At 60.3% G+C, this 57,671-nt stretch carries 48 protein-coding genes (2 of these 48 cut by a window edge); 28 read left to right on the forward strand and 20 right to left on the reverse strand.

From position 1 onward, the window contains the following. The 3 genes from ydcS to E4T63_RS05420 all read right to left on the reverse strand — a co-directional run. A protein-coding gene (gene ydcS / locus E4T63_RS05410) for a putative ABC transporter substrate-binding protein YdcS (protein ID WP_096795797.1) crosses the window boundary here: on the reverse strand, positions 1-1,108 show its 5' portion. 44 nt of this gene lie to the left of the window's left edge; the window shows 1,108 of its 1,152 coding nt (coding positions 1-1,108); the start codon lies at positions 1,106-1,108; its stop codon lies beyond the left edge, outside the window. Positions 1,109-1,191: 83 nt separating this feature from the next. After that, positions 1,192-2,649, reverse strand: coding sequence for a gamma-aminobutyraldehyde dehydrogenase (locus tag E4T63_RS05415; RefSeq protein WP_135296905.1), 1,458 nt, complete (start codon positions 2,647-2,649; stop codon positions 1,192-1,194). Between the two features lie 130 nt (positions 2,650-2,779). Then, positions 2,780-3,694: a LysR family transcriptional regulator gene (locus E4T63_RS05420; protein ID WP_007967749.1), complete on the reverse strand. Its 915-nt coding sequence runs from the start codon at positions 3,692-3,694 to the stop codon at positions 2,780-2,782. Positions 3,695-3,871: 177 nt separating this feature from the next. Between E4T63_RS05420 and E4T63_RS05425 the strand changes: the two genes are divergently transcribed. After that, positions 3,872-4,588, forward strand: a complete 717-nt coding sequence (locus tag E4T63_RS05425) for a tellurite resistance TerB family protein (protein WP_134785515.1) — start codon at positions 3,872-3,874, stop codon at positions 4,586-4,588. Between the two features lie 9 nt (positions 4,589-4,597). Here E4T63_RS05425 and E4T63_RS28835 read toward each other — a convergent pair whose 3' ends face one another. The 4 genes from E4T63_RS28835 to E4T63_RS05445 form a co-directional block, all read right to left on the reverse strand. After that, positions 4,598-5,269: a hypothetical protein gene (locus E4T63_RS28835; protein ID WP_135296906.1), complete on the reverse strand. Its 672-nt coding sequence runs from the start codon at positions 5,267-5,269 to the stop codon at positions 4,598-4,600. A 551-nt stretch (positions 5,270-5,820) separates the two neighbouring features. Then, a complete protein-coding gene (locus E4T63_RS05435; protein ID WP_135295035.1) occupies positions 5,821-9,093 on the reverse strand; it encodes a hypothetical protein in 3,273 nt (1,090 codons plus the stop codon). After that, positions 9,090-11,180 (reverse strand): type VI secretion system tip protein VgrG, encoded by a 2,091-nt coding sequence (gene tssI, locus E4T63_RS05440; RefSeq protein WP_135295036.1) that lies wholly within the window; start codon positions 11,178-11,180, stop codon positions 9,090-9,092. Before tssI ends, E4T63_RS05435 begins: the two co-directional genes overlap by 4 nt. Before the next feature lie 131 nt (positions 11,181-11,311). Beyond that, entirely contained in the window at positions 11,312-11,827 is a 516-nt protein-coding gene (locus E4T63_RS05445) for an Hcp family type VI secretion system effector (RefSeq protein ID WP_003226246.1), read from the reverse strand. Positions 11,828-12,353: 526 nt separating this feature from the next. On the opposite strand from E4T63_RS05445, the gene E4T63_RS05450 reads away from it, so the two are divergent. The 14 genes from E4T63_RS05450 (at position 12,354) to E4T63_RS05520 (ending at position 28,203) form a co-directional block, all read left to right on the forward strand. Beyond that, complete coding sequence (locus E4T63_RS05450; protein WP_135295037.1) at positions 12,354-13,976, forward strand: methyl-accepting chemotaxis protein; 1,623 nt, start codon at positions 12,354-12,356, stop codon at positions 13,974-13,976. Then, positions 13,976-14,494: a chemotaxis protein CheW gene (locus tag E4T63_RS05455; RefSeq protein WP_098967411.1), complete on the forward strand. Its 519-nt coding sequence runs from the start codon at positions 13,976-13,978 to the stop codon at positions 14,492-14,494. Before E4T63_RS05450 ends, E4T63_RS05455 begins: the two co-directional genes overlap by 1 nt. Further along, positions 14,491-15,768, forward strand: coding sequence for a CheR family methyltransferase (locus E4T63_RS05460; protein ID WP_098967412.1), 1,278 nt, complete (start codon positions 14,491-14,493; stop codon positions 15,766-15,768). The genes E4T63_RS05455 and E4T63_RS05460 overlap by 4 nt, the downstream gene beginning before the upstream one ends. After that, on the forward strand, positions 15,765-16,460 hold the full coding sequence (locus E4T63_RS05465) for a chemotaxis protein CheW (protein ID WP_098967414.1): 696 nt from the start codon (positions 15,765-15,767) through the stop codon (positions 16,458-16,460). The genes E4T63_RS05460 and E4T63_RS05465 overlap by 4 nt, the downstream gene beginning before the upstream one ends. Next, positions 16,457-18,751, forward strand: coding sequence for a hybrid sensor histidine kinase/response regulator (locus E4T63_RS05470; protein WP_135295038.1), 2,295 nt, complete (start codon positions 16,457-16,459; stop codon positions 18,749-18,751). Before E4T63_RS05465 ends, E4T63_RS05470 begins: the two co-directional genes overlap by 4 nt. Further along, the gene (locus E4T63_RS05475) at positions 18,748-19,758 is read left to right on the forward strand and encodes a chemotaxis response regulator protein-glutamate methylesterase (RefSeq protein ID WP_098967417.1); all 1,011 of its coding nucleotides are present in this window, start codon (positions 18,748-18,750) and stop codon (positions 19,756-19,758) included. The genes E4T63_RS05470 and E4T63_RS05475 overlap by 4 nt, the downstream gene beginning before the upstream one ends. A 48-nt stretch (positions 19,759-19,806) precedes the next feature. Continuing rightward, entirely contained in the window at positions 19,807-20,808 is a 1,002-nt protein-coding gene (locus tag E4T63_RS05480) for a diguanylate cyclase domain-containing protein (RefSeq protein ID WP_025112221.1), read from the forward strand. A gap of 464 nt (positions 20,809-21,272) precedes the next feature. Next, positions 21,273-22,368 (forward strand): peptide chain release factor 2 gene (prfB, locus tag E4T63_RS05485; protein WP_096795805.1). Its coding sequence is split into 2 segments (ribosomal slippage): positions 21,273-21,344 and positions 21,346-22,368, totalling 1,095 coding nucleotides; the frame shifts between segments, so codons are not numbered across the junction. Between the two features lie 112 nt (positions 22,369-22,480). Next, positions 22,481-23,983 (forward strand): lysine--tRNA ligase, encoded by a 1,503-nt coding sequence (gene lysS / locus E4T63_RS05490; RefSeq protein WP_003222049.1) that lies wholly within the window; start codon positions 22,481-22,483, stop codon positions 23,981-23,983. A gap of 105 nt (positions 23,984-24,088) precedes the next feature. Beyond that, a complete protein-coding gene (locus E4T63_RS05495; RefSeq protein WP_007964212.1) occupies positions 24,089-24,802 on the forward strand; it encodes a TetR/AcrR family transcriptional regulator in 714 nt (237 codons plus the stop codon). Positions 24,803-24,960: 158 nt separating this feature from the next. Further along, positions 24,961-25,518: a hypothetical protein gene (locus E4T63_RS05505; protein WP_103368437.1), complete on the forward strand. Its 558-nt coding sequence runs from the start codon at positions 24,961-24,963 to the stop codon at positions 25,516-25,518. Between the two features lie 24 nt (positions 25,519-25,542). Then, a complete protein-coding gene (locus E4T63_RS05510; RefSeq protein ID WP_003222055.1) occupies positions 25,543-26,820 on the forward strand; it encodes a flavohemoglobin expression-modulating QEGLA motif protein in 1,278 nt (425 codons plus the stop codon). A 151-nt stretch (positions 26,821-26,971) separates the two neighbouring features. Beyond that, a complete protein-coding gene (locus E4T63_RS05515; protein ID WP_135295040.1) occupies positions 26,972-27,877 on the forward strand; it encodes an alpha/beta hydrolase in 906 nt (301 codons plus the stop codon). Beyond that, positions 27,874-28,203 carry a hypothetical protein gene (locus E4T63_RS05520; protein WP_007964217.1) on the forward strand — a complete coding sequence of 110 codons (330 nt, stop codon included), beginning with the start codon at positions 27,874-27,876 and terminating at the stop codon, positions 28,201-28,203. Before E4T63_RS05515 ends, E4T63_RS05520 begins: the two co-directional genes overlap by 4 nt. Positions 28,204-28,379: 176 nt before the next feature. Here the strand turns inward: E4T63_RS05520 and E4T63_RS05525 are convergent, their stop codons facing one another. The 3 genes from E4T63_RS05525 to E4T63_RS05535 form a co-directional block, all read right to left on the reverse strand. Beyond that, positions 28,380-29,168, reverse strand: a complete 789-nt coding sequence (locus tag E4T63_RS05525; RefSeq protein WP_007964218.1) for an OmpA family protein — start codon at positions 29,166-29,168, stop codon at positions 28,380-28,382. A gap of 56 nt (positions 29,169-29,224) precedes the next feature. Continuing rightward, a complete protein-coding gene (locus tag E4T63_RS05530; protein WP_007964219.1) occupies positions 29,225-29,629 on the reverse strand; it encodes a DUF4398 domain-containing protein in 405 nt (134 codons plus the stop codon). Positions 29,630-29,995: 366 nt separating this feature from the next. Beyond that, on the reverse strand, positions 29,996-30,340 hold the full coding sequence (locus E4T63_RS05535; protein ID WP_003222064.1) for a hypothetical protein: 345 nt from the start codon (positions 30,338-30,340) through the stop codon (positions 29,996-29,998). Positions 30,341-30,553: 213 nt separating this feature from the next. On the opposite strand from E4T63_RS05535, the gene ppc reads away from it, so the two are divergent. From ppc to E4T63_RS05570, 7 genes are all read left to right on the forward strand, one after another. Next, positions 30,554-33,184: a phosphoenolpyruvate carboxylase gene (ppc, locus tag E4T63_RS05540; protein WP_135295041.1), complete on the forward strand. Its 2,631-nt coding sequence runs from the start codon at positions 30,554-30,556 to the stop codon at positions 33,182-33,184. 290 nt (positions 33,185-33,474) lie between these two features. Then, positions 33,475-34,122, forward strand: coding sequence for an adenylate kinase (gene adk, locus E4T63_RS05545; RefSeq protein ID WP_003222067.1), 648 nt, complete (start codon positions 33,475-33,477; stop codon positions 34,120-34,122). A 93-nt stretch (positions 34,123-34,215) separates the two neighbouring features. Continuing rightward, positions 34,216-34,890, forward strand: a complete 675-nt coding sequence (gene tsaB / locus E4T63_RS05550; RefSeq protein WP_135295042.1) for a tRNA (adenosine(37)-N6)-threonylcarbamoyltransferase complex dimerization subunit type 1 TsaB — start codon at positions 34,216-34,218, stop codon at positions 34,888-34,890. A gap of 285 nt (positions 34,891-35,175) precedes the next feature. Beyond that, on the forward strand, positions 35,176-35,484 hold the full coding sequence (locus tag E4T63_RS05555; RefSeq protein WP_003222071.1) for a hypothetical protein: 309 nt from the start codon (positions 35,176-35,178) through the stop codon (positions 35,482-35,484). Next, positions 35,484-36,344, forward strand: coding sequence for a DUF72 domain-containing protein (locus E4T63_RS05560; protein WP_135295043.1), 861 nt, complete (start codon positions 35,484-35,486; stop codon positions 36,342-36,344). Before E4T63_RS05555 ends, E4T63_RS05560 begins: the two co-directional genes overlap by 1 nt. Before the next feature lie 32 nt (positions 36,345-36,376). Further along, positions 36,377-37,213: an isocitrate lyase/PEP mutase family protein gene (locus E4T63_RS05565; protein WP_135295044.1), complete on the forward strand. Its 837-nt coding sequence runs from the start codon at positions 36,377-36,379 to the stop codon at positions 37,211-37,213. Positions 37,214-37,215: 2 nt separating this feature from the next. Next, entirely contained in the window at positions 37,216-37,908 is a 693-nt protein-coding gene (locus E4T63_RS05570) for an extensin-like domain-containing protein (protein ID WP_098967431.1), read from the forward strand. Between the two features lie 4 nt (positions 37,909-37,912). Here the strand turns inward: E4T63_RS05570 and E4T63_RS05575 are convergent, their stop codons facing one another. Beyond that, complete coding sequence (locus E4T63_RS05575; protein WP_098968483.1) at positions 37,913-38,533, reverse strand: energy transducer TonB; 621 nt, start codon at positions 38,531-38,533, stop codon at positions 37,913-37,915. Between the two features lie 93 nt (positions 38,534-38,626). Here E4T63_RS05575 and E4T63_RS05580 point away from each other — a divergent pair, with 93 nt between their 5' ends. After that, positions 38,627-39,409: a class I SAM-dependent methyltransferase gene (locus E4T63_RS05580; protein ID WP_135295045.1), complete on the forward strand. Its 783-nt coding sequence runs from the start codon at positions 38,627-38,629 to the stop codon at positions 39,407-39,409. Between the two features lie 106 nt (positions 39,410-39,515). Here the strand turns inward: E4T63_RS05580 and E4T63_RS05585 are convergent, their stop codons facing one another. Then, positions 39,516-40,151, reverse strand: coding sequence for a TetR/AcrR family transcriptional regulator (locus E4T63_RS05585; protein ID WP_135295046.1), 636 nt, complete (start codon positions 40,149-40,151; stop codon positions 39,516-39,518). A 94-nt stretch (positions 40,152-40,245) separates the two neighbouring features. On the opposite strand from E4T63_RS05585, the gene E4T63_RS05590 reads away from it, so the two are divergent. The 3 genes from E4T63_RS05590 (at position 40,246) to E4T63_RS05600 (ending at position 46,672) form a co-directional block, all read left to right on the forward strand. After that, on the forward strand, positions 40,246-41,346 hold the full coding sequence (locus E4T63_RS05590; protein ID WP_097086420.1) for an efflux RND transporter periplasmic adaptor subunit: 1,101 nt from the start codon (positions 40,246-40,248) through the stop codon (positions 41,344-41,346). Between the two features lie 6 nt (positions 41,347-41,352). Further along, positions 41,353-44,421 carry an efflux RND transporter permease subunit gene (locus E4T63_RS05595; RefSeq protein ID WP_135295047.1) on the forward strand — a complete coding sequence of 1,023 codons (3,069 nt, stop codon included), beginning with the start codon at positions 41,353-41,355 and terminating at the stop codon, positions 44,419-44,421. Positions 44,422-46,276: 1,855 nt separating this feature from the next. After that, the gene (locus tag E4T63_RS05600; RefSeq protein WP_135295048.1) at positions 46,277-46,672 is read left to right on the forward strand and encodes a DUF6124 family protein; all 396 of its coding nucleotides are present in this window, start codon (positions 46,277-46,279) and stop codon (positions 46,670-46,672) included. Between the two features lie 63 nt (positions 46,673-46,735). On the opposite strand, the gene E4T63_RS05605 is transcribed toward E4T63_RS05600, so the two are convergent. From E4T63_RS05605 to plsB, 4 genes are all read right to left on the reverse strand, one after another. After that, positions 46,736-47,425 (reverse strand): DUF4197 domain-containing protein, encoded by a 690-nt coding sequence (locus E4T63_RS05605; RefSeq protein WP_086792179.1) that lies wholly within the window; start codon positions 47,423-47,425, stop codon positions 46,736-46,738. Between the two features lie 21 nt (positions 47,426-47,446). Then, the gene (locus E4T63_RS05610) at positions 47,447-47,845 is read right to left on the reverse strand and encodes a YbaY family lipoprotein (RefSeq protein ID WP_135295049.1); all 399 of its coding nucleotides are present in this window, start codon (positions 47,843-47,845) and stop codon (positions 47,447-47,449) included. A 50-nt stretch (positions 47,846-47,895) separates the two neighbouring features. Beyond that, positions 47,896-48,582, reverse strand: a complete 687-nt coding sequence (locus tag E4T63_RS05615) for a hypothetical protein (RefSeq protein ID WP_134785534.1) — start codon at positions 48,580-48,582, stop codon at positions 47,896-47,898. A 97-nt stretch (positions 48,583-48,679) separates the two neighbouring features. Beyond that, on the reverse strand, positions 48,680-51,178 hold the full coding sequence (gene plsB / locus E4T63_RS05620; RefSeq protein ID WP_135295050.1) for a glycerol-3-phosphate 1-O-acyltransferase PlsB: 2,499 nt from the start codon (positions 51,176-51,178) through the stop codon (positions 48,680-48,682). Between the two features lie 237 nt (positions 51,179-51,415). On the opposite strand from plsB, the gene E4T63_RS05625 reads away from it, so the two are divergent. Further along, a complete protein-coding gene (locus E4T63_RS05625) occupies positions 51,416-51,625 on the forward strand; it encodes a cold-shock protein (protein ID WP_016771489.1) in 210 nt (69 codons plus the stop codon). A 141-nt stretch (positions 51,626-51,766) separates the two neighbouring features. Here E4T63_RS05625 and E4T63_RS05630 read toward each other — a convergent pair whose 3' ends face one another. The 4 genes from E4T63_RS05630 to E4T63_RS05645 all read right to left on the reverse strand — a co-directional run bounded on the left by E4T63_RS05630 (position 51,767) and on the right by E4T63_RS05645 (position 57,012). After that, entirely contained in the window at positions 51,767-52,144 is a 378-nt protein-coding gene (locus E4T63_RS05630) for a hypothetical protein (protein ID WP_007964251.1), read from the reverse strand. A 75-nt stretch (positions 52,145-52,219) separates the two neighbouring features. After that, positions 52,220-53,029 (reverse strand): putative RNA methyltransferase, encoded by an 810-nt coding sequence (locus E4T63_RS05635; protein ID WP_135295051.1) that lies wholly within the window; start codon positions 53,027-53,029, stop codon positions 52,220-52,222. Next, a complete protein-coding gene (gene dapE / locus E4T63_RS05640; protein ID WP_098967446.1) occupies positions 53,029-54,180 on the reverse strand; it encodes a succinyl-diaminopimelate desuccinylase in 1,152 nt (383 codons plus the stop codon). Before dapE ends, E4T63_RS05635 begins: the two co-directional genes overlap by 1 nt. 240 nt (positions 54,181-54,420) lie before the next feature. Continuing rightward, positions 54,421-57,012, reverse strand: coding sequence for a glycosyltransferase (locus E4T63_RS05645; RefSeq protein ID WP_096795823.1), 2,592 nt, complete (start codon positions 57,010-57,012; stop codon positions 54,421-54,423). A gap of 382 nt (positions 57,013-57,394) precedes the next feature. On the opposite strand from E4T63_RS05645, the gene tcdA reads away from it, so the two are divergent. Further along, positions 57,395-57,671: the start of a tRNA cyclic N6-threonylcarbamoyladenosine(37) synthase TcdA gene (gene tcdA / locus E4T63_RS05650; RefSeq protein WP_135295052.1), read on the forward strand. Its footprint extends 542 nt past the window's final position; the window shows 277 of its 819 coding nt (coding positions 1-277); the start codon lies at positions 57,395-57,397; its stop codon lies off the right edge, out of view.

Genomic DNA, 57,671 nt, shown 5'->3' on the forward strand with positions numbered 1-57,671 from the left:
TATAAGGCACAAACTTGCCGCCCTCGGCCTGCGGGGTTTTCCAGAAGGCGATCTTGTCGAACTGGTCGAAGCCATTGGTCTTGCAACCCTCGGCGCCGAGCAGTTCGCTCTCCTTGCACGCCGCGGGCACGGCTGGCAGCGAACCGAACCACGCCGCCACGTCACCCTGGACTTTCGGCTGCAGTGACCAGTCCATCCACTTGTAGGCGCAGTTCGGGTGCTTGGCCTCGGCGTGCAGCATGGTGGTGTCGGCCCAACCGGTGGCGCCTTCTTTCGGAATGGTCGAAGCGATCGGCTGTTTCTCGTTGATCAGGCCGTTGACCTGATACGGCCACGCGCTCGACGCCACCACGCCTTCGTTCTTGAAGTCGCTCATCTGTACCGTGGTGTCGTGCCAGTAACGGTGAATCAATGGCTGCTGCGCGCGCAGCAGATCGAGCACGGCCTTGTACTGCGCTTCGGTGAGTTGATACGGATCCTTGATCCCCAGCTCAGGTTTGGCGGTCTTCAGGTACAGCGCCGCATCGGCGATGTAGATCGGGCCGTCATAAGCCTGCACGCGGCCCTTGTTCGGTTTGCCGTCGGGGAAATTCTGCGCGTCGAACAGTACGTTCCAGCTGGTCGGCGGCGTCTTGAACACGTTGGTGTTGTACATCAGCACGTTCGGACCCCACTGATACGGGGTGCCGTAGGTCTGGTTGTTGACCACGTACCACGGCGCATCTTTCAGACGTGGGTCGAGGGTTTTCCAGTTCGGGATCAACGCGGTGTTGATCGGTTGCACGCGCTTGCCGACGATCAGGCGCAACGAGGCATCGCCCGAAGCGGTGACCAGATCGTAACCACCCTTGGCCATCAGGCTGACCATCTCGTCGGAGGTCGCGGCGGTCTTGACGTTGACCTTGCAGCCGGTTTCCTTCTCGAAACCGCTCACCCAGTCGTAAGCCTTGTCGCTCTCGCCACGTTCGATGTAGCCCGGCCAGGCCACGATATCCAGCTGACCCTCGCCGGCGCCGACCGCCTTCAGCGGCTCGGCAGCTTGCAGGCTGGCGCTGGCCAGCAAGGCTGTGGTGATTGCACTGAGCAGTGCGGTCTTGTGCACGAACATGGTTGAACCCTCTTCTTTAAATTATGGTCGGGGCAGTTGTGAACGCGGTGCAGCATGCCGTTGGCGGCTTGTTATTAGCGTAGTCAGAGATGCTGGCCGTGGCGGGCCATGATGTGCCGCACCACGCTGTAGTCCTGCAGCGAATCACTGGATAAGTCTTTGCCGTATCCGGAGCGTTTCAGCCCGCCGTGGGGCATTTCGCTGACCAGCATGAAGTGGCTGTTGATCCAGGTGCAGCCGTACTGCAAACGGGCGGCGACCTGCATTGCCTTGTCCAGATTCTGCGTCCACACCGACGAGGCGAGGCCGTATTCGGAGTCGTTGGCCCAGTCCACGGCTTGCGCGAGTTCGTCGAAGCGGGTCACGGTGACCACCGGGCCGAACACTTCGCGCTGGACGATTTCATCAGTCTGTTTGCAACCGGCCAGCAACGTCGGCTGGTAGAAGAACCCGGCGCCGGAATGCACCGCCGCGCCGGTCACCCGCTCGATGTGCGGCTGGCCGAGGGCGCGCTCGACGAAACTGGCCACGCGGTCGCGCTGGCGGGTGCTGATCAGCGGGCCGATCTCGTTGTCGGCATCGCGCTTGCCGGCGAAGCGCAGGCTGCTGACCGCTGCGCCGAGTTCGGCGACCAGTTTGTCGTGAATGCCTGTTTGCGCGTAGATCCGGCACGCGGCGGTGCAGTCCTGCCCGGCGTTGTAGTAACCGTAGGTGCGCACGCCGTCGACCACCGCTTGAATATCCGCGTCGTTGCAGACGATCACCGGGGCCTTGCCGCCGAGTTCCAGGTGTGTGCGTTTGAGGGTTTTCGCTGCAGCCTGGAGAATCTTCTGCCCGGTGACGATATCGCCGGTCAGCGAGACCATGCGCACCTTGGCGTGCCCGACCAGATGGCTACCGACGCCTTCACCGCCGCCGCAGATGATGTTGATCACCCCGCGCGGCAGGATCTCGGCGAGTGCTGGCGCCAGTGCGAGGATCGACAGCGGTGTGTGTTCGGATGGCTTGAACACCAGCGTATTGCCGGCGGCGAGGGCCGGGGCGATTTTCCACGCGGCCATCATGATCGGGTAGTTCCACGGCGCAATCGACGCCACCACGCCAATCGGATCGCGACGCACCATGCTGGTGTAACCCGGCAGGTACTCGCCACTGAGCTGACCGGTCTGGCAGCGCACGGCACCAGCGAAGAAGCGGAACACGTCGACGGTGGCGGTCAGATCGTCCTGCCGCGCCAGGTGCAGCGGCTTGCCGCAGTTCAGCGCTTCGAGGCGAGCGAGGTAATCGGCGTGTTTTTCAACGGCGTTGGCGATGTCCAGCAGCAGGTTGGAACGTTGTTGCGGCGTGGTGCGCGACCATTCGCCAAAAGCGCGATGGGCGGCGAGGATCGCGGTTTCGACCTGCTCGGTGCTGGCCTCGGCGATGTGGGTGAGGATTTCACCGCTGGCCGGGTTGAGGATCGGTTCGATAAAACCCTGCCCGGCGACCAGTTCGCCGTCGATCAACAACGCGGTACACATCGGGGTCTGCACGCCAGCCATTTTCCGCGATCTCTTTTCTTGTGTGGTCATTGTGGCTCCCGTGCCCGGGAGCCGACCGTCTTATAGATGCAGCAAGACTAGTGCGCGGCTCCGAGGTCGACAAATTCTAAATACTGAAGGTGGCATTCGATTAAATAGATGGCTTGCGTCCGCCGTGCGGTTGTTCGCGGGCCACGGTCAAAAACGGGTCGACCAGAGCGGGACGTGCAGTACCGCGGCGCCAGGCCAGTCCGACGTCGAGGGTCTGGTTGAGGTCGGCGATCGGCCGCGCTTCAATGATGTCGCCTTCAAGTGACCATGGGCGGTAAGTCATGTCCGGCTGGATCGACACACCCAAACCCGCCGCCACCAGACTTCGCACGGCTTCGGTAGAGGCGGTGCGCAGAGTAATCTTCGGTTGCAGCCCGGCGCCGCGCCAAAGTCTTTGGGCGTTGCGATCCATTTCATCAACATTCAGTTGAATCAGCGGTTCGCGAGCGACGTCGGCGAGGTTGATGCTGTCGTGTTCCAGCAGCGGATGTTGGGCCGGCAGCCACAGACGGTGCGGCGAGTGGGTCAGCACTTCGGTCTGCAGGGCGTGGCGGTCTTCGAGGTTGGAGAGGATCAGCACGCCAACATCGATTTCGCCGCTGACCAGCAAATGCTCGATGTACGGCCGCTCGTCCTCCATCACCCGGATCTCGACGTTGGGATAGGCACGCTGGAACCGGGTGAGCAGATCGGCGAGGTAATAACCGGCGACCAGGCTGGTCACGCCGACAATCAACTGACCGGCGACCTGATCGGTGCTCTGTTGCAGGCTGCGCTTGGCGTTGTCCACCGTGGCCAGAATCAGGTGCGCCTGCCGCAGGAACTGGTGGCCCTGGTGAGTCAGGGTCATGCCCTTGGCGTGGCGGCTGAACAGGCTGACGCCGATTTCCTCTTCCAGCTGCTGAATGGCCAGGGTCAGGGTCGATTGGGAAATAAACGCGGTTTGCGCAGCGGCGGAAATCGAGCCGGTCTCGGCCACCGCGATGAAGTGACGGATCTGACGCAGGGTCATCATGAGGAGGGTACCCGGTGGGCGGTTTTTATCGATTGGCTGGAGTGTATATCTATTTTCGCGAAGGGCTGCTGCAGGCGGAGCAACATCTGGAAGCACACTCGCAAGCAGGGGCGGGGCACTTTCGAACTAGGCTGAGGGCCTGATAGATCCGGATAACCCCTGTTTTGGAGGCGGAACATGAACACCCGTGGATTGCTCGATCAACTACTCAAGTCTGGCCAGGATCTTTTGCAGAACAAGGCCGGTGGCGCGCAGAACAAACCCGCGGCTGGCGGGCTGGGCGGTTTGCTGGGTGGATCTTCAGGCTCCGGTGCGCTGGGCGGCCTGCTCTCGGGGGCAGGCGGTGGTGCTCTGGCGGCCGGGGCCATGGGCCTGCTGCTCGGCAGCAAAAAGGCGCGCAAGGTCGGCGGCAAAGTTGCGGTCTACGGTGGCCTCGCTGCCCTTGGTGTGCTGGCCTATAAGGCTTACGGCAACTGGAACGCCCAGAAAGGCACCGCCCCACAAACCGAACCGCAAACCCTGGATCGTCTGCCACCGGCGCAAGCCGAGCAGCACAGCCAGGCGATTCTCAAAGCACTGGTCGCCGCCGCCAAGGCTGACGGTCACATCGATGACCGCGAACGCCAGTTGATCGAGGGCGAATTCACCCGACTCGACAACGATCAGGAACTGCAACACTGGCTGCACGCCGAACTTAACAAACCCCTCGACCCCACCGACGTCGCCCGTGCTGCGAGTACGCCAGAAATGGCGGCGGAGATGTACATCGCCAGTGTGATGCTGGTGGACGAGGAGAGCTTTATGGAGAAGAGCTACCTGGATGAACTGGCGAAGCAGTTGAAGCTGGAGCCGGGGTTGAAGGTGGAGCTGGAGAAGCAGGTGCGACAGTTGTGAATTGATACCTCATCCAGGCCGATGAACATCATCAAAATCATCGGCCTTCGGAGTAGCAACGATACCTTTCGCTTCTTGAGCGCGGTAATACGCCTCAATCGTCAACAATGGATCGATACGCGCTTTGACAATGCAAGCTTCCTTTTGCCATGGATACTCATGTAACTGCTGGGACAGAGTCTTCAGACCACCTGTGATCCATCCCTTTTCCGACTGATCCCTCCATCGTCTTGGGTTGCGGCCTGTTTTCACATCGTAGGCTGCAGTTACGGGATCAAGATGGCGGCTTTGCTCAAGCACAGGCAAGTCGGGCAATGGCTGCGTTACATCCATGTAGCGCTGCAGGCAGTCCCAGAAAGCGAGTGCGTTGGCCTGATCCAGCCCGAGCGAGTGAACCTTGGTGGCCAAGCAAATTTTATTATCCGTATAGCGGTGATTTAACCACAGCGCATAGTCATGGGAGCCGAAGCCATTAGGAAGCAGCTGAAGCACTGGGTCGAACTCTTCAAACGGGGCAACGAATAACTTTCGGAAACGCCTTTTGAACCTGAGCATGCCGTCAGTTCGATTGAATTCGCTGCCATCGTGTGTGCTGATTTTGCTATGAATCCACAGCAGTGCGTCGGTACCAAGGGACGCTACGAAATACAGAAAGGCGCCCGCCCATAGGGCGATACACATAGAGTTTGCACTGAATAATGAGTCTTTTATCCAATAGGTAGCAATTGCACTGGCTACAAATCCCAATATTTGCATGTGGTGAAGAAATTTATTTCCCGTCATGAATAACACGAGAGAGGAGAGCATCAAAATGGCAGTTGAAATACCAATGATCGCTCCTCCTGCGGTGCCAGGGTTGCCATATCCTAACTCTGTGCCTATAGAACCAAAGACCCCCAAAACCCAAGGCGCCCAGATGAACGAATAGCTGATGAGCTTAAGTACGAAGAAAAAATGGGTGGCTTTGCTGGAGTTCTGAAACTTCCAGCGTTCATGACTGCAATAGGATTCTATGACGTTATCGATTTTTTTATCCGAGTCAGAGAGTCTGATCGCTTCAAGTTGAGAGCTGACTTCCACCTCCGGTTCTAAATTGGCGTAATTGCCAAATGCGAGATGAGTGTTAAACATTCCGGTCCGGTTTGCATCTTCCGGCCAGCGGGGTGGTGGCAAAGGTTTTTTGCTATCGCTTCGATATGCTCCAATCGTATAAGTCGTATCTCTTTCTGTAATCATACTTTAGACTCGATTATCTCAATCTGCCAATAAGCTGGTGCGTCCTCGGCTGGAATTTTATCCGAAGGTGTTTGGCGATCTTTAGAAGTAAATGCTTTCCATTTTTTTGGGCTAGGTTGAGGCAGCACTAAAATATCTTCTGTTTCGTTAACGCTGAGTTCAAATTGCGCGCTGATTTTAAGCCCCTCCGTCATGTCGAAGCTATAGCGTTGCAGTGGATTAAGGTGCACGACGGGAAGGCTAGGTGACAGAATGTACAGTACACTGGTCGCATCGAGTGGTAAGGCAGAGATCTTTGGATTCGTCGCCGGTACACGGTGATACCGTTTGACCGCTAATAATCCAGACTTCTCTAATTTGCTTTGGAATTCTTGTACGATCAATCGGAACTTTTTATCATTTTCAAACATTGCGAGTAGAGGCGAGCTCAAAACTACAGCCCAGTCATTGTCATTCAGCAGTTGCTTTTCAGGAAGCACGCATTCCAGTGCCGAGTCAGGCTTTTTTGACCGATTGTTATCTGCGTTTTGTAATGCGATTCGATGAGCCGCTGGCGCCTTTTTGCGCCATTGCGATAAGCGCTCAACAAATATCTGGGGTCTCCCGATGATGCCCAGAAGTTGCTGATAAGCTATTTTCTGGTCTTTTAAATGGGTAAAAATATCACTCTTGCCAATGAGGCTGTCCAACATTCCTGCCTCGGCAAATTGAATCCCAAAAGGGCCTTTTTTTACGATTATTTCAGTATCGCTGTCAGTGAATATATTCGCAGCAATTGTGCCGCCGACAGTCATTAACACGCCAGCGAGCAAGATGTATGGATTTACAACCAGACCTAATCCATAAGCGCCCCACAAGCCGCTGCCAACTGCAACAACTCCATACGCTGCGGCGGCATCAGTATCGCCCTGACTGAAGGATCGGTAACTGTCCCATCCGCCCAGTACCGCACCTCCAAGGGTTGCGATACCGCCTACCGAACGAAGTAATGGTAGTTTTGAACTGCCCGTCTGGTTTTTTAGATTCTTTGCCCAGTTTGTGGAGATTTTCGCTATGTCAAATCGCGGCTTGGTTAACTTTTGCTCCATCGTTGAACCGAGTAGTAGCTTGCTGTGGCTTCCCAGTGCTGCAGATAAATCCAGTGTTGCGCTGGCTATCCCTGCGCTTCCTCGAAGGGTCTCATCACTACTGTTGAGGTCTTTATAGGCTTTTATCTGTGCCCAAATATTATATGTTGCAAACGCAACCATGAGTGTTGGTATTGTTTTGTTTTTCTCTAAAGCTTGCGTAGCTGAACTCATTTGTACGCGAAAGGCGCTGTAACTTGCCAGGTCCGGGTGGTCCTTGGGTATTGCAATTACGGTTAAGTTACGCAGGCTTGGTCGTGAGGAGCCGCCGGTTCGTGGACTTGTGCTACCTAAAATTCCACCTGATTGATTATGCAGCGTCGCATAGCGATAACTTTTTCTGGTTAGTGCTTGACGTTCGACTTCAGTGATTCCACCGCGCAAACCAGCGCCTTGTACACCAATAACAACATAATCCTGTGCGAGCGCTTGGCCTTGTTGCATCAGTTTTATAGTTGCTACTTTTGGCAGTAGCACTGAGAGTGTCGAAAATGCGGGCGTGAATATACGATCAAGCTGAATTTTTGAGGCGTCTTGAGATATTCTGCCAATTTGTGCGACTACACTTGCGCCAAAGTTATCGAATAAGTCAGCGAGAAAATAAACGAAACCCTTCCCCGCACTTGGCTGATCCACTGCTCCGGTCAACGTGGATGTCAGGATCAAAGTACTCAGCCCGGTCAATGCTGGGTCGGGCGCTTGGGCTGTTTTTCGAAGTTTGATAATTCGTTTTATCGTCTCTGGAAGCTGTTCCTGGTTTTTTGCTAATAACAGTGAGCCAAGCGGGTGCTCACCTTTCAATATGGCCTCGCAAATGCGATTTGCGGACGTAGTAATCTCTTTGTATCCTTCACCGGTATACATTGCATCGCAACGATCAGGTAACTGATTGAGCGCCTCAAGTATTTCGGTCATTAAACTGTAAGGCTCTAAGAGGCCCTCATCATTTCTATAGCACCAGTCAAGAAGGACTGTATGCACTTTTCTGTCAGTTATTTCAATAAGGCGAGCCAGTCTTGCGGCCAATTGCTCTCGACATTTTTTTCGCTCCTCTTCAAATACGACACTCTGCAATTTGGGCAAATCGACCTTGTCTTTTAAGTCGGCCAATGGCCCTTCGAGCGTGCTGTACAAAACCTGAGCATATTGTCCATGTTGCTGATGGGGAACAAGAGCATTCAGAGTCTGCAGATAATCAACACATTCGCGAATTTGCGTCGTCGCGTGGCGCACTTCGTATAGCGGATCGTCGAGAATCATCCCAATCAGATGCGGGTAACCACGCAGTCCGTTTTGGGTCAGCAAATCCTCTCCAGCCTCCAGGGTCGGTAGAGCCGGCGGTGGCGCGTGTTTTATTTTTTGAGCGAGCTCTTCTTTGCGCTTTTGCAGCTTCACGATTAGCGCATCGGGTTTGAAGGCTGCGAAGTCCGGCGTGAACTGTGCAGGATCTTCCATAGCCGCTTCAATGCTGAAGTCGCGTGAACGCAGACCTTTGGTCAGTTTTGCGATCGGTGTCGCGGGGTGAATTGATGTGGGTTTCCAGATCGTCGTCTCACCCGCTGTTGCTGCCCAGGCGGAGGCCATATTTTGGCTGCGGGCCCTTATTCGGCTCGGGTCTTCTTCCAGCCAGGTGATGTATTCCCACGTCCAGGAAACTTCACTAAAAGCCATGCTGAATTGTCGACCCAAAAAGCGGCCGTCGAGCATCATCGGTACCAGGATCAACTGCTGATTGACGCCTACTGGCTCACGTTTATCGGCGTTGCCTTTTTGATCCGCCACTTTTCGCCAGTGGACCAGGTCGACTTCGGCCAGCTGCCCTTTACCATCAGTAACGAGTTCACGCCAAACCTTGTTGTTTTGGAACACATAGACGCGACCCACCCGCGGCACGCCGCCCTGCAGCGTTTCATTGAGCTTGTCGTGGCCGGGCAGGCGGGCCAGAGGTGTGACTGCAAGCACAATATTTTTCTGGAACCTGTCCAGTTCTTCAGTGGTTTTCGCGTCCACCATGACGGGAATCTGCAGGTGCCCGCCGTCGATACGTTCTACGTTAAGCACCAGCCGGTATTTTTGATCATTCTCGTAGTCGACCTTCTTACGCGTTCCTTCGTTAATGGACTTGTCCTTGAACTCACTCATGCCTTGTCCTCTGGCCCCAGCAATTGCAATTGGCTGCCTGATTCGGGATCGCCCCACACATCGACGATGAGGGCCTCTTTACCTTTTTCGCTGGTATTTCTCGCGGCGGGTTTATTTAGCGGTGCGTTGCCCAGGAGTTGTCCGACCGGCGCGGTATCTGCTGGCTTGGGTGGCACTGGCAGTGCCGCTGCAGCTCCCGTCCCGCTAACTGGACTGCCGCCGGAGTTCATGTCTATCACCGGGCCGCTCAGTGTAACGCCACTGGCGTCGATCTTGATGAAGCTGCCGCCGCCAATCAGGGTCAGTTCGCTACCGGCTTCCATTACGATTTTGGTGCCACTATCAAGATGAATCTCCTGCCCCGCATCAATGAACTGACCGGTGCCGATCTTGATGTGCTGATTCACGCCCACGGTCAGGTGATCGTTGGCGCGGGCCTCGACTTTGCGGTCTTCGTAGACGGTGTGGTGTTCCTCGGCCTTGAATTCTGTGTAGCTGTTTTGCTCGACGGTGTCGTGGCGTTCGTTGCCGACGCGGATCTTCTGGTCGTGCTCGATGTTTTCGTCCCAGTCGCGCTGGGCATGCAGGTAGATCTGCTCCTGACCTTTTTTGTCTTCGATGCGCAGTTCGTTGTAACCGCCGCCCCCCATCGAGCTCAGGGTCTTGAAGGTGCTACGGGTCTTGTTTGCCGGCAGCTCATACGGGACGGTGTTTTCCTTGTGGTACAGGCAGCCGCTGATCAGCGGTTGATCGGGGTCGCCTTCAAGGAAGGTGACCAGTACTTCCATGCCGATACGCGGGATGGCGATGCCGCCGTACTGGGCGCCGGCCCAGGCACTGGAGACGCGCAGCCAGCAGCTGGTCTTGTCGTCGGCCTGGCCTTCGCGGTCCCAGTGGAATTGCACTTTGACCCGACCGTACTGGTCGCAGTGGATCTCTTCACCTTTGGGGCCGGTGACCACGGCGCTCTGGCTGCCGAGGATGCGCGGTTTCGGATGGCGCAGCGGTGGACGGTTCGGCACGTCCCACGGCGTTGCCTGGAAGCGGTTGCGATAGCCCTGATGGAAATCGTCTTTCAGTGCGGTGGTGTCGCTGGTTACCGATTCTTCCAGCACTTGCGGCTGCTTGCCTTCGTGCAGGACTTCAGTGAGCAGCCACAGGTCGTTCCACTTGGCCTTCGGGTGCTCGGTCAGGGCGAGGAAGTGGCCGCTGACCAGCAGCGGCTGATCGCTCTTGCCTTCGGCGAGCTGGAAGTCGCTGCGGTGACGTTCGAGGGCGCGTTTGGCCAAGTGCTTGCCGCGCTCGCGGTCGATGAAGCGGCCCGGGTAGTCGTAGTCTTCGAGATCGGGCAGGGCGTCGCCGCGGTTTTCGCTTTCCAGGGTCAGGCGCGGTTTTTCGAAGTCGTAATCGCGGCGCGTGGTACGGCTGGTGCGGGTTTCCAGGCGCAGGTCGAAACGCTTGATCACCGGGTTACTGGCGACCATGCCGGAGTCTTGCTGGTAGGCCACAGGCTGGAGTTTCGGGAACACCGTCTGGTCATCGCCGAACACCAGCTTGTGCGCCGTGGCGCTGTGCTGGAAGTGGTAGTGAATACCTTCTTCCTCGCACAGACGCTGGATGAAATGCAGGTCCGATTCATCGTATTGCACGCAGTAGATGCGCTCGGGATAGATCGAACCGGTCTTGAATTCGTAGGCGTTGCTCTGGATGCCGTGCTCTTCGAGAACCATGCCGATGATTTTCGGCACCGTGAGGTTCTGGAAGATCCGTTGGTTGACGCGGTGCGCCAGGTACGACAATTGCGGGCGCAGGGTCACCGAATAGCGCGTCAGGCGCTTGCCGGAATCGCCCTGGGCGGCGCGGTAGATCTGGCCGTGGATGCCGCTGCCATCGGGCGACAGCTGCAGAAAGGCCGGTTTGTGCAGCAGGGTTTCGAGGTCCAGCGACGGCTGCTCACTGACCAGCTCCACCTCGAACACAAAAGGCTGGCTGATGGCTTCCCGGCCGGTCAGGGTGAATACCTGAAAATCGGCGGAGAGCCCTTCGATGGTCAGGGCAAAGTGGGTTTCATTGGCCGGCGCGAACATCCCTTGTTCCTCGTGCTGTACAGCGGCGTTCGTCGACTACCGTCAGGCGGTTCAACGCACGCGAAATTCTGGAGGGGCGTAAACAACATCGACCAGCAGGGCTGGTCGATGCTTGTAACGATCAGCCGTAATTAAACGACTGGAGCACGCCAGTCATCGGAACCCGAAGTACCGGATACTTCGTGGGTCCAGGTGATTTTGCGGTAGGTGAACTGCACTTCTTCCAGGTGGGTGAAGTGCGAGTTGCCTGGATCCTGGCAGTTGTGCATTTTGTTGTTGATGGCGACGATGATCGCGTCTTCCAGTTTGGTGGTGTAGTAGTGCTCTTGAGTACCTTGAGCCGAAGTACGGTACCACTGGATAACGATTTCGCTCATGCGCTCGCCGGAGGTCAGAGCCGCTTGCAGCAGAGGCGAAGCCTTGTCGTAGACCTTGGTGATGATCACTGGCTTGTGAACGCGCTGACCGGTTGGCTGACCGGATTGTGGGTCACGCGGGATGATCACGTCGTGGCTGAAAGCCTGAACCATAACCTGGTCTTCGTGGCCTTCCTGGTAGGTGTTGCCAACGGAGTCGGCGGTGAAGGCGCCGGCAGTGATCAGGCCTTGTTTTTCGCCGGTAACCGACATGTACGCTGGTGTTGCCATGGGGTGCTCTCCTTGCGGATAAATTTAGGGTGCCCGGGAGGCGAAATCGCCCGGTGGGTGCCTGACTGTTATCAAGGAGCGTGCCAGGTTTGCCAAGGACTCCGTGATCCGGGGGTTAAACTGCTCTAAAGGTCATGTTTCAAGATGTTTCATGCCAAAAAAAGGCGAAAAGTGCGCAACTTCTTGCGCAGTGGTGTGCAAGAAGTTGCGCACTCGGCTACAGGCTCCGGCACACGGGCTCTGTAGCAATTCGAGTAGCGAAAAAACGCGATCAAGTGCGCAAGAAGTTGCGCATAAAGGCGCATTGCCATTATTTGGCGAGATGTCGAGGGCGCAAATGACCGATCCAGCGCCCCTTTTTGCCATTCCATCACTGGCACGCCAGCCCCGGATTGTCGGACAGTCCCACCCCAGAGCCTTCCCGCGAACCAAGTCGGGCCGGCCCGAGGGTTAAAAAGCGTCTTATAAATGAAACACCGCCCTCGGCTATACTCCCCGCATTTCGACTTAGGCACGAGGAATCACTGTGAAGAACTGGACGTTGCGCCAACGCATTTTGGCGAGCTTTGCGGTGATTATCGCCATCATGTTGCTGATGGTCGTCGTTTCGTATTCCCGCCTGCTGAAAATCGAAGCCAGTGAAAGCAGCGTGCGTGATGACGCCGTTCCCGGCGTCTATTACAGCTCGATGATCCGCGGCGCGTGGGTCGACAGTTATCTGCAGACCCAGGAACTGCTCGGCCTCAAGGAAGGGCAGGGCATCAGCAGCGAAGACGCGGCGGACTACAAGGCGTTCGAGACGCGCCTGCAGGAGCAGATGACCAACTACCGCAACACCGTCACCACCGACGAGGACCGGGTCGAGTTCGCTGCGTTCGAGAAGGATCACGACAACTACATGCAGATTCAGGATCAGGTACTCGATCTGCACAAGCGCAATCTGGAAGCCGACGCGGTCAAGCTGTTCACCGAGAAGCTGACCCCGGCCTGGTACACCGGTCGCATGAAACTCAACGACATCATCGGCGAAAACAAGCGGGTCGCTGATCAGGCCATGGCCAACATCGACGAGGCGGTAGCGGCGGCCAAGGTCAGCATGTTCGTCTCGCTGCTGGTGGCCGTGCTCGCGGCCGGTGCCTGCGGTCTGCTGCTGATGCGCGCGATCATGGCGCCGATGAACCGCATCGTGAAAATCCTCGAAATCATGCGTACCGGAGACTTGAGCAGCCGTCTGAATCTGGATCGCAAGGACGAGTTCGGCGCGGTGGAAACCGGCTTCAACGACATGATGACCGAGCTGACTTCGCTGGTGTCCCAGGCCCAACGCTCCTCGGTGCAGGTGACCACTTCGGTGACCGAAATTGCCGCCACCTCCAAGCAGCAACAGGCCACCGCCACCGAAACCGCGGCCACCACCACCGAAATCGGTGCGACCTCACGTGAAATCGCCGCCACCTCGCGGGATCTGGTGCGCACCATGACCGAAGTATCCACCGCCGCCGATCAGGCTTCGGTGCTCGCCGGTTCCGGTCAGCAAGGCCTGGCGCGCATGGAAGACACCATGCACTCGGTGATGGGCGCGGCCGATCTGGTCAATGCCAAACTGGCGATCCTCAACGAGAAGGCCGGCAACATCAATCAGGTGGTGGTGACCATCGTCAAGGTCGCCGATCAGACCAACCTGCTGTCGCTCAACGCTGCCATTGAGGCAGAGAAGGCCGGCGAATACGGGCGTGGTTTTGCCGTGGTCGCCACCGAAGTCCGGCGTCTGGCGGATCAGACCGCCGTCGCCACTTACGACATCGAACAAATGGTCCGCGAGATCCAGTCGGCGGTGTCTGCTGGCGTGATGGGCATGGACAAGTTCTCCGAAGAAGTGCGCCGGGGCATGGCCGAAGTGCAGCAGGTCGGCGAGCAACTGTCGCAGATCATCCATCAGGTGCAGGCGCTGGCGCCGCGGGTGTTGATGGTCAACGAAGGCATGCAGGCCCAGGCCACCGGTGCCGAACAGATCAACCATGCGCTGGTGCAGTTGGGCGACGCCAGCAGCCAGACCGTCGAGTCGCTGCGTCAGGCCAGTTTCGCCATCGACGAACTGAGCCAGGTGGCCGTCGGGCTGCGCAGCGGCGTTTCGCGATTCAAAGTCTGATGAGCGAAATCACCGCCAAACGCAGCGCTGCGCCGGTGGCGAAGCAGGCGTTGTTCCTGCTGTTTCGCATCGGCAGCGAGCGTTATGCCTTGCGCGCCACCGAGGTGGCGGAAGTGTTGCCGCGCCTGCCGTTGAAGCCGATTGCCCAAGCGCCGAACTGGGTCGCCGGGGTGTTCGCCTATCGCGGTGTGGTGGTACCGGCCATCGACCTCAGCGCGCTGACTTTCGGCCATCCCGCCGAGGCGCGCACCAGTACGCGGCTGGTGCTGGTGCATTACCGTCCGGATGAACGGCAGCCGTCGCGCTGGCTCGGGCTGATCCTTGAACAGGCGACCGACACCCTGCGCTGCAACCCCGAGGATTTTCAGCCGTATGGCCTGGACAATCGTCAGGCGCCGTACCTCGGCCCGGTGCGCGAAGATGCCCAGGGGCTGGTGCAATGGGTGCGGGTCAACGACTTGCTGGATGACGCGGTGCGCAGCCTGCTGTTTCCGGCGCCGCTTGGGGCGCAGTCATGAGCAGCGACCAGCGTTTTTTCGATTTCCTCAAGGAACGCATCGGCCTGGATGTCACCTCGGTGGGGCCGGCGATTATCGAGCGCGCGGTGCGCCAACGCACCACGCTCTCGCAAGCGGCACACAGCGATGAATACTGGCAACTGCTGCAAGGTTCGCGGGACGAACAGCAGGCGTTGATCGAAGCGGTGATCGTCCCCGAAACCTGGTTTTTCCGTTATCCGGAATCCTTCGCCACGCTCGGCAAACTGGCGCGCAAGCGTCTGGACGAATTGAACAACATGCGTGCGCTGCGCATCCTCAGCCTGCCGTGCTCGACCGGCGAGGAACCCTATTCGATTGCCATGGCCTTGCTCGATGCGGGGCTAAAGCCGCATCAGTTCAAGGTCGACGGCATGGACGTCAGCCCGCTGTCGGTGGACAAGGCGCGGCGGGCTCTTTACGGCAAGAACTCGTTTCGTGGTCAGGATCTGGACTATCGCGAGCGTCATTTCACCGCCGAGCCGGAGGGGCATCGGGTCAACGAAGCGGTGCGTGAGCAGGTGCGCCTGCAGGCCGGCAATGTGCTGGATCCGACGCTGCTGGCGGGTGAGCCGCCGTTCGATTTTGTGTTCTGCCGCAACCTGCTGATCTATTTCGACCAGCCGACCCAGAAGCAAGTTTTCGAAGTGCTCAAGCGTCTGACGCACGTTGATGGCGTGTTGTTCATCGGCCCGGCCGAAGGCAGTCTGCTCGGGCGCCTGGGCATGCGCTCGATCGGCATCCCGCAGTCGTTTGCCTTCAGTCGACACGCTGAACCCATGCCCGAACCTGTGGCATTGCCGACCCCGACCCCTTTGCCGGTGCGCCAACCGCTGCGCAGTCCGCCGCCAGTATCGCCGCCGGTGCGTCCGCGGCCGTTTGCCAGCGTTGCACCGTTGCCCGTCAGCAGCAAAAGCGCCAACCCGGACGCGGCGACCTTGCTCGCCAACATCGCCGCGCTGGCCAACGAAGGCAAAAGCGCCGAGGCCCGCGCGGCATGCGAGCAGTATCTGCGCAGTCACGAACCGGTGGCGCAGGTGTTTTACTGGCTCGGTCTGCTCAGCGATGTTGCCGGTGCCGCGCTCGAAGCCCAGAGTCATTACCGCAAGGCCTTGTACCTTGAACCGCAACACCCCGAAGCGTTGATGCACCTGGCCGCCTTGCTGCAGGCCCAGGGTGACAGCGCCGGTGCCAGACGATTGCAGGAACGCGCCGCCCGCAGCGGCCGCACCGCTGACAGTGAGCGTAAACGATGATCCCGTCCGACACCTTGAACGTCACCCACGAAGACGCCCGGGCCATCGATGATTGCTGGAACCGTATCGGTATTCATGGCGACAAGTCGTGCCCGTTGCTGGCCGAGCATATTCATTGCCGTAACTGCGCGGTGTATTCCGCCGCCGCCACGCGCCTGCTGGACCGTTATGCATTGCAGCAGGACGAACGCGATCCGGTCGCCGTGGCGGTTGAAACCGATGTGAAAACCCGTTCGCTGCTGATGTTCCGCCTCGGCGAGGAATGGCTGGGGCTGGCCACCCGCAGCCTGGTGGAGGTAGCGCCGCTGCAGGCGATTCACTCGTTGCCGCACCAGCGTTCGCGGGCCTTGCTCGGCGTGGCGAACGTGCGCGGCGCGCTGGTCGCGTGCCTGTCGCTGGTCGAGTTGCTCGACCTTGATGGCAACGCCGCACCGGCCACTGGCGCGCGGATCATGCCGCGCATGCTGATCATCGCCGCCCACGGCGGACCGGTGGTGGTGCCGGTGGACGAGGTCGACGGCATCCACGCCATCGATGAAAAAATTCTCGACGCCGCGTCGCGTGCCGGCGCTGAGCACAACAGCACGGCCAGCGCCAAATACACCCGTGGTGTCCTGCAATTCCGGGGGCGCAGCCTGCGTTGGCTGGATGAAGAACAGCTGCTGTCCGCCGTGACCCGGAGCCTCACATGACCCCCGAGCAAATGCGCGACGCCTCGCTGCTGGAGCTGTTCAGCCTGGAAGCCGAAGCCCAGACACAGGTGCTCAGCAGCGGGCTGCTGGCGCTGGAGCGCAACCCGACTCAGGCCGACTATCTGGAATCGTGCATGCGTGCGGCGCACTCGCTCAAGGGCGCGGCGCGGATCGTCGGCATCGACAGCGGCGTCAGCGTCGCCCATGTGATGGAAGATTGCCTGGTCAGCGCGCAGGAGGGGCGGCTGTTGCTGCGTCCCGAGCACATCGATGCGTTGTTGCAGGGCACCGATCTGTTGATGCGCATCGCCACGCCGGCCAATGCTCCGCAAGCGCCGGACATCGAAGCGTATGTGGCGTTGATGGGACTCCTGCTCGACCCTTCGGCAGCGCCCGCAGTGGCGCCGCTGCCCATGGCCGAATTGCAGATGCAGGCGCCGCCGCCTGCGCCTGCACCGATTGAAACCCCGGCGCAAGTGATCGAGACACCGCTGGAAACCTCCGACCCGGCACCGCGCAAGAACAAGCGCACCACCGAGGGCGGCGAGCGCGTGTTGCGGGTCACCGCCGAACGCCTGAACAGCCTGCTCGACTTGTCGAGTAAATCGCTGGTCGAAACCCAGCGCCTCAAACCGCATCTGGCGACCATGCAGCGCCTCAGGCGCATGCAGAATAATGGCCTACGGGCACTGGAAAGCCTCAACGTGCATCTCAAGGAACATGCGCTGAGCCTTGAGGCCCAGGAAGCCCTTGAAGATGCGCGGCGCTTGCTGGCCGAGTCTCAGCAATTACTCGCGGAAAAGAACGCCGAGCTCGACGAGTTCGCCTGGCAAGCCAGCCAGCGCGCCCAAGTGCTCTACGACACCGCGCTGGCCTGCCGCATGCGCCCGTTTGCCGACGTGCTCACCGGTCAGGTGCGCATGGTTCGAGACCTGGGGCGCAGCCTCGGCAAACAGGTGCGGCTGGAGATCGAAGGCGAGAAGACCCAGGTCGATCGCGACGTGCTGGAAAAGCTCGAAGCGCCGCTGACTCATTTGCTGCGCAACGCGGTCGATCACGGCATCGAAACCCCGGAACAACGCTTGCTCAAGGGTAAGTCCGAAGAAGGCCTGATCCGCCTGCGTGCCTCGCATCAGGCCGGTTTGCTGGTGCTGGAATTGAGCGATGATGGCAATGGCGTCGATCTGGAAAAGGTCCGCCGCAGCATCGTTGAACGCCAATTGTCACCGGCAGAAACTGCCGCGCAGTTGAGCGAAGAAGAACTGCTGACCTTCCTGTTCTTGCCGGGTTTCAGCCTGCGCGACACGGTGACCGAAGTGTCCGGGCGTGGCGTCGGCCTCGACGCGGTGCAGCACATGGTCCGGCAACTGCGCGGCGCGGTGGTGCTGGAGCAGACGGCGGGCGAGGGCAGCCGCTTTCACCTGGAAGTGCCGCTGACCCTGTCGGTGGTGCGCAGTCTGGTGGTCGAAGTCGGCGAGGAGGCTTATGCGTTTCCGCTGGCGCATATCGAACGCATGTGCGATCTGGAGCCACAGGACATCGTGCAGATCGAGGGCCGTCAGCATTTCTGGCACGAAGGTCGGCATGTCGGGCTGGTCGCGGCCAGTCAGTTGCTGAATCGTCCGGCCAGTCAGAGCAGCGGCGAAACCCTCAAGGTCGTGGTGATTCGCGAGCGTGACGCGATCTACGGGGTGGCGGTCGAGCGGTTTGTCGGCGAGCGCACGCTGGTGGTGCTGCCGCTGGATGAGCGACTGGGCAAGGTTCAGGATATTTCCGCCGGGGCGCTGCTCGACGACGGTTCGGTGGTGCTGATCGTCGATGTCGAAGACATGCTGCGCTCGGTGGACAAACTGCTCAACACCGGGCGTCTGGAGCGTATTGCTCGCCATGGCAATCAGGCCGCCGAAGTGGCGCGCAAACGGATTCTGGTGGTCGATGACTCGCTGACCGTGCGCGAGTTGCAACGCAAGTTGCTGCTCAATCGCGGCTATGACGTGGCGGTCGCGGTGGACGGCATGGACGGCTGGAACGCGCTGCGTTCGGAGGACTTCGATTTGCTGATCACCGACATCGACATGCCGCGCATGGATGGCATCGAACTGGTCACCCTGTTGCGCCGCGACAACCGCCTGCAATCGCTGCCGGTGATGGTGGTCTCGTACAAGGATCGTGAAGAGGACCGGCGTCGTGGACTGGACGCTGGCGCCGACTATTATTTAGCCAAGGCCAGTTTTCATGACGACGCCCTGCTTGATGCAGTGGTTGAGCTCATTGGAGGAGCGCGGGCATGAAAATCGCAATCGTCAACGACATGCCCCTGGCGGTGGAGGCTTTGCGCCGCGCGCTGGCCTTCGAGCCGGCGCATCAGGTGGTCTGGGTCGCCAACAACGGCGCCGAGGCGGTGCGGTTGTGCGCCGAAAACACCCCGGATCTGATCCTGATGGACCTGATCATGCCGGTCATGGATGGCGTCGAGGCCACGCGACGGATCATGGCCGAAACCCCGTGCGCGATCGTTATCGTCACGGTCGACCGCCAGCAGAACGTACACCGGGTCTTCGAGGCCATGGGCCACGGCGCGCTGGACGTGGTCGACACCCCGGCCATTGGTGCGGGGAACGCGCAGGAAGCGGCAGCGCCGTTGCTGCGCAAGATCCTCAACATCGGCTGGCTGATCGGCGAGAAAACCCCGCGCTCGCGCCCGGTGCCGACGCCCCACCGCAGTTCGGCGTCGTGCAAGCGGCTGGTGGCGATCGGCTCGTCTGCCGGCGGACCGGCCGCGCTGGAAGTGCTGCTCAAGGGCCTGCCACGCCATTTCTCGGCCGCCATCGTGCTGGTGCAGCACGTGGATCAGGTGTTTGCCGCGGGCATGGCCGAATGGCTGGCCAGCGCCAGTGGCCTCGATGTACGCCTGGCCCGCGAGGGCGAGCCACCGCAGGCCGGCGCGGTGCTGCTGGCCGGCACCAACCACCATATCCGTTTATTGAAAAACGGCACGCTGGCCTACACCGCCGAGCCGGTCAACGAGATCTACCGGCCTTCGATCGACGTGTTTTTCGAAAGTGTCGCCAGCTATTGGAACGGCGATGCCGTCGGGGTTTTATTGACCGGGATGGGACGCGACGGGGCGCAAGGGCTTAAGCTCATGCGCCAGCAGGGTTATCTGACCATCGCGCAGGACCAGCAAAGCAGTGCGGTGTACGGCATGCCCAAGGCAGCAGCGGCGATCGATGCGGCCGTCGAAATCCGTCCACTGGAAAAGATAGCGCCACGATTGCTGGAGGTATTCCCCAAATGAACAGGCTATTCCGCAATCCTGGCCCCCGCAGTACTCAGGTGACCGCCCATGAATGATTTACAGATCGACGACATTAAAACCGACGAAAACGCCGCCATGGTGTTGTTGGTGGACGATCAGGCGATGATCGGCGAAGCCGTGCGCCGTGGGCTGTCGAATGAAGAGAACATCGACTTCCACTTCTGCTCCGATCCGCACCAGGCCATCGCCCAGGCGGTGCGGATCAAGCCGACGGTGATTCTGCAGGACCTGGTGATGCCCGGCCTCGACGGCCTGAGTCTGGTGCGCGAATACCGCAATCATCCGGCGACCAAGGACATCCCGATCATCGTCCTGTCGACCAAGGAAGACCCGCTGATCAAGAGCGCGGCGTTCTCGGCCGGGGCCAACGACTATCTGGTGAAACTGCCGGACACCATCGAGCTGGTGGCGCGCATCCGCTATCACTCGCGCTCCTACATGACCCTGCTGCAGCGCGATGCGGCTTACCGTGCGTTGCGCGTCAGCCAGCAGCAGTTGCTCGACACCAACCTGGTGCTGCAACGGCTGATGAACTCCGATGGGCTGACCGGGCTGTCCAACCGCCGGCACTTCGACGAGTACCTGGAGCTGGAATGGCGCCGCTCGCTGCGCGACCAGAGCCAGTTGTCGTTGCTGATGATCGACGTCGATTACTTCAAGTCCTACAACGACAGCTTCGGCCACGTTGAAGGCGATGAGGCGCTGCGCAAGGTCGCCACGGCGATCCGCGACGCCAGCGCCCGACCGTCGGACCTGCCGGCACGCTACGGCGGTGAAGAGTTCGCGCTGGTGCTGCCGAACACCTCGCCAGGCGGCGCGCGGCTGGTGGCGGAGAAACTGCGCCAGACCGTGGCGGCGCTGAAGATTCCGCACAACACCCCGGGCGACGGGGCGAGCCTGACCATCAGCATCGGTCTGGCGACCATGGTGCCGCAGGCGGGCAGCGATTGCCGGCTGCTGATTTCGGCGGCGGATCGTGGGTTGTACCTGGCCAAGAACAATGGCCGTAATCAGGTCGGAATCGAATAAACGCTTACCCTCACCCCAGCCCTCTCCCAAAGGGAGAGGGGGCCGACCGAGGTGTCTAGCACTGTACATCGACCTGATCGACCGAGTCGATTATGGATCTTCAAGCTTGGCACTTCTGTATTCAGCAAAGCCCTTTCACGTCGGCGTACCTCTCAAATATCCCCCGATCGGTCTCCTCTCCCAAAGGGAGAGGGGGCCGACCGAGGTGTCTAGCACTGTACATCGACCTGATCGACCGAGTCGATTATGGATCTTCAAGCTTGGCACTTCCGTATTCAGCAAAGCCCTTTCACGTCGGCGTACCTCTCAAATATCCCCCGATCGGTCCCCTCTACCTCTGGGAGAGGGTTAGGGTGAGGGCAAAGGGTTTAATGATCCCCACACCCGCCAGACGGGCTGCCGTGACAGCGTGATTACGTTATACTCGCCGGCTTTCAAAAGTTCGCCAACGAGTGCTGCCCGTCATGGAAATCAACCCGATCCTGAACACCATCAAGGACCTGTCCGAGCGCTCCGAAACTATTCGGGGGTATCTTTGACTACGATCAAAAGCATGAGCGTCTGATCGAAGTCAATCGCGAGCTTGAAGATCCTGCAGTCTGGAACAAACCTGAATACGCCCAGGAACTGGGCCGCGAGCGAGCATCGCTGGCGCAGATCGTCGACACCCTGGATGAGCTGTCCAGTGGTCTGGCCGATTCCCGCGAGCTGCTCGACATGGCCGTTGAAGAAAACGACGAAGGCGCGGTAAACGACGTCGTTGAACTGCTTCAAGGGCTTGAAGAGTCACTGGCCAAGCTTGAATTCCGCCGCATGTTCAGCCACGAGATGGACCCGAACAACGCCTACCTGGACATCCAGGCCGGCTCCGGCGGCACCGAGGCCCAGGACTGGGCCAACATCCTGCTGCGCATGTACCTGCGCTGGGCGGACAAACGCGGTTTCGACGCGACCATCATGGAACTGTCGGCCGGTGAAGTCGCCGGTATCAAAGGCGCGACCGTGCACATCAAGGGCGAATACGCCTTTGGCTGGCTGCGTACCGAGATCGGCGTGCATCGCTTGGTGCGCAAGAGCCCGTTCGACTCCGGCAACCGTCGCCACACCTCGTTCTCTGCGGTTTTCGTCTCGCCAGAGATCGACGACAAGGTCGAAATCGAAATCAACCCGGCAGACCTGCGGATCGACACCTATCGTTCCTCCGGTGCCGGTGGTCAGCACGTAAACACCACCGACTCGGCCGTACGTATTACTCACGTACCGACCAACACCGTGGTCAGCTGCCAGAACGAGCGTTCCCAGCACGCCAACAAGGACACCGCCATGAAAATGCTGCGGGCCAAGTTGTACGAGCAGGAAATGCAGAAGCGCAACGCCGCTTCCCAGGCGCTGGAAGACACCAAGTCGGACATCGGCTGGGGTCACCAGATCCGTTCGTACGTGCTCGACGCGTCGCGGATCAAGGACCTGCGCACTAACATTGAACGCAGCGACTGCGACAAGGTGCTCGACGGCGACATCGATGAATACCTGGAAGCCAGCCTGAAGTCGGGGCTGTAAAAGACGCACGCAGGGTCGCTGATGCAACGCGATCCCTGTAGGAGCCAGCCCTGCTGGCGATTCCCTGGCCGCCAGGCCCGGGGGCAACGAACCTGATGGAATATCTGAAGACATGAGCGACCAACAACTCGACCCGCAAGCCCTGCAACAGGAAGAAAACTCCCTGATCGCCCTGCGCAAGGAAAAGCTGGCTGCCGAGCGCGCCAAGGGCAACGCCTTCCCGAACGACTTCCGCCGCGAAAACTACTGCGAAGATCTGCAGAAGAAATACGCGGACAAGACCAAGGAAGAGCTGGCCGAGGCTGCAATCCCGGTCAAGGTTGCCGGTCGCATCATGCTCAACCGTGGCTCGTTCATGGTGATCCAGGACATGACCGGTCGCATCCAGGTTTACGTCAACCGTAAAACCCTGTCCGAAGACACCCTGGCCGCCGTCAAGACCTGGGACATGGGCGACATCATTGCCGCCGAAGGCACCTTGGCGCGTTCCGGCAAGGGCGACCTGTACGTCGAAATGACCAACGTGCGCCTGCTGACCAAGTCGCTGCGCCCGCTGCCGGACAAGCACCACGGCCTGACCGACACCGAACAGCGCTACCGTCAGCGTTACGTTGACCTGATCGTCAACGAAGACGTGCGCCAGACGTTCCGCGTGCGTTCGCAAGTGATCGCGCACATCCGCAGCTTCCTGATGAAGCGCGACTTCCTCGAAGTCGAGACGCCGATGCTGCAGACCATTCCTGGCGGCGCCGCAGCCAAGCCGTTCGAAACCCACCACAATGCGCTGGACATGGAAATGTTCCTGCGTATCGCGCCTGAGCTGTACCTCAAGCGTCTGGTGGTTGGCGGTTTCGAAAAAGTGTTCGAGATCAACCGCAACTTCCGTAACGAAGGCGTTTCGACGCGTCACAACCCTGAATTCACCATGTTGGAGTTCTACCAGGCTTACGCCGACTACGAAGACAATATGGACCTGACCGAAGAACTGTTCCGTGAACTGGCGCAGCTGGTTCTGGGCAGCACCGACGTGCCGTACGGCGACAAGGTGTTCCACTTCGGCGAGCCGTTTGCCCGTCTGTCGGTGTTCGACTCGATCCTCAAGTACAACCCTGAGCTGACCGCCGATGACCTGAACGACATCGACAAGGCCCGCGCCATCGCCAAGAAGGCCGGCGCCAAGGTGCTGGGCTTCGAAGGTCTGGGCAAGCTGCAGGTGATGATTTTCGAAGAACTGGTCGAGCACAAGCTGGAGCAGCCGCACTTCATCACCCAGTACCCGTTCGAAGTGTCGCCGCTGGCCCGTCGTAACGACGAGAACCCGAACGTTACCGACCGTTTCGAGCTGTTCATCGGCGGCCGTGAAATCGCCAACGCCTATTCCGAGTTGAACGACGCGGAAGACCAGGCCGAGCGCTTCATGGCGCAGGTGGCCGACAAGGACGCCGGCGACGACGAAGCCATGCACTACGACGCCGATTTCGTGCGCGCGCTGGAGTACGGCATGCCGCCAACGGCCGGTGAAGGTATCGGCATCGACCGTCTGGTGATGTTGCTGACCAACTCGCCATCGATCCGCGATGTGATCCTGTTCCCGCACATGCGACCGCAAGCGTAAACGTTTCAGTTAAAAAGCCGCCTAAAACAGGCGGCTTTTTATTGCCTGTCTGGTACAAATGTATCAATTGGTTAATTTTGCAATAGCAGAGGAAGTCCAGTCGTGATGGTTGCAATCGCTCAAGAAGGTGCAGCGGGTATCGCCACTGCGGTCGCTGAAAGTGTTCAGTACCAGGGCCGCAAGGCCAGCCGACAGGGCAGTGAGCAGCGTCGACAGGACATTCTCGACGCGGCGATGCGCATTGTCGTGCGTGACGGCGTGCGCGCCGTGCGCCACCGTGCGGTGGCGGCCGAGGCCGGTGTGCCACTGTCGGCCACTACTTATTACTTCAAGGATATCGATGACCTGCTCACCGATACCTTCGCCCAATACGTCGAACGCAGCGCGGCCTACATGGCCAAGCTGTGGATCAACAACGAAGGCCTGCTGCGCGAGATGGTCGTCAGTGGTGACGGCAGCCCCGAGTCGCGCTCGCAACTGGCGGACGACATCGCGCGGCTGATGGCCGACTATGTGCACCGGCAACTGGTCAATCGCCGCGAACACCTGATGGCCGAGCAGGCGTTCCGCCAGGAAGCGCTGCTCAACCCGCGGCTGGCGGATCTGGTGCGCTCGCATCAGCAGATTCTGCTGCAAGGCACCTGCCAGTTGTTCCAGGTGCTGGGCTCGCGTGAACCGCAGCAGGATGCCAAGGTGTTGACGGCGATTATCGGACGGATGGAATATCAGGGCCTGCTCAACGACGCCGAGCCTTTGGCCGAACAGGACATGCTCGGGATTCTGACGCGGTACATGCATCTGGTCCTCGCCTCGGTCTGACAGCTGATGGAAATCCCCTGTGGGAGCGGGCTTGCTCGCGAAGGCGGTATCACATTCAACGCTTCAGTTGACTGACCCACCGCCTTCGCGAGCAAGCCCGCTCCCACAAGGGGACTGAGCCGATCATCAGGGCGGGATATGTTCATAGGGAGTATTGAATGAAAGCCTGGCGTGGCGTGCTGATCGCCTTGTCGTTCCTGCTGCTCAGTGGCTGTCTGGTGACCTTCAAGGACCCGCTGCCTGCCAGTGACCCGGCGCCCAAGGGCCTGCTGGGCACGTGGTCGAGCACCAATGCCTGGGGCGAGCCGATGAACCTTGAACTGACCCGCGTCGGCAATGATCGCTATCAGGCCATCACCTGGTTCAAGGCCCGGCCTCACGAGCGTGAGGCGTACCCGTTCACCGTGTCGCGCCATGGCAGTCGCTGGTACCTGTCGGCGAAAGTGCCGGCGCGTTACGGTGGGCAATACACCATCGCCGGTTTCGAACTCACCGACAAACACGAGCTGGTGGTGTACAACCTCGACCTCGAACAGATCAATCAGGCGATCAAACAGCAAGCCCTCGACGGCAAGGCTTTCCAGACCGAGGACGATGGCGACGGCGTGCAAGTCGACAGTAGCCTCGACAAGGTCTTTGCTTACCTCGACGATCCGGCCAATTCCGATGTATTCGTCGAGGCCGCGCGCTATCAGCGCCAGGCCCGCGCCAAATAATTCAGTTTTCTACAGGAGTTTCGGGTGGACGATTACCAGCAGACGATACGCACGCTGTCCGATCGCATTGTGCTGGCGCAGACGCCGATCCGCGTGCTCGATGCGGTGAAGTGGGACGAGAACATCCGCAAGGGCTTTCTCAAGGCCAAGGGCAAGGAAATGCCGGCGGTGGATCGCGACTACTACCTCAATCGGCCGCTGTCCTTCGATTCGAGCAAGGTCAAACTGGAATTCCAGAACATCGAGCGCGACATCACCCGCCAGCTCGGCCAGTTCAACCCGGTCGGGCAGATCATGCGGCGCATGTGCAAGGAATACCGCATGGTGGTGCGCATGCTCGAAGCGCGCGGCACCGAGGATTTCGGCCTGATCTCCCAGGAACTCTACGGCGCCGCCTCCGATGCGTTCCACGCCGGCGACCCGACCCTGGCCGACCTCGGCCTGATGATGTCCGACTACCTGAACAACATTGATGGCCGTGGCGACCTGAAGGACGAACCGAAGATCCTCACCGCCAAGGATGCCGTGCACCTGCTGCAAACCCGGTTGAACAAGGTGTTCGGCGAGGCCGAGGAAACCATCCGCGTGTTCGAGTCCGACGGCATCGTCGCCGACGCGGCGGCAGGCGCCGACTACATCAAGATCCGCACTGACGCGCTGTTCAACGACCGCGACGTGCGTGCACTGGAAGTCCACGAAGGTCTGGTGCACGTCGGCACCACGCTCAATGGCTTGAACCAGCCGATCTGCACCTTCCTGTCCAAAGGCCCACCCTCGTCGACGGTGACCCAGGAAGGCCTGGCGATCCTGATGGAAATCATCACCTTCGCCTCCTACCCAAGCCGTCTGCGCAAACTGACCAACCGCACCCGCGCCATTCACATGGTCGAGGAGGGCGCGGACTTTTTGCAGGTGTTCGAGTTCTTCCGCGAGCAGGGCTTTGAAATGGCCGAAAGCTACGGCAACGCCAGCCGGGTGTTCCGTGGTTCGACCCCGACCGGTCTGCCATTCACCAAAGACTTGTCCTATCTCAAGGGCTTTATCATGGTTTACAACTACATTCAGTTGGCCGTGCGTAAAGGCAAGCTTGAGCAGGTACCGCTGCTGTTCTGCGGCAAGACCACCCTGGAAGACATGCGTACCCTGCGTCAGTTGGTCGATGAAGGTCTGGTGGTGCCGCCGAAATATCTGCCGGAACAGTTCCGTGACATGAACGCGCTGTCGGCGTGGATGTGCTTCTCCAACTTCCTTAATCACTTGAGCCTGGACCGGATCGAGGCGGATTACTCCAATATCCTCTGAACCACACACAAACCCCTTGTAGGAGTGAGCCTGCTCGCGATAGCAGTGTGTCAATCAACATAAATATCGACTGGCACACCGCTATCGCGAGCAGGCTCACTCCTACAGTTTTTGACTGTATTCCAATTCGAATTCTGCGAGGTTTCACCGGATGAGAATCCTCGGCATCCTTTGCCTGCTCCTGACCCTCAGTGGTTGCAGTTCGTTGTTGTTCTACCCCGAACCGGGCCAGATCTTCACCCCGGAAAAAGCCAAGCTCGAATACCGCACCGTCACATTGGTCACGACGGATGGCTTGAAGCTGAACGCCTGGTGGCTACCGGCCAAATCTGGCGTCGAAGTCAAAGGCACAGTCCTGCACCTGCACGGCAACGGCGGCAACCTGCCGATGCACCTGGGCGGCAGTTGGTGGTTGCCGAAAAACGGCTATCAGGTGCTGCTGGTGGACTATCGCGGGTATGGCTTGTCCGAGGGCAAGCCGAGCCTGCCGGCGATCTATCAGGACATCGACGCTGCGTTCGCCTGGCTCGACAAGGCGCCAGAAGTCAAAGGCAAACCGCTGATCCTCCTCGGCCAGAGCCTCGGCGGCTCGATGGCCGTGCATTGGCTGGTGCAGCACCCGGAGCGGCAGAAGCAACTCAAGGCCTTCGTGCTCGACGGTGTGCCCGCCAGTTACCGCAGCGTCGGCCAGTACGCCCTCAGCACCTCATGGCTGACCTGGCCGTTGCAGGTGCCGCTGTCGTGGCTGGTGCCGGACGGCGACAGCGCGATCAACTCGATGCCGCAGCTCAACGGGGTGCCGAAGCTGATTTTTCACAGCATCGACGACCCGCTAGTGCCAATGGCCAACGCCATCCGCCTGTATCAGGCTGCGCCGCCACCGCGCGTGCTGCAACTGACCCGCGGCGGCCACGTGCAGACCTTCGGCGACCCTGTCTGGCGCCAGGTGATGCTGCGCTATCTGGAAGATCCCGAACATTTCAACGGCCTGCGCCGCCTCGGCGAGATCCCGAACTACCCGCAACCCCCGAATTCTGAAGATGAGAGTCCGCAATGACTGAAGAACGTAACGCCATCCCGCTGATCATCACCGGTATCTGCAGCATCCTCGGCACCGTCGGCGCCCTGTGGTACTACGGTTACCTGCACTTCGCCAAACCCGAGGATGCGCTGCTGCTCAACGAATTCACCATGCTCAAGACCGTGCCGGGCGAAGACTACAAAGTCTCGCTCGACCCCGCGCCGCAAGTGGCGCAGTGCATCGATGGCGTGCTGGTGCTGTTCGACACCGAGCAGAAAGGCCTGACCGGGGTGCTGATCAATGCGCAGAAAAAAGCCGTGCGCTGCATGGGCCAGGAAACCCCACAAAAACTCGAACCATAACCCGATAAAAACTGTGGGAGCGGGCTTGCTCGCGAAAGCGGTGTGTCAGTCACTCTATATTCCGACTGATCCACCGCTTTCGCGAGCAAGCCCGCTCCCACAAGGGGGGAATGTGTAAGGCCAAAAAAAGCCCCGCCTGATCACTCAGACGGGGCTTTTGCGTTAGCGCGTGTTGCTTAGTTCGAGCTGACCGCCGAACGTGGCATCACTGGCTGGTTGTCGTTGGAAATGGTCACTTCCACACGACGGTTCATCGCACGACCCGAGACGCTGCTGTTATCAGCAACCGGGTATTCCTTGCCATAACCCTGAACCACGATGCGCGAAGGATCTACGCCCATCTTGATCAGAGCGACTTGTACCGAGGTCGCGCGACGCTCGGACAGCGACTGGTTGTACGAAGCCGCGCCGGTGCTGTCGGTGTAACCCTCGACGATCACTTTGCGATCAGGGTTTTCCTGAAGGAATTGCGCCAGTTTGTTGATGTTCACCAGACCGCTGGATTTCAGGTCAGCCTTGTTGGTGGCGAACAGCACGTCACCGAAAGTCACCAAGGTACCGCGATCGGTCTGCTTGGCGTTCAGGCTCTGCTGCAGTTGTTTGATCTGCTGATCACGAGCGTCCAGACGCGCCTGAGCACGTTGCGCGGCAGCGTTTTTCAGGTTGTTTTCAGCGGTGCGCAGGGCGATGGTCTGCTTGGCCACTTCCACGCGCTGGTTGGTCAGGTAGGCCAGTTGGTCAACCTTGGCTGCGTCTTGCTTGTCCAGATAAGCCTTGTCGGCCTTGTCCAGGTAATCGCTGGCGTCCTTGGTTTCCAGGGCAGCGACTTTGCTTGCCTGTGGGTTGGCCTGCAGGCCGGCGTAGTTGGTGCGCGCCTGTTCCAGGTTCGGGTTAGGCGGAGTGGAGCAGGCAGCCAGGGCAACGCTTGCGGCCAGAAGAGCGGGGATCATCAGTTGCTTACGCATAATTTGTCGTCCTTTCTATCGATAAAAGTTTCAGCTTTGCGATTCGGGATGCGCGCTTACTGCACGGTGCGCTGACTTTCCTGACGCAGTTCCTGAACACCTTTCTGGGAATCCTTCACAGCCTGTTCAGCCTTGGCAGCCTGAGCCTTGCGTTCTGCTACGCGAGCGTCCCATTCAGCTTGTTCGGCGAGGGTGCGAGCCTGTTCATACTTCTTGTCGTGCATGGCAATTTCGGCTTGCTTGAGCTTGTCCTGAGCCTGCTTCATTTCCACTGCAGCGAACTCGGTACCACCGGCGCTGACGGCGCTGTTGACGGCCGATTGAGTCACGGCGTACTGCTCGGTCGGCGGGTTACCGGCGCAACCGGCCAGAACGAAGCTGGTACCGATAGCCAGAGCAGCCAGTTTCAGACCGCGCAGGTGGGAGAACGAGGTTTGGGTCTTCATGGTCTTCAACTCCATTGTTTAACTCCTGATAAAACCGAAAATCCATCCTGGTCGAGGAGCCGCAAGCGTCGTGTAAAAGCGCGTTTTTGAAACGCTCGTTCCAGGCGTGGTTACAGCTTCCGACCGGAGGCGTTTTTCAAAAGTTCAGAAAAGATGGCCTATCGCCAAATTTTTTTTTGACCAAACGGACAAGGCTCTAAACCGGGAACTTTGGAGGCGGGGAGAGGTACGCGCGGGGGAAAGTCAGAAAACTTTTCAAAAGGAAACACGATCCTGTAGGAGTGAGCCTGCTCGCGATAGCAGTGTGTCAGTCAGCATCAAAAGCCACAGATACACCGCTATCGCGAGCAGGCTCACTCCTACAGTTTGATCTTTGTTGTGTCAGTGTTTTTGCTTGCCGGCAGCGGCGGATAAATCCTGCAGATGCCGGCGAGAAAGCGCCAGAAACCGCGGTGTCGGCCCGACATCTTCATACAGCGGATCACCTTCCTCATCAGTCGCCACCACCGTCGAGCCTTTCACATACGGCAGGCTCGCCTCGAACTCTTCGAGCGCGGCGCCGATCAGTTCGCCGAGCAGTTCTTCCGGGTGGCGTTTGGGGTACATCTCGGCGATCGCCGCCAGCCGCGCAGCGGCCTCGACGTCCAGATGAATCGTGTAGCCGGTGTCGGTCAGGCGACCCTTGGCGTTTTCTTCCCAATGCTGGGCGAGTTCACGAATTTTCATGATGACCTCATTTCGCGCCTGCTCGTGGCAGGCCTGGGTGAGTGTCCGGCGGGGCCGGCGGCAAGCCGTTGTACGGCTTACTGTTGAGACTAGCTTCAAGCCACAAGGTTTAAAGTCCCTTCGTCGTCTGCTTGTAAGAAGCGCCGTAGAGCGGCACTCTCTGGGCAAAGCATTCGTTTCTGCGCCGTCCCGATTAACGCTGGAGAACTGCTGATGACCGATATTGATGCACGCTTGCGCGAGGACGTTCACCTGCTCGGTGAGCTGTTGGGCAATACCATCCGTGACCAGTACGGCGAGGAATTTCTCGACAAGATCGAGCAGATCCGCAAGGGCGCCAAGGCCGACCGCCGTGGCTCGATGGACGCCGAACTCAGCGCCAGCCTCAATCAGTTGAGCGAAGACGAACTGCTGCCGGTGGCGCGGGCGTTCAACCAGTTTCTCAACCTGGCGAACATCGCCGAGCAGTATCAGCTGATTCATCGCCGCGAAGAGTCGCAGCCCGCGCCGTTCGAGTCCCGCGTGCTGCCGGAACTGCTCGCCCGCCTGCGCAATGAAGGTCACAGCGCCGAATCGCTGGCGCGACAACTGGCGCGCCTGGAAATCGAACTGGTGCTGACCGCCCACCCGACCGAGGTGGCGCGGCGCACCTTGATTCAGAAGTACGACGCGATCGCTGCGCAACTGGCCGCGCAGGATCATCGCGACCTGACCAGCGCCGAACGCGAACAGATCCAGAGCACCCTGCAACGGCTGATCGCCGAAGCCTGGCACACCGAAGAAATCCGCCGCACCCGGCCGACCCCGGTCGACGAAGCGAAATGGGGTTTTGCGGTGATCGAGCATTCGCTGTGGCAGGCGATTCCCAACCATATGCGCAAGGCCGACAAGGCGCTGTATGAAGCGACGGGCCTGCGCTTGCCACTGGAGGCGGCGCCGATTCGCTTTGCCTCGTGGATGGGTGGCGACCGCGACGGCAACCCGAATGTCACGGCCGCAGTGACCCGCGAAGTGCTGTTGCTGGCGCGCTGGATGGCTGCCGACCTGTATCTGCGCGATGTCGATCACCTGGCCGCCGAGCTGTCGATGCAGCAGGCCAGCGACGCGCTCAAGGCCAAGGCCGGCGACAGCGCCGAACCTTATCGGGCGGTGCTCAAGCAGTTGCGCGAACGCCTGCGCGCCACGCGCAACTGGGCGCACGCCTCGCTCAGCGCTACAACGCCAGCGCCAGCCGATGTGTTGCACAACAACCGCGATCTGCTCGATCCGCTGGAGCTGTGCTTCAACTCGCTGCACGAGTGCGGCATGGGCGTGATTGCCGACGGGCCGCTGCTCGATTGCCTGCGCCGGGCGGTGACCTTCGGCCTGTTCCTGGTGCGCCTCGATGTGCGTCAGGATTCGACGCGACACAGCTCGGCAATGACCGAAATCACCGACTACCTCGGCCTTGGTCGCTACGAAGACTGGGACGAAGAACAGCGCATCAGCTTCCTCACCCGCGAATTGAGCAATCGTCGCCCACTGCTGCCGGCGCATTTCAAACCGTCCGCCGACACCGCTGAAGTACTCGCCACCTGCAAGGAAATCGCTGCCGCACCGGGCGCCTCGCTGGGTTCCTACGTGATCTCGATGGCGGGCGCCGCCTCCGACGTGCTGGCAGTGCAACTGCTGCTGAAAGAGTCCGGCGTGCTGCGGCCGATGCGTGTGGTGCCGCTGTTCGAAACCCTCGCCGACCTCGACAACGCCGGGCCGGTGATGGAGCGTCTGTTGCTGCTGCCGGGCTACCGCGCGAGGCTGCAAGGCCCGCAGGAAGTGATGATCGGTTATTCCGACTCGGCCAAGGACGCCGGTACCACCGCGGCGGCGTGGGCGCAATATCGCGCGCAGGAGCGGCTGGTGGAGATCTGCCGCGAGCAGCAAGTCGAACTGCTGTTGTTCCACGGTCGCGGTGGCACCGTGGGCCGTGGCGGCGGTCCGGCGCACGCGGCGATTCTGTCGCAGCCGCCGGGCTCGGTGGCGGGGCGCTTCCGCACCACCGAGCAGGGCGAAATGATTCGATTCAAATTCGGCCTGCCGGACATCGCCGAGCAGAACCTCAATCTGTATCTGGCTGCCGTGCTGGAAGCGACGTTGTTGCCACCACCGCCACCGACGCCCGAATGGCGACACCTGATGGATGAACTGGCCGCCGATGGCGTCGCCGCGTACCGCGCCGTGGTGCGTGAAAATCCGCAGTTCGTCGAGTATTTCCGCCAATCGACGCCGGAGCAGGAACTGGGGCGCTTGCCCCTTGGCAGCCGTCCGGCCAAGCGCCGTGCCGGTGGGATCGAGAGTCTGCGGGCGATTCCGTGGATCTTCGGCTGGACGCAAACGCGGCTGATGCTGCCGGCCTGGCTCGGCTGGGAAACTGCGCTGAGCAAGGCGCTGGAGCGCTGCGAAGGCGAACTGCTCGGGCAGATGCGCGAACAGTGGCCGTTCTTCCGCACCCGTATCGACATGCTGGAAATGGTCCTGGCCAAGGCCGACGCCGACATCGCGCTGTCGTACGACCAGCGTCTGGTCGAGCCGGACTTGCTGCCGTTGGGCGCGCAGTTACGCGACCTATTGTCGCAGGCGTGTGCGGTGGTGCTCGGCTTGACCGGGCAGTCGCAGCTGTTGGCACATAGCCCGGACACCCTGGAATTCATCCGTCTGCGCAACACTTATCTTGATCCGCTACATCTATTGCAGGCCGAGCTGTTGGCCCGATCACGGCAGCAAAATGTCGAGCAGGGCAGCCCGGTGGAGCAGGCGCTGCTGGTGTCTGTGGCGGGGATTGCCGCCGGGTTGCGCAATACCGGCTAAGGTTTTTGCGGTGGCATCAGGCACCCGGTGCACAGGCCGGGTGCCGCTTTGTACACAGGGAGAAAGTGCGGTCAGGCGACAGTTAGTGATGGGGTTGCGACTTGGGTTACCGCGTCGCAAGGTCGCGGCGGGCGCCGGTTTCTCCGACTTTTGGCGTCTTGTGTGGGCGCAGCCTGCTGTGTATCTTGATCAGCCTTTGGCCGTTTGTGCGGCCACGACCCGTTTTTTTGAGATTGGCCCAAAGAGGCGAATCCCGTTGTTTTCTATATAAAAAATTGAGGAGCACATCGATGCGCGTCATTCTGCTGGGAGCTCCCGGGGCCGGTAAAGGTACTCAGGCTAAGTTCATCACCGAGAAATTCGGCATTCCGCAAATCTCCACCGGCGACATGCTGCGTGCAGCGGTCAAGGCTGGCACTCCGCTGGGCGTTCAAGCCAAGAGCATCATGGATGCCGGCGGCCTGGTGTCGGATGACCTGATCATCGCGCTGGTGCAGGATCGCATCGCTCAACCAGACTGCGCCAACGGCTTTCTGTTCGACGGTTTCCCGCGCACCATTCCACAGGCCGAAGCGCTGGTAACTGCCGGTGTCGAGCTGGACGCCGTGGTTGAAATCGCTGTTGAAGACGAAGAAATCGTTCAGCGTATCGCCGGTCGTCGCGTTCACGAGGCCAGTGGCCGCGTTTACCACATCGTCTACAACCCGCCGAAAGTGGCTGGCAAAGACGACGTTACCGGCGACGATCTGGTGCAGCGCAAGGACGACACCGAAGAAACCGTGCGTCATCGCCTGTCGGTCTACCATTCGCAGACCAAGCCGCTGGTGGACTTCTACCAGAAGCTTTCCGCTGCCAACGGCAAGCCGAAGTACAGCCACATTCCGGGCGTAGGTTCGGTTGAAGCGATCACCGCCAAGGTGCTCGAAGCGCTGAGCTGAAAAAGCTGATCGGCTGCATCATCCACGGCCCGCTTGCGGGCCGTAGTTGTTTATACTGACGCACTTTTTCCCCCACCTGTTTTGGATACATCGATGAGCACCTTGCTGGCCCTGGACACCGCGACCGAAGCTTGCTCCGTTGCCTTGCTGCATGACGGCAAGGTCACGAGCCATTACGAGGTGATCCCGCGTCTGCACGCGCAGAAGCTGCTGCCGATGATCCAGCAACTGCTGGCCGATGCCGGCACCACGCTGCAAGCGGTGGACGCGATCGCGTTCGGTCGCGGGCCGGGTGCGTTTACCGGTGTGCGGATTGCCATCGGTGTGGTGCAAGGTCTGGCGTTCGCGCTGGATCGTCCGGTGCTGCCGGTGTCCAACCTCGCCGTCCTGGCGCAACGTGCTTATCGCGAACACGGCGTGAGCCAGGTCGCAGCGGCCATCGATGCGCGAATGGATGAAGTGTATTGGGGCTGCTACCGCGAAACGGCTGGCGAGATGCGTCTGGTCGGCGTCGAGGCGGTACTGCCGCCGGAAGTGGCGGCGCTGCCGGCCGATGCCAGCGGTGAGTGGTTTGGTACAGGTACCGGTTGGGGCTATGGCGAGCGGATCGCGGTCAACCTCACCGGCTCCAATGCCGGCATGTTGCCTCACGCCGAAGACCTGCTGACCCTGGCGCGGTTTGCCTGGGAACGCGGCGAGTCGATCCCTGCCGATGACGCGCAACCGGTTTACCTGCGCGACAAAGTCGCCACCCCCAAGGCTCGCTGAGGCCTGACTTCTGGCGGGGAAGCTTCTGTGGTGAGGGGATTTATCCCCGATGGGTCGCGAAGCGGCCCCAAAATCGGCGACTGCTTCGCAGCCGATCGGGGATAAATCCCCTCACCACAAAAGCCCTCCACAAACTCCGTGTCTTATTCCAAATTCTGCCAATCGTCAGTTTCCAACCCCGGGCTTTAAACCTTTTGCGCTTTATGTGTTCTAGTTATCACTCGGCAATTTGCTAAGTCGGCCAAGTGCCGCTAAATTGCCATCATCGATACCGAGCATGAATTTATGCGTATAGACGGCCTCTCCTCTCAGTCCTACCCCATCAAGCGCAAGCCTCGCAAAGGCAATGTGGCGCTGGATGAATCCGTCGACGATATCGACGGCGAGCTGGAATTCCCGACTGAAGAGCAACTGGCCGCCCGCGCTGCCAAAGCCTCCGCACAACGCCTGGCCAATCTGCCTGCCCGTCAGCAAGACATGATTTATCACCGCGCCATGAGCAAAAGCGTAGCGATGGCCCTCGCCAGCTACCTGAGCACCGCCGGTTTTGTCGATTGGGATGCGGATGTGCTGGGCCTCGACCTGTACATCTGATGGATCTGCCTTACTACCTCGGTTGTCCGTCCTGGAGTGAAAACGCCTGGCGCGAGTATCTGTACCCCGAAGACGCCAAGACCTCCGACTTCCTCGCTCTCTACTCCCAAGTGTTCAACGCCGTCGAAGGCAACACGACCTTCTACGCCAGTCCGTCGCCGGCCACCGTGCAGCGCTGGGCCGAGACCATGCCCGAACACTTTCGCTTCACCGCCAAGTTTCCCGGCGACATCAGCCACAGCGGTGATCTGCGCGATCAACTGACCGCCGCCGAAACCTTCGTAAATCTTCTCAGCCCGCTCGGCGAACGTGTTTCGCCGCTGTGGCTGCAACTGTCGAAAAGCTTCACCCCGCATCGACTGCCGGAGCTGACCGCGTTCATCGACGCGCTGGACCGGCCGCTGGCGGTGGAAGTGCGTCACGAGCAGTTCTTCGCCAAGGGCGAGAGCGAACGCCTGCTCAATCGCTTGCTGCTCGACCGTGGCGTGGAGCGCATCTGCCTCGATCCACGAGCGCTGTTCAGTTGCCTGTCGACCGAGTCTTCGGTGATCCACGCGCAATCGAAAAAGCCCCGGGTGCCAACGCGTCCGGCGGCGTTTACCCAGTTCCCGCAGGTGCGCTTCATCGGCCACCCGGAGCTGGAAGCCAACGATCCGTTCCTGGTGCCGTGGGTGGCTAAAATCGCCGAGTGGATCGGAGAGGGCCGCACGCCGTACATCTTCCTGCACACCGCCGACAACGTCATGGCGGCGAAGCTGGCGCAACGTTTTCACGCACAATTGATGCAACGTTTGCCTGGCCTGCCATCCCTGCCTGAGCTATACAGAGAACCCGCCGCCGAGCAACTCGGCTTGCTCTGAGGCGGATTTTCCCCCAGCCCAGGAGCCTGCCGATGGACGCCCACGCCCTTAACGAACAAGCCCGCAAAGCCCAGGCCTTCAAGGCCCTGCACGAGCGTCCGGGGATTTTCGTGATTCCCAACCCGTGGGATGCCGGCTCGGCGAAGATGCTCGCCAGTCTGGGCTATCAGGCACTGGCAACCACCAGTGCCGGTTACGCGTTTTCCCAGGGCAAGGCCGACGGCGCCCTGAGTCTCGATGACACCTTGGCCAACGTCCGGGCGATTGTCGCGGCCACGGATTTGCCGGTAGCGGTGGATCTGGAAAACGGTTTCGCCGATGACCCCGCCGAATGCGCGAAAAGCCTGTTGCGTGCCGCCGAGGCCGGCGCGGTGGGTGGTTCGATCGAGGACGCCACGGGCCGTGCCGATGCGCCGATCTACTGCTTCGAACACGCCGTTGCACGCATCGAAGCCGCCGTCGCTGCGGTGCGCACGCTGCCATTTCCCTTCATCTTGACCGCCCGCGCGGAAAACTACCTGCACGGCAATCCCGATCTCCACGACACCATTCGCCGCCTGCAAGCCTTTGCCGAGGCGGGCGCCGACGTGCTGTACGCGCCGGGTTTGCGTAACGCCGAAGAGGTGTTGGCGGTGGTGCGCGCGGTGGCGCCAAAACCGGTCAACGTGCTCATGTCCGGCGGTTTGAAACTGACCGTACAGGAGTTGGAAGAAATGGGTGTGCGCAGGATCAGCACCGGCTCGGCGTTGGCCTTGGCAGCATTCGGCGAGTTCTTCCGCGCGGCTGAAGAGATCCAGCAGCACGGCACGTTCGGCTTTACGTCGCAGTCGATGCCGTACGCCAAGGCCAATCAGTTTTTCAAAGGCTGAGCATGGGTCGCTGGATCGCGCTGTCGTTACTGCTGATCATCGCGGGTGCCGTGCTCAGCGTCTGGCGCGGCTGGCTCGATGTGCCGGCCGAGTGGAACCCGTGGGCGCCGCTGGACGTGAAGGCAGCGCCGAACGGGTTGACCGGTTTCAAGCTGATGCGCCTGCGCGGCAATCCCGAATTATGCGCACAAGTCCTGAGCAACTCGGGTCTGCGCGTCACCGCGCAAGCCGACAGTCCCGATGCCAAGTGCCCGCTGATCGGCACCGTGCGCGTGCAGGGCGGCGAGGTGGCGCTGAGCAGCAGCTTCCTCGCCAGTTGCCCGCTGGCGGTGGCTTACGCGATGTTTGAACGGCATACCCTGCAACCCGCCGCGCAATCTGTTTACGGGCAGAGGGTGGCGCGCCTTGATCACCTCGGCAGCTTTGCCTGTCGCAATGTCTATAACCGCGAGAGCGGGGCGCTCAGCCGGCATGCCAGTGCCGATGCGCTGGACATCAGCGGTTTTCGGCTGGCGGACGGGCGCAGCATCAGCGTGCTCAAGGACTGGCCGAAGCAGAATCAGGATGCGCAGTTTCTGCGGCAGGTGCGCGATGGCGCCTGTGAGGCGTTCAGTGTGGTGTTGAGTCCGGATTACAACGCCGCCCACCGCAATCACTTTCATGTCGATGTCGGGCGCTGGAGCGTGTGTCGCTGAGGGATCAGGCGGCGAGGCGCAGGTTCTGCAGGACGATCGGGCGCGCCCAACCGTTATCGAAGTCCAAAGCCTTCTGCTGCTCGACGATGTCTTCCGGCGGGAACGGCGGATAAGGTTTTTGCAGCAGGTCGAGGTCGAATTCGGCAATCGGCAGGTACAGCGGCTTCTTCTGTGGCGCCGGGCCAGGCTCGGGAAGCGGCTGACCATTGTTGATCACGATTGGACGGACCCAACTGCTGTCGAAGTCCTGCTGCTCTTGCTGAGCCTTGAGTTCTTCTGGCGGGAACGGTGGGAACGGCTTGTCCAGCAGATCGGTTTCGAACTCGGCGATCGGCAGGAACAGCGGCTCCGGCGGACGCACTTCGGTGTCGACCACATCGCACTGACGCTGCTCGACGATGTGCGCGTGCAGCTCGCTGCCCAGGGTCGGTTCTTCCGGGCTGTTCAGGTCAACCGGTGGAAAGGTGCCACAGGCCGGCACCACATCACTCGTTTGTTCGGCCATCGCCTGGGCAAAGAAATCCTGCCACAGGTGACTGACGCCGCCCAATGCTTGAGTGTTATGACGGCTGAAGTCGCCCTTGGGCGAAATATAGCCAATCGATGTGGGAAGAATGCCTGACATTTTTTTCGGTTGACGCTCAGCTCTGGCAAAATGCGCGTTGATTGGTTTATCGGCCACTTTTTGCCGATCCTTAACTTTTTTGAGCGTGTTTTCATGATTGAGCAACCCGCGGCCTGCCGCATCCATGTCCAGGCCCTCGGCCCGACGTTTGAAGCGCAAGCCGAGCAGTGGGCCGAGCGTCTGGGCCTGCCGCTGCAGGTGGACGGCGGCGAGTTCGCCTTGCAGGTCGGCGAGCAGGGTTTGCAGCTGCAGCAGCTCGGCACGGATGCACCAGGGCCGGTGCGGGTGGATTTCGTCGAAGGTGGCGCGGCGCATCGGCGTCTGTACGGCGGCGGCAGCGGGCAGATGATCGCCAAGGCGGTCGGCATTGCTCAAGGCGTGCGCCCACGGGTGCTGGATGCCACGGCGGGGCTGGGCAAGGATGCGTTCGTGCTGGCCAGTCTGGGTTGCGAGATGAGCCTGATCGAGCGTCAGCCGTTGATCGGCGCGTTGCTGGAGGATGGTCTGGCGCGGGCGGCGGAAGATTTCGATGTGGCGCCGATTGTCGCGCGGATGAAGCTGCTCAAGGGCAACTCGATCGAGGTCATGCGCAACTGGGAAGGCGAGCCGCCGCAGGTGATCTACCTCGACCCGATGTTCCCGCACCGCGAGAAAACCGCGCTGGTGAAGAAGGAAATGCGCCTGTTCCGGCCACTGGTCGGGGATGATCCGGATGCGCCGGCACTGCTGGAGGCGGCGCTGGCGTTGGCGACGCACCGGGTGGTGGTCAAGCGCCCGCGCAAGGCACCGTGCATCGAGGGGCCGAAGCCGAGCCATGCGCTGGATGGCAAGTCGAGCCGGTATGACATCTACCCGAAGAAAGCGTTAAAACCTTAAGACCGAGTTGCGCCCATTCGCGAGCAAGCTCGCTCCCACATTTGGAATGCATTTCAAATGTGGGAGCGAGCTTGCTCGCGAAGGCGTCCGCAAAAACTCCGCAAAATCAGCGCCGATACGCCCGCATGAACAACCCCACCACCTCCTGCACATGACTCTCTGAAGCCTCTTCGCTCAGCGGCTCGCCGCAGCAATACAACAAACGAAAATTCCCTGCGCCCTTGATCAGGCAGAAGAAATGCTCGGCCGCATTACGCGGCAGGTCGATGCTCAGCGCGCCGGTCTCGTCGATGCGTTTCAGCAGCCGCTCCATGCCTTGCACCATGCGCTCGGGACCGGCGTCGTAGAAAATCTGTGACAGCTTCGGATCCTGCGTGCCCAGCGCCATCATCAAGCGATGCAGATTCACCGACTCGTCGCTGTTGATCAGTTGATGAAAGCCTCGGGCAATGTTCAGCAACACATTTTCCACGGGGATTCCGGCGGGCAATTCGAAGAACAGCGGCGGTAACTGCTCCTCGCATTTGGCCATCACCGCGGAGGAGAACAGCGTCTCCTTGTCGTTGAAGTGGCTGTAAACCGTCAGTTTCGACACGCCAGCCTCGGCGGCGACCGCGTCCATGCTGGTGTTGGCGTAGCCGTGACTCAGAAACAGGATTTTCGCCGCGTCGAGGATCGCCCGGCGCTTGGCCGGATCCTTCGGACGGCCCGGGCCGTTTGGAGCTGCAAGATTGTTCGACATTCTTCGCTTTTAATACTGGACTGGTGAGTTTGCTATTAATACCATACCGGCCAGTATAAATATTCCAAGCACCATTAGCGAAAGGTCCGTCACCATGTTCCGCCATGCGTTGTCGTTTGCCGTGCCAGTCAGCCTGGCTGTTTTATTGTCCGCATGCGGTCAGGAAGAGGCGACGCAAGTCAGCATTCGACCGGCCATGGTGGTGCAGCCAGAGCCTTCGGCGCAGGCGATGGAAAGTTATCCGGGCGAGGTGCGCGCCCGTTACGAACCGGATCTGGCATTCCGCATTGGCGGCAAAGTCAGCCGACGACTGGTCGAAGAAGGTCAGCGCGTGAAGGCCGATCAGCCATTGGCCGAGCTCGATCCGCAGGATGTGCGCCTGCAACTGGAAGCCACCCGCGCACAGGTCGCCGCCGCCGAAGCCAATCTGAACCTGGTGCGCGCCGAGCGTGACCGCTACAAGACGCTGATGGAGCGGCAGATGGTCAGTCGTTCGGCCTACGACAACGCGGAAAACCTCTACCGTTCCGGCGAGGCGCGCCTCAAGCAGATCAAGGCCGAATTCAACGTCTCGACCAACCAGGCCAGTTACGCCGTGTTGCGCGCGCCGCAGGACGGCGTGGTGGCCAAGCGTGCGGTGGAAGTCGGGCAAGTGGTTGCCGCCGGGCAAACCGTGTTCACCCTCGCCACCGATGGCGAGCGCGAAGTGTCGATCAGCCTGCCGGAGCAGAGCTTCGGGCGGTTCAAGGTCGGCCAGCCAGTCACCGTTGAACTGTGGACCCAGCAGAACCAGCGCTTCGCCGGGCAGATTCGTGAACTGTCGCCGGCAGCCGACCCGAAATCCCGCACCTTCGCCGCGCGCATCTCGTTCACCAGCGGCAAAGTCCCGGCTGAGCTCGGGCAGAGCGCCCGGGTGTTCGTGCAATCGGCGGATGCCGTGCCGCTGTCGGTGCCGCTTTCGGCCCTGACTGCCGAGAACGGCGCGACCTACGTCTGGGTCGTCAACGCCAACAACACCCTGAAAAAGACTCCAGTGCGCATCGGCCCGTTCGGCGAGAAAAGCGTGCCGGTGCTCGAAGGCCTCAACGCCAGCGACTGGGTGGTGGCTGCCGGTGTTCACGTATTGCTCGAAGGTCAGCAGGTGCGGCCTGTGGATCGCTCCAACCGAGTGGTCAATCTGGCGGACAAGGAGTAAGTCCCGATGCGCTTCAACCTTTCTGAATGGGCGCTGCGTAATCGCCAGATCGTACTGTTCCTGATGCTTTTGCTGGCCATCGTCGGCGCCTTGTCCTACACCAAGCTCGGCCAGAGCGAAGACCCGCCGTTCACCTTCAAGGCCATGGTCATTCAGACCCGCTGGCCGGGGGCGACCGCGCAGGAAGTCTCGCGTCAGGTCACTGAACGCATCGAAAAGAAATTGATGGAAACCGGCGAGTACGAACGCATCGTGTCGTTCTCCCGCCCGGGTGAGTCGCAGGTCACCTTCATTGCCCGCGACTCGATGCATTCCAAGGAAATTCCCGACCTGTGGTATCAGGTGCGCAAGAAGGTCAGCGACATTCGCCAGACCTTGCCGCCGGATATTCAGGGACCGTACTTCAACGATGAATTCGGCACCACTTTCGGCAACATCTATGCGCTGACCGGCGACGGCTTCGACTACGCGGTGCTCAAGGATTACGCCGACCGCATCCAGATCCAGCTGCAACGGGTCAAGGATGTCGGCAAGGTCGATCTGCTCGGTTTGCAGGACGAGAAAATCTGGGTCGAATTGTCCAACGTCAAACTCGCCACCCTTGGCTTGCCACTCGCGGCCGTGCAGCAAGCGCTGCAAGAGCAGAACGCGGTGTCCACCGCCGGCTTCTTTGAAACCGGCAGCGAGCGTGTACAACTGCGGGTTTCGGGGAATTTTCAGACGGTCGAGGAGATCAAGAACTTCCCGATCCGCGTCGGTGACCGGACGTTCCGCATCTCCGATGTCGCCGATGTGCATCGCGGTTTCAACGATCCACCGGCGCCGCGCATGCGCTTCATGGGCGAAGACGCCATTGGCCTCGCAGTAGCGATGAAGGACGGCGGCGACATTCTGGTGCTGGGCAAAGCGCTGGAAGGCGAGTTCTCGCGCCTGCAGAAAAACCTTCCGGCCGGCATGCAATTGCGCAAGGTGTCCGACCAACCGGCGGCGGTGAAAACCGGGGTCGGCGAGTTCGTCCAGGTGCTGGTCGAGGCGCTGGCGATCGTATTGCTGGTGAGCTTCTTCTCCCTCGGCGTGCGCACCGGCATGGTGGTTGCGCTGACCATTCCGCTGGTGCTGGCGATGACCTTCGCCTGCATGTATTACCTGGGCATCGGCCTGCACAAGATCTCGCTCGGCGCGCTGGTGCTGGCGCTGGGTTTGCTGGTGGACGACGCGATCATCGCCGTGGAAATGATGGCGATCAAAATGGAGCAGGGCTTCGACCGGATCAAGGCTGCGAGCTACGCTTGGACCAGCACTGCGTTCCCGATGCTTACCGGTACGCTGATCACCGCCGCGGGTTTTCTACCGATCGCCACCGCGCAGTCCGGCACTGGCGAATACACCCGTTCGATCTTTCAGGTGGTGACCATCGCGTTGCTCGCCTCATGGGTGGCAGCGGTGATGTTTGTGCCGTATCTGGGGGAAAAACTCCTGCCGGATCTGGCGAAGATTCATGCGGCCAAACATGGCACGACTGACGGGCAAGCCGACCCGTATGGCACGCCGTTTTATCAACGGGTTCGACGTCTGGTGGAGTGGTGCGTGGCGCACCGCAAAACCGTGATTGTGCTGACAGTGGGGCTGTTTATTGCGTCGGTGATGCTGTTCCGTTTCGTCCCGCAGCAGTTCTTCCCGGCCTCCAATCGATTGGAGTTGATGGTCGATCTGAAACTCGCTGAAGGGGCGTCGCTGGCCAACACCACGGCCGAGGTCAAACGCTTGGAAGCGATGCTCAAGGATCACGCCGGCATCGATAACTATGTGGCGTATGTCGGCACCGGTTCGCCGCGCTTCTACCTGCCGCTGGATCAACAACTGCCGGCGGCGAGCTTCGCTCAGTTTGTGGTATTGGCGAAAAACATCGAAGAGCGCGAGACCCTGCGCACCTGGTTGATCGAGACCCTTAACGAGCAATTCCCGACCCTGCGTTCGCGGGTCACGCGTCTGGAAAACGGCCCGCCTGTTGGCTATCCGGTGCAGTTCCGCGTCACCGGTGAACACATCGAGGAAGTCCGTGCGCTGGCGCGCAAAGTGGCGGCCAAGGTGCGCGAGAACCCGCATGTGGTCAACGTGCACCTGGATTGGGAAGAGCCGAGCAAAGTGGTTTACCTGAACATCGATCAGGATCGTGCGCGGGCGCTCGGTGTGAGCACGGCCAATCTGGCGAAATTCCTCCAGAGTTCGCTGACCGGCTCGAGTGTCAGCCAGTACCGCGAGGACAACGAGTTGATCGAGATTCTGCTGCGCGGCACGGTGCATGAGCGCACCGAGTTGACGTTGCTGCCGAGTCTGGCGGTGCCGACCGATAACGGTCGCAGTGTGGCGCTGTCGCAGATCGCCACGCTGGAGTACGGGTTTGAGGAAGGGATCATCTGGCACCGTAATCGTCTGCCGACCGTGACTGTGCGTGCGGACATTTATGGCAAGGAGCAACCGGCGACGCTGGTGAAGCAGATCGAGCCGACGCTGGATCCGATCCGTGCCGAATTGCCTGACGGGTATCTGCTGGATGTTGGCGGCACGGTGGAGGATTCGGAGCGTGGGCAGAAGTCGGTGAATGCCGGGGTGCCGATGTTCATTGTGGTGGTGCTGACGCTGCTGATGGTGCAATTGCGCAGTTTTTCGCGCACGGCGATGGTGTTTCTTACGGCGCCGCTGGGGTTGATCGGGGTGGTGTTGTTTCTGATGGTGTTCCGCCAGCCGTTCGGGTTTGTGGCGATGCTGGGGACGATTGCGCTGTCGGGGATGATCATGCGCAACTCGGTGATTCTGGTGGATCAGATCGAGCAGGATATTGCCTCTGGTCTCAAGCCTTGGCAGGCGATTATCGAGGCGACGGTGCGGCGGTTTCGGCCGATTGTGTTGACGGCGTTGGCGGCGGTGCTGGCGATGATTCCTTTGTCGCGCAGTGTGTTTTTCGGGCCGATGGCGGTGGCGATCATGGGGGGGTTGATTGTGGCTACGGCTTTGACGCTTTTGTTTTTGCCTGCTTTGTATGCGGCCTGGTTCCGAGTGCGTCGGGAGGGGTGAGGCTTTTGGACTTGGCGGCCTTTGGGCCGACCAGGTTCTGGGGTTTTGGGTGTATATCCGTTTCTTCGGGGGTTGCGGCTGGCGGTTTCGCCCTTACGGCGACTCCCTTTGGCAAACGCCCCAAAGGAAGCAAAGGTCTTGGCCCCGGCGTACGGCCCTCGCCTAGGCTCGGGTCCCTTCGTTGCGGGGTTCATCCGGGGGCATCGCCTCCGGTTTGCTTCGCTGCACCTCCTCTCGATGTGTTCGACTTCGTCGAACGGTCGCTGCGCTCCCACCCCCGGATAAACCCCTCCACTCAGCCTGCCGAAGGGGCCGGCACGGCAAGATCAAAAGCTTTCGGCGAGCTGACACTCGGCCATTTGAGTGGTGAAAAGCATGCGGTTTGTCTGGACTGCTTTGCTTTTCTGTGGGAGCTGGCTTGCCAGCGATGGCGGCCTGACAGCCGACCAATCTCCAACTGACTCACCCAATCCCACTGTAGGAGTGAGCCTGCTCGCGATGGCGGCCTGACAGCCGACCAATCTCCAACTGACTCACCCAATCCCACTGTAGGAGTGAGCCTGCTCGCGATGGCGGCCTGACAGCCGACCAATCTCCAACTGCCTGCACCCAATCCCTCTGTAGGAGTGAGCCTGCTCGCGATGGCGGTTTAGTAGCCGACCAATCTCCAACTGCACACACCCAATCCAAATGTGGGAGCGGGCTTGCTCGAGAAGGCGGCCTGACAGTCGACCAATCTCCAACTGCCTGCACCCAATCCCACTGTAGGAGTGAGCCTGCTCGCGATGGCGGTTTAGTAGCTGACCAATCTCCAACTGCCTGCACCCAATCCAAATGTGGGAGCGGGCTTGCTCGCGAAGGCGGCCTGACAGTCGACCAATCTCCAACTGCCTGCACCCAATCCCACTGTAGGAGTGAGCCTGCTCGCGATGGCGGTTTAGTAGCCGACCAATCTCCAACTGCACACACCCAATCCAAATGTGGGAGCGGGCTTGCTCGCGAAGGCGGCCTGACAGTCGACCAATCTCCAACTGCCTGCACCCAATCCCTCTGTAGGAGTGAGCCTGCTCGCGATGGCGGTCTAGTAGCCGACCAATCTCCAACTGCCCACACCCAATCCAAATGTGGGAGCGGGCTTGCTCGCGCAGGCGGCCTGACAGTCGACCAATCTCCAACTGCCTGCACCCAATCCCACTGTAGGAGTGAGCCTGCTCGCGATGGCGGTTTAGTAGCCGACCAATCTCCAACTGCACATACCCAATCCAAATGTGGGAGCGGGCTTGCTCGCGAAGGCGGCCTGACAGTCGACCAATCTCCAACTGCCTGCACCCAATCCCTCTGTAGGAGTGAGCCTGCTCGCGATGGCGGTCTAGTAGCCGACCAATCTCCAACTGCCCACACCCAATCCAAATGTGGGAGCGGGCTTGCTCGCGAAGGCGGCCTGACAGCCGACCAATCTCCAACTGCCTGCACCCAATCCCACTGTGGGAGCGAGCTTGCTCGCGAAGAGGCCCGCCCAGCCACCCAACCTCTTTGCTCTGTTTAAAAATGTTCCAGATAACCAGAACCTTCCCACAAGGTTTTCAGGTTGCCCGTCGGAAGCGCGATCTCTAGCCTGAGTGTGTCGCTGCAAAAATCAGCGACCGGGTTTCGCAGCCCGGTTAAACTTCAGACGCACAGCGTCCACCATCCGAAAGCGGGCGCTTTTTTATGCCTGTGTCATGGCGGTTGTGCGCGGGATACCTTCGGGTATGCCGGGTGCCTGAAGTCCCGGTCTGCGAACCTGCGTACAGCTGCCACCTTACATTCGTTTCGCAGCGAACGGTGGCGGCTCCACTACTTCAGGAGTTCCACCATGTTCAAACACACCCCGAATCCCCCCGAATCCGCACCAGAATCCACCCCCGAACGGCCAACCGACCCCGTCTCCCCCTACGCCTTCCTCGACTCGCGCAAGCTCCACGACGCAGCCCTGCGTGCGCTCGATCACTACCTCCTGCCCCAGCCTGAAAAACAGCCCAAACCCGTCACTCAGCCCAGCACAATCTTCACTGTCCTCCCCGAAGTCGATTCCGAAACCTTGCTCGCCCATGCCTGTGAAACGCTGGCCTCGGCCAATGTCATGGCCAGTGAGTTGGCGTTTACCCTGAGCGGTCCGACGTGCAGTCAGCTTCTCGGTATCCAGCAGATGATTTCGCTCGCGGAGCTGTCGGTTAACCGCGTCCTCGATCAAGTCGATCCGCAAGGCTGACACGCAACAAAAAGCCCGCTGACCTTCACAGGTTCAGCGGGCTTTTTCGTGCCGCGGCAAAAATTACAAGGTGCCGAACACTTTCTTCGCCAGACCCGTCGCTGCAGCAGCCGGATTCTTGCGAATGGTTTCTTCCTGTTTGCCGATCATTTCGAACAGGCCATTGAGCGCTTGTTCAGTGACGTAGTTTTCGACGTTGGCGCTCTTCGCATCCACCACCCCCAGGGTCGCGGCCTGGCCGGCGAAGGCGTTGTACTTTTGTGCGACGCCGACTTTGTCGGTGGCTTGTTTGACGATGGGCAGGAACTTGGCGCGGATCTGTTCGCGGCTGGTTTTGTCCAGGTATTGGGTGGCCGAGTCAGTGCCGCCGCTGAGGATGCCCTTGGCGTCGGCCACGGTCATTTTCTTCACGGCGTCGACGAGGATCGGCTGGGCCTGGGTTACGGCGCTTTCTGCGGCCTTGTTCATGGCGGTTTCGAGTTCGTCGACCTGGGCGCCCATGCCGAAGGCTTTCATCTTGCCGGCGACTTTGCCGAGTTTGCCCGGCAGTTCGATTTTCACTTCCGGGTTGTTGCTGAAGCCGCCCGGGGTGCCGAGTTGTTTGACGGCGATTTGCGCGCCTTGGGTCAGGGCGTCCTTGAGGCCGCCGGTGGCGTCTTGTTGCGAGAGGTCGCTGAGCGACAGTGCCAGGGCGCTGGCAGAGATCATCAAGCCCGCGCACAGGCCGGCGAAGCGAAGGGTAGGGCGGAGCATGGCAGCTTCCTTGAAAGACAATTAGCGAATGGCGTCGACGCGGATTTTCAGCGGCTGCGGATCGTTGCCGTCCAGTTGCACGGCATGGTTTTCGGTGGTGATGAACATCAGCTCGCCGTTGACTTCAATGCGCGCACTGACCGAGTAGCGGTGGCCGGGTTTGACCTGGGCCGGATCGTAACTCAAGTGGAACGCCAACGGCACCTGGCCTTTGACCGGGCCTTTCTGTTCGTCGAGAACCACCGCCGGTGCGTCGGCCAGCGACACGTCCTGCAGGCTCACGCTCAGGGTCGCGCTTGGTGGCAGGGCGATGCGTTGCAGGTAGAACACTTCGCCGTCGAGGCCGACTTTGCCGGCGGGGGTGGTCGACTGGCAGGCGCTCAACAGGGTGGCTGCGGCGAGAAGGGTGAGTTTTTTCATCGGGACCTCTGAGACGTTTGCGCCGGAAGAATCCCGGCGCCGAAGGAAATCTAGCGGATTTTGGTGCCAGCGTCAGTGAACAAACGTAAGGGTTTTTCCAGCCACTGCATTAATTTCTGAAACGACAGCGCGCTTGTGTTGGGCATCGCGGGAGCCAGTTCGACTTGTTCAGGTGAGATCACAAGACGTTGATGGTAGCGGTTTTCAATACCCGTCAGTGCATAGCGTTTACCGGGTATAACGCTGTCAGGATCATATTTCAGATAAAACCCGGAGACTGACTGTTCGTCCTGTTTGACATGCACCAGCTCAACTTCGGGAGACTCTGCTTCATGCAGACTGATGGTGACCGCTTCTTCTGGCGCAACAATTTCGGCTTCTTGAGCCTCGACATATAGAAAACCGATCGGGCTCAGGTGCAGGGTTTGGCGATGGGGAGTGTTGTTGACAGTGACGAAGTAGTCCTGCTCGATCAGCAACGGTATTTGGTCATGAAGGATCTGCACATTGACTTGGTACCTGACGCCTACATCGCCGTAGTGATGAGGGAAGTCAAATTTCCAGCCGGCGTCGAAGATCGCAGCACGGTGCCAGTCCTTGATGTTAATAGGCGATTGGGAATTGAAAACTTTGACGCTGACAATGGTTTCATTGACACCATCGGCAGGCGCATGGAATTCGGGCGGTAGGCGGAAGTCCAGGATTACTGCGCAAGTTTCTTCGGTTAACAGGCTCATCTCGATATCCGTATCGTGATTGGTGGGTTGCGCCTATTAATCCATGAATCAACTAACGGGGCCATTGAAGTGCGCGCCCGTTAGTTGTCAGCAAGTTTCAGACTTGTGGTGTATCCGCTGTTTCGGCGGCATCTTCACTGCGATGCAAGGCCACTTGACGAATCGACAGGCGAATCTCCGCCGGCAACACGCGTTTGGCCGCGCCTTCGGCCAGTTCTCCGAGCAGTTCGTGGTAGCTCAGCTTACCCGCTTCGTCGCGGCGCAGCACGTCGAGGTCGAGCAGGGTCTGGATGAAGTGGCGGAACAGGCTCTTGTCGAAGAACTCCGGGGCATTCAGACCGTGGAGGATCGACAGGCGCTGGGCCATGACCGTGCACAGATCCTCCAGCTCTTCGGCGCTGATGCTGTTCTGGCCGCTGTTGAGCAGCAGGGACACGGTCATGTAGAAGCGCTGCAAGGTCTGCGCGATGCTTTTCGACAGCAGGGTCAGCAGCACAAAGTGCCGCGAACTTGGCGCCGGACGCATGTACACGTCCTTCTCGAAACGCAGCAGGCCTTGCTCGACGAAGGCTTCCAGCCATTGATCGACCACGGCGTCCAGTTCCTCCAGGCTCCAGCGAATGAACAGCTCCGATTGCAAGTACGGATACAGCGCGCGGGTGTAGCGCAGGATCTGCTCGCGGCTCATGCGCGAGGTGCTCTGGAAGAAGCTCGCCAGCAGCGCCGGCAAGGCGAAGATGTGCAGCACGTTGTTGCGGTAGTAGGTCATCAGGACGGCGTTCTGCTCGTCCAGATAGAGAATCTTGCCCAGCGCATCGTTCTGCTCGGACAGCAGATCCATGTCCTTCACATGCTCGATCAGCGCGCGACCATCGCCTTCCGGCAGGGTCGTGTGCGGCGAGTACGGGACTTTGCGCAGCAGCGCCAGATACAGATCCAGCACCCGCGCCATGGCCCGATCGTCCAGTGCCAGGCGGGTGGTCGAGAGCAGCGCCAGCGCCACCAGATTGACCGGGTTGATCGCCGCTGCTTCGTTCAAGTGCTGCGCGACTTTCTCGCCAAGGCGGTTGGTGGTCTCGTTGAGCCACGCCGGTTTGTACTGCGGGCCGAGTTCCTGCTGGCGCCAGTCTGGCTGTTCGCTGTCGAGGAATTCCGCGAGTTTGATCGGCTCGCCGAAGTTCACAGCGACCTGACCGAAGCGCTGCTTGAGCGCGCCGATGACTTTGAAGATGTCGAAGATCGACTCTTTCTTCTTGCTCGCGCCACGCAGTTCGCCTAGGTAGGTACGACCTTCCAGCACGCGCTCGTAACCGATGTACACCGGCACGAAAACGATCGGCATCCGCGACGAACGCAGGAAGCTGCGCATCGTGATCGCGAGCATGCCGGTTTTCGGTTGCAGCATGCGCCCGGTGCGCGAGCGGCCGCCCTCGACGAAGTACTCGACCGGGAAACCTTTGGTGAACAGGGTGTGCAGGTATTCGTTGAACACCGAGGTGTACAGCGGATTGCCCTTGAACGTGCGGCGCATGAAGAACGCGCCGCCACGGCGCAGCAGGCTGCCGATCACCGGCATGTTGAGGTTGATCCCGGCGGCGATGTGCGGCGGGGTCAGGCCGTTGCGAAACAGCAGATACGAAAGCAGCAGGTAGTCGATGTGGCTGCGGTGGCACGGCACGTAGATCACTTCGTGACCCTGGGCGACCTTCTGCACGCCTTCGATGTGGTTGACCTTGATCCCGTCGTAGATCTTGTTCCAGAACCAGCTCAGCACCACTTCGAGAAAACGGATCGCGGTGTAGGTGTAGTCCGAGGCGATCTCGTTGCCGTAACGCAGGGCCTGGGCCTTGGCTTTTTCCGGGGAGATGTTCTCGCGTTCGGCTTCGTCGAGGATCGCTTGCTTGACCAGCGGCTGGTTGAGCAGGCCTTTGACCAGATTACGACGGTGCGAGATGTCCGGGCCGATGACGGCGGCTTTCAGATTGCGGAAGTGCACGCGCAGGATGCGCTGGGCCATGCGCACGGTGCGTTCGTGGCCCTTGTTGTGCTCGATCAGTTCGCGCAGGTGGATCGGCGCGGAGAACTGCACGCGGGTCTTGCGCCCGAGGACGATGATGCTCAGCAGCCGACGCAGGCGCCCGGTGACCGCCCAACTGTCGGCGAACAGCAGCTTCCACGGGCTGTTTTCGCTGTCCGGCGACTGGCCCCAGAACACGCTGACCGGAATGATCTGCGCGTCTTCGGCAGCGTTCTGGGTCAGGGCGCTGACCAGACGGGTCAGGGTCGGCGGTGCGCCGCGCTTGTCCTGCCGGCCGAGCCAGTCAGGGTCCGGCGTCAGATAGAAAAACGCCGCCGGTTCGATCAACGGCCCCACCGACACCGGTAGCACCGGACGCGGCAGACCGGCCTTGGTGCACTCGGTGTCGACCACCGCCAGATCAGTGAGCGATGGATTTTGCAGGACGTAGAACACCGGGCGACTGCGGTCGAGGTTGAGGGTGAACGACGACTGGTTGATCGTCTCCGAGCGAACCCAGAGGTACAACAGTCGGCGCAAGGTGCCAAACACAAGACGGCGGAACGGAGAACGGGTCATACGGCTTCTGCGTGAGTGAATAAAACCGAGCGTTTGCTCGGGCGGTCGACAGTTTGCCGTATTAGTCGAAAATCGGCAAAAAAGCGGCGAAGTAATCTCCTGTTGAGACTTTTTGCGCCTGTCATATACTCGGCAATCTGTCGCCGGGGCCCTTTATGGACGTCGGGCGCAGGCTGACGTTCCGCAAAGGCTTTCCTGCGAAAAGCCTGTTCAATAATAAAAAAGGAGTATGAACAGATGGCAACACGTGAAACCGGCAATGTGAAGTGGTTCAACGACGCCAAGGGCTACGGCTTCATTCAGCGCGACGACGGCGTGGACGTGTTCGTGCACTACCGCGCGATTCGCGGTGAAGGGCATCGCTCGCTGACTGAAGGTCAGCAGGTTGAGTATGCGGTGATTACTGGCGAGAAGGGTTTGCAGGCTGAGGATGTGGTAGGTCTGTAACACAACCCTCCAAAACATCCCAAAACCACTGTGGGAGCGGGCTTGCTCGCGAATGCGGTGTATCAGTCGATATCAATAGTGACTGATACACCGCATTCGCGAGCAAGCCCGCTCCCACATTTGGATCTGCGTTGACTGTTGTTACGCGGTCTTCCAGGTGATCTCTTCTTCACCGTCGGCGCTGATGCGAATCCAGCGATCAGCCGTTTCCTCACCCTCTTCCTCGACCCACGTGCCCGGTGCGCAACGCACTTCGACGTTCAGCGCGGCAAAGGCTGCACGGGCGCAGGCGATGTCGTCGTCCCATGGGGTCGCATCGCTTTCCAGGTACAGGCTGTTCCACTTGCCCACGGCTTTCGGCAACCAGGTCACCGGGATGTTGCCGGCCTTGCACTTGTAGGTCTGGCCTTTCTGTACCCAGTCGCTGCACGGGCCCAGAGCCTCACCGAGCCAGGCGGAAATCGCCTTGTGGTCGACGTCGGCGTCTTTCAGGTAAATCTCGATATCCGGTTGGCGCATGGATGTCCTCACTGCGGGTCTGAAAAATCCATTCGCGGATTTAGCCGGCCCCGGGCACTTGCCCGAGACCAAAAGTTATTGAAGAACGAAATAATCGTAGCGCATCGATACGGTGGTCACGAACGGCTCGGCCTGTTCGATCACGGCGGCGCGGCGTTCGGCACTGGCGCGCCAGCCGTGGGGCGTCATCGCCAGCAGGTTGGCGCGATCCTCGGGCTTGTCCAGCGTCAGTTTGAATTCCAGAGTTTCGCTGTGCGCCAGCGCCATGCCTTCCGGCACCAGGGCCAGATGCTTGTCGTCGGTGTATTCGCGCACTTCGTCGTACAGACGTTCGCGCAGTTCCATCAGGTGGCCGCTGGTCGGGCCGACCTTCATCAGGCCGCCGCCGACGCTGAGCAGGCGCTTGGCTTCTGCCCAGTCCAGAGGGCTGAAAACGCTGGCGAGAAACTGGCAACTGCCCGACGCCAATGGCACGCGGGCCATGCTGGCGATCAACCAGGTGATTGCCGGATTACGCTTGCAGGCGCGTTTGACCGCCTCGCGGGAGATGTCCAGTGCGTAGCCATCGGCGTCCGGCAGGGCATCGGCGATCTGTGCGGTGTAGTAACCCTCGCCGCAACCGATATCGACCCAGCGTGCCGGCGCATAACTTGCCGCCAGCTCGGCCAGACGCTTGGCCACCGGCGCGTAATGCCCGGCATTCAGGAAGTCGCGGCGCGCCTCGACCATCGCCTGATTGTCGCCAGGGTCACGGCTGTTCTTGTGCTGTACCGGCAACAGGTTCAGGTAGCCCTGACGCGCACGGTCGAAGCGGTGGCCGGCGGGGCAGACCACGCCGTTGTCGACGCTGTTCAGCGGTTCACTGCAGATCGGGCACGCGAGCATCAGGCGAGCAACTTGATCAGAGTCTGGTAATAAATCTCGGTCAGTACGTCAAGATCGGCCGCCAGCACACGCTCGTTGACCTGGTGAATGGTCGCGTTGACCGGGCCCAGCTCAACCACTTGCGTACCCATGGTCGCGATGAAACGGCCATCGGAAGTGCCGCCGCTGGTCGACGCCTTGGTCTCGCGGCCGGTGATGTCCTTGATGCTCGACGACACCGCGTCGAGCAGCGCGCCCGGCTCGGTGAGGAACGGCAGGCCGGACAGCGCCCAGTCGATGTGCCAGTCCAGATCGTGTTTGTCGAGGATGTCGGCCACGCGTTTCTGCAGGCCTTCGACGGTGGATTCAGTGGAGAAGCGGAAGTTGAACACCGCCACCAGATCACCCGGGATCACGTTGGTCGCGCCGGTGCCCGAGTTGAGGTTGGAAATCTGGAAACTGGTCGGCGGGAAGAAATCGTTGCCATGATCCCAGTGCTCGGCGGCCAGTTCGGCCAAGGCCGGGGCGGCGAGGTGGATCGGGTTCTTCGCCAGATGCGGGTAGGCCACGTGACCCTGCACACCGCGCACGGTGAGCTTGGCGCCCAGCGAGCCGCGACGACCGTTTTTCACCACGTCACCGACCAGCGTGGTGCTCGACGGTTCGCCGACGATGCACCAGTCCAGACGCTCCTTGCGCGCCACCAGACGTTCCACCACAGCCTTGGTGCCGTGGTGCGCCGGGCCTTCTTCGTCGCTGGTGATCAGGAACGCGACCTTGCCCTTGTGGTTCGGGTAGTCGGCGACAAAGCGCTCGGCGGCCACGGTCATCGACGCCAGGCTGCCTTTCATGTCCGCCGCGCCGCGACCGCAGAGCATGCCGTGTTCATCGATCACCGCGTTGAACGGGTCGATCTGCCAGGCGGTCACCGGACCGGTCGGCACCACGTCGGTGTGGCCGGCGAAGCACAGCACCGGGCCGTCGTCATTGCCGTGGGTGGCCCAGAAATTGTCCACGTCCTCGATGCGCATCGGCTCCAGGGTGAAACCGGCATCGCCCAGGCGCTGCATCATCTGCTTCTGGCAATCGGCGTCGACCGGCGTCACGGACGGACGGCGGATCAGGTCGATGGCGAGTTGGAGGGTCGGCGAAAGGTCGGCGTGGGCCGTCATGGAAAACTCCGGAGTCATGAATGTGGGCGCGGACTGACTGTAGGAGTGAGCCTGCTCGCGATTGCAGTGTGTCAGTCAACTTAAACATTGATTGTTACAACGCAATCGCGAGCAGGCTCACTCCTACAGGGGATGGTGTCCGGTCAGTCAGACCGTGTATCCCGCCAAGCCCTGCAAAATGGCGGTTATCTTAAAGCAAAACGGCGACCATTGGCCGCCGTTTAGTGGATCAAAGAGGAATTAGACGACAGGCGCCGGTTCAGGCGCTGTCGCAGGTTTTGGCAGCGACGAGAGGAACGCCATGATCAGCGCGGCCAGGTATGGCAGCGACTGCACCAGCAGCATCGCCACCCAGAAGCGCATGTCGTTGCTCGGAATGCCCTGCACCAGGTAGATCCCCAGCGCCGCGCCCCACAACAGCAGCATGATGAACAGCTCTTCCCGCGCTTCGGAAATCGCCACCCAGAAACCATGGTTGTCGGCGTTTTTCGGCGTGCGGAAGAACGGAATGCTGCTGGTGAAGAAGCCGTACAGCACCGCTTTGGCGATGGTGTGCGACAACGCCAGGCCGGCCAGTGCCGCGCAGAACGCATCCTTGAGGTTCACGCCCACGGCGCGACGGTAGAGGAAGATGATCTTGCCGACCTTGAACACGAACAGCGCCAATGGCGGGATTGCGAAAATCAGCAGCGGCGGATCGACCCGTTGCGGCACGATGATCATCGCCGCCGACCACAGCAGGGCGCCGACGGTGAAGAAGATGTTCATGCCGTCCGCGACCCATGGCAGCCAGCCCGCGAGGAAGTGGTAACGCTGGCCACGGGTCAGCTCGGTGTCCTTGCCGCGCAGCAGGCTGCGGGTGTGGCGCTTGATGATCTGGATTGCGCCGTAGGCCCAGCGGAAACGCTGCTTCTTGAAGTCGATAAACGTATCCGGCATCAGACCCTTGCCGTAGCTGTCGTGGTAATACGCCGCCGACAGGCCTTTTTCGAACACGCGCAGACCGAGTTCGGCGTCTTCACAGATGCACCAATCGGCCCAGCCCAGCTCTTCCAGAACCGAACGCCGGGTCATGGTCATGGTGCCGTGCTGGATGATCGCGTCGCGGTCGTTACGGGTGACCATGCCGATGTGGAAGAAGCCTTTGTATTCGGCGTAGCAGAGCTTCTTGAAGGTGCTTTCGTTCTGGTCGCGGTAATCCTGCGGCGACTGCACCACAGCGATTTTCGGATCGGCGAAGTGCGGCACCATGTGCTTGAGCCAGTTCGGATGCACGCAGTAGTCGGAGTCGATCACCGCGATCACTTCGGCGTCCTTGGCGGTGTGCGGAATCAGGTAGTTCAGCGCACCGCCCTTGAACCCGGCCAATGGCGCAACGTGGAAGAACTTGAAGCGCGGGCCGAGGGTGGCGCAGTAGTCGCGCACCGGTTCCCAGACGGCCGGGTCTTTGGTGTTGTTGTCGATGATCAGGACTTCGTAGTCCGGGTAATCGAGGGCGGCCAGGGCATCGAGGGTCTGTTTGACCATCTCCGGCGGCTCGTTGTAGCAAGGGACGTGGATCGAGACTTTTGGTCTGTAGTCCGAATCGCCCACCACCGGCAGGAATTCACGCCGGCGCTTGTGGGTCCAGACCGCTTCGGCCAGTTCATGCGCTTCGGTCAGCAACACGATGAACACCCCGAGCGCACCCAGTGCCAGGAGGAAACCCACCGTCAGGCTGAACCACGTGCTGTATTGCTGGCTGTAGTCGTAACCGATCCACACCAGCACCGAACCGCAAAGGAACGCGATAAAGGTCAGGAAGGTGCGGCCACGCTGGCGCAGGGCCGAGCCGTCGATCATCAGCAGGGTCAGCGACAGCAGCGCCAGCACCACCGAACCGATGGCCAGCACGCGCCATTGCGGGATGGCGACCACCGGGCCTTCGAAGTTGAATTTCTGTTGGCGGGCGGCATTGAACACGCCCCAGTAGGCGCCCACTGAACCTTCGTCACTGGCCTTCCACGGCTGGTCGAACGCTTCGATCACGAAGTAGTTGAAGCCTTGGCGGTTGAGTTTGTTGACCAGCGTACGCAGATAGATAGCCTGATCCGCCGGCGACGCGTCGGCGCCACCGCGCATGCGCCCGTTGCTCGGCCAGCCGACTTCGGACAGCAGCAGCGGCTTTTTCGGGAACAGCTTTTTCAGGTCACGGGCGCGGTCGAAGACGAACTGTCCGGCCTTGTCCACGGGGATGAATTCCCAGTACGGCAGCACGTGCGCAGCGATCAGGTCGACGTGCTTGGCCAGTTCCGGGTGTTCTTCCCAGACGTGCCACTGCTCGGAGGTGGTCACCGGCACTTTCACCGCTGCGCGTACGCGATCCAGCAGCACGCTCAGTTGCTCGGCAGTGATTTCCTTGCGGAAGATCGCCTCGTTACCGACCACCACACGAACCACGCTGCGTGAGGTGTTGGCCAGTTCGATGGCGCGCTGGATCTCGCGCTCGTTGCGTTCCTGATCGGGGCTGATCCAGATCCCGAGGGTCACGCGCAGACCGAATTCTTCCGCCAGTTTCGGGATGTCCTGCAGCGAACCGTCGACCGAGTAGATGCGGATGTTGTCCGTCAGCTTGCTCATGATCTCCAGGTCACGGCGCATTTCGTCGTCAGTCGGATACTGATCCTTCTGTGGGAATTGGCCCTGCTGGAATGGCGAATAAGAGAAACCGGAGATCTGCTCCGGCCAGTTGGGCGCGGAGACCGGGCGATTGATCAGCGCCCAGAAACCGGTGAACAGGGCGGCGATTGCCAGAACCACCACCAGGTTGAGACCAAATTTACGCGATGACATAGCTATTTCGGGTTCCAAAGGCTGTGGAACGAAGGAACGGATCGGCTTACGCCAAAAGGGCGCGAATCCTACACCGGCAGTTCACTGCTCGTACACCGGGCAGGAAAATGCCCGACATTGGGCAGTCCAACCTGATTTAAGTTCTTTAGTAACAGCTTGTAAGAGAAAACTTTGTTATTCAGTTATAGCAATTCCCCGTGGCGAGGGAGCTTGCTCCCGCCGGACTGCGAAGCAGTCCGCTTTTCAAGGGCCGCTTCGCGACCCGGCGGGAGCAAGCTCCCTCGCCACAAGGATTGCGCAAAACGGCGGCGTTCACCGTTCATAGCGTCAAAGATGCTCTTGTCCGCCGACGGCCCTATAATGCGCGCCGGTTTTTGGGGTAATGGTCATGAGTACAGAAGATCCGCGGTTTGCAGGCATCGCCCGTTTGTATGGCATCGAGGGCCTCGAGCGCCTGCGTGCGGCCCATGTGGCGATTGTCGGCGTCGGTGGCGTCGGTTCCTGGGCGGCGGAAGCCATGGCCCGCTGTGGCGTCGGCGAGATTTCGCTGTTCGACCTCGACGACGTCTGCGTCAGCAACGCCAACCGCCAGTTGCACGCGCTGGACAGTACCGTCGGCAGACCCAAGGTCGAAGTGATGGCCGAGCGCCTGCGCGGGA

Source organism: Pseudomonas fluorescens (assembly GCF_004683905.1).
Classification (GTDB): Bacteria; Pseudomonadota; Gammaproteobacteria; order Pseudomonadales; family Pseudomonadaceae; genus Aquipseudomonas; species Aquipseudomonas putida_A.

What these genes read in the sequence shown, in the direction of transcription:
- E4T63_RS05415 (WP_135296905.1), bottom strand. Translation starts at nt 2,649, where the DNA reads ATGGCTGGCGTGCAGACCCCGATGTGTACCGCGTTGTTGATCGACGGC.
- E4T63_RS05420 (WP_007967749.1), bottom strand. Translation starts at nt 3,694, where the DNA reads ATGATGACCCTGCGTCAGATCCGTCACTTCATCGCGGTGGCCGAGACC.
- E4T63_RS05425 (WP_134785515.1), top strand. Translation starts at nt 3,872, where the DNA reads ATGAACACCCGTGGATTGCTCGATCAACTACTCAAGTCTGGCCAGGAT.
- E4T63_RS28835 (WP_135296906.1), bottom strand. Translation starts at nt 5,269, where the DNA reads ATGTGTATCGCCCTATGGGCGGGCGCCTTTCTGTATTTCGTAGCGTCC.
- E4T63_RS05435 (WP_135295035.1), bottom strand. Translation starts at nt 9,093, where the DNA reads ATGAGTGAGTTCAAGGACAAGTCCATTAACGAAGGAACGCGTAAGAAG.
- tssI (WP_135295036.1), bottom strand. Translation starts at nt 11,180, where the DNA reads ATGTTCGCGCCGGCCAATGAAACCCACTTTGCCCTGACCATCGAAGGG.
- E4T63_RS05445 (WP_003226246.1), bottom strand. Translation starts at nt 11,827, where the DNA reads ATGGCAACACCAGCGTACATGTCGGTTACCGGCGAAAAACAAGGCCTG.
- E4T63_RS05455 (WP_098967411.1), top strand. Translation starts at nt 13,976, where the DNA reads ATGAGCGAAATCACCGCCAAACGCAGCGCTGCGCCGGTGGCGAAGCAG.
- E4T63_RS05460 (WP_098967412.1), top strand. Translation starts at nt 14,491, where the DNA reads ATGAGCAGCGACCAGCGTTTTTTCGATTTCCTCAAGGAACGCATCGGC.
- E4T63_RS05465 (WP_098967414.1), top strand. Translation starts at nt 15,765, where the DNA reads ATGATCCCGTCCGACACCTTGAACGTCACCCACGAAGACGCCCGGGCC.
- E4T63_RS05470 (WP_135295038.1), top strand. Translation starts at nt 16,457, where the DNA reads ATGACCCCCGAGCAAATGCGCGACGCCTCGCTGCTGGAGCTGTTCAGC.
- E4T63_RS05475 (WP_098967417.1), top strand. Translation starts at nt 18,748, where the DNA reads ATGAAAATCGCAATCGTCAACGACATGCCCCTGGCGGTGGAGGCTTTG.
- E4T63_RS05480 (WP_025112221.1), top strand. Translation starts at nt 19,807, where the DNA reads ATGAATGATTTACAGATCGACGACATTAAAACCGACGAAAACGCCGCC.
- lysS (WP_003222049.1), top strand. Translation starts at nt 22,481, where the DNA reads ATGAGCGACCAACAACTCGACCCGCAAGCCCTGCAACAGGAAGAAAAC.
- E4T63_RS05495 (WP_007964212.1), top strand. Translation starts at nt 24,089, where the DNA reads ATGGTTGCAATCGCTCAAGAAGGTGCAGCGGGTATCGCCACTGCGGTC.
- E4T63_RS05505 (WP_103368437.1), top strand. Translation starts at nt 24,961, where the DNA reads ATGAAAGCCTGGCGTGGCGTGCTGATCGCCTTGTCGTTCCTGCTGCTC.
- E4T63_RS05515 (WP_135295040.1), top strand. Translation starts at nt 26,972, where the DNA reads ATGAGAATCCTCGGCATCCTTTGCCTGCTCCTGACCCTCAGTGGTTGC.
- E4T63_RS05520 (WP_007964217.1), top strand. Translation starts at nt 27,874, where the DNA reads ATGACTGAAGAACGTAACGCCATCCCGCTGATCATCACCGGTATCTGC.
- E4T63_RS05525 (WP_007964218.1), bottom strand. Translation starts at nt 29,168, where the DNA reads ATGCGTAAGCAACTGATGATCCCCGCTCTTCTGGCCGCAAGCGTTGCC.
- E4T63_RS05530 (WP_007964219.1), bottom strand. Translation starts at nt 29,629, where the DNA reads ATGGAGTTGAAGACCATGAAGACCCAAACCTCGTTCTCCCACCTGCGC.
- E4T63_RS05535 (WP_003222064.1), bottom strand. Translation starts at nt 30,340, where the DNA reads ATGAAAATTCGTGAACTCGCCCAGCATTGGGAAGAAAACGCCAAGGGT.
- ppc (WP_135295041.1), top strand. Translation starts at nt 30,554, where the DNA reads ATGACCGATATTGATGCACGCTTGCGCGAGGACGTTCACCTGCTCGGT.
- adk (WP_003222067.1), top strand. Translation starts at nt 33,475, where the DNA reads ATGCGCGTCATTCTGCTGGGAGCTCCCGGGGCCGGTAAAGGTACTCAG.
- tsaB (WP_135295042.1), top strand. Translation starts at nt 34,216, where the DNA reads ATGAGCACCTTGCTGGCCCTGGACACCGCGACCGAAGCTTGCTCCGTT.
- E4T63_RS05555 (WP_003222071.1), top strand. Translation starts at nt 35,176, where the DNA reads ATGCGTATAGACGGCCTCTCCTCTCAGTCCTACCCCATCAAGCGCAAG.
- E4T63_RS05560 (WP_135295043.1), top strand. Translation starts at nt 35,484, where the DNA reads ATGGATCTGCCTTACTACCTCGGTTGTCCGTCCTGGAGTGAAAACGCC.
- E4T63_RS05565 (WP_135295044.1), top strand. Translation starts at nt 36,377, where the DNA reads ATGGACGCCCACGCCCTTAACGAACAAGCCCGCAAAGCCCAGGCCTTC.
- E4T63_RS05570 (WP_098967431.1), top strand. Translation starts at nt 37,216, where the DNA reads ATGGGTCGCTGGATCGCGCTGTCGTTACTGCTGATCATCGCGGGTGCC.
- E4T63_RS05575 (WP_098968483.1), bottom strand. Translation starts at nt 38,533, where the DNA reads ATGTCAGGCATTCTTCCCACATCGATTGGCTATATTTCGCCCAAGGGC.
- E4T63_RS05580 (WP_135295045.1), top strand. Translation starts at nt 38,627, where the DNA reads ATGATTGAGCAACCCGCGGCCTGCCGCATCCATGTCCAGGCCCTCGGC.
- E4T63_RS05585 (WP_135295046.1), bottom strand. Translation starts at nt 40,151, where the DNA reads ATGTCGAACAATCTTGCAGCTCCAAACGGCCCGGGCCGTCCGAAGGAT.
- E4T63_RS05590 (WP_097086420.1), top strand. Translation starts at nt 40,246, where the DNA reads ATGTTCCGCCATGCGTTGTCGTTTGCCGTGCCAGTCAGCCTGGCTGTT.
- E4T63_RS05595 (WP_135295047.1), top strand. Translation starts at nt 41,353, where the DNA reads ATGCGCTTCAACCTTTCTGAATGGGCGCTGCGTAATCGCCAGATCGTA.
- E4T63_RS05600 (WP_135295048.1), top strand. Translation starts at nt 46,277, where the DNA reads ATGTTCAAACACACCCCGAATCCCCCCGAATCCGCACCAGAATCCACC.
- E4T63_RS05605 (WP_086792179.1), bottom strand. Translation starts at nt 47,425, where the DNA reads ATGCTCCGCCCTACCCTTCGCTTCGCCGGCCTGTGCGCGGGCTTGATG.
- E4T63_RS05610 (WP_135295049.1), bottom strand. Translation starts at nt 47,845, where the DNA reads ATGAAAAAACTCACCCTTCTCGCCGCAGCCACCCTGTTGAGCGCCTGC.
- E4T63_RS05615 (WP_134785534.1), bottom strand. Translation starts at nt 48,582, where the DNA reads ATGAGCCTGTTAACCGAAGAAACTTGCGCAGTAATCCTGGACTTCCGC.
- plsB (WP_135295050.1), bottom strand. Translation starts at nt 51,178, where the DNA reads ATGACCCGTTCTCCGTTCCGCCGTCTTGTGTTTGGCACCTTGCGCCGA.
- E4T63_RS05625 (WP_016771489.1), top strand. Translation starts at nt 51,416, where the DNA reads ATGGCAACACGTGAAACCGGCAATGTGAAGTGGTTCAACGACGCCAAG.
- E4T63_RS05630 (WP_007964251.1), bottom strand. Translation starts at nt 52,144, where the DNA reads ATGCGCCAACCGGATATCGAGATTTACCTGAAAGACGCCGACGTCGAC.
- E4T63_RS05635 (WP_135295051.1), bottom strand. Translation starts at nt 53,029, where the DNA reads ATGCTCGCGTGCCCGATCTGCAGTGAACCGCTGAACAGCGTCGACAAC.
- dapE (WP_098967446.1), bottom strand. Translation starts at nt 54,180, where the DNA reads ATGACGGCCCACGCCGACCTTTCGCCGACCCTCCAACTCGCCATCGAC.
- E4T63_RS05645 (WP_096795823.1), bottom strand. Translation starts at nt 57,012, where the DNA reads ATGTCATCGCGTAAATTTGGTCTCAACCTGGTGGTGGTTCTGGCAATC.